This is a genomic window from Rhodanobacter lindaniclasticus (genome assembly GCF_004799035.1).
In the GTDB taxonomy this organism is placed as follows: Bacteria; Pseudomonadota; Gammaproteobacteria; order Xanthomonadales; family Rhodanobacteraceae; genus Rhodanobacter; species Rhodanobacter lindaniclasticus.
Genome location: NZ_MWIO01000046.1, coordinates 1 through 54488, shown reverse-complemented (window position 1 = coordinate 54488; position 54488 = coordinate 1). Strand labels below are relative to the sequence as shown.

The window sequence follows — 54488 nt, the reverse complement described above, 5'->3', positions numbered from 1 at the left end:
CGCTTTGCAGGTGGCTCCATCCGCCTCTTGTGGACTGGCACGACGCGTCAACTAGTGACGCATCGCGTCAGTTTGTGAGTCGAAAGGGGACATCCCCCTATCCCTACTTTCTGCAGGCCGATGGCAAGTATCTGGGATCGATGGTGCTCGGCTTGCACGTCCAGTCGATGCTCCCGCCGAGATCGATTGGCGACAAAATCACGTTTTTCCCGCCGACGCTGATGTGCGAGTTGGCAGCCGGTCCCTGAAAGAGGACCGTTATTTTCCCACCGGTCACGTCGACGCTGGAGACGTATTTTCCTGAGATCGACGAACTCGAAACCATTCCGGCCGATTTGTTGTTCGATGGGTAGCGTCCCGTGTTCGACACGAAATCCCAAACCGCTGCCTTGGCTCCGCTGGCCAAGACCATCCCTTCGGAAACCTGTGCCCGAATCAAGTAGTTCTGGTAAGCCGGGATGGCGATGGCAGCAAGGATGGCGATGATCGCCACGACGATCATCAGTTCGATCAAGGTAAAACCGGCGGACAAGCGCTGGCGTGACATGGTGGATTCCCCCTGGAAGTCGCCAGGGGTCAAGCACGTTTTGTACCGAGGAACGGAGCGTCCTTGTGCGACGCATCACAGTCTTGACGCGCGGCTTGGTTCGCCGCTGCTGGCTGGCAGGAGAGGGAGGGGTTGGAGTCAGTTGTTCGAGCGGTCGCATTGCGGCGGGTCAGGCATCAGGCCGGCTGCAGGTGGATCGCAGGAACGGCGTAGCTGGACAACGCGTCCTGCTCGGCGCGGCCTCCTTCAAGCGCAAAGCTTGTCCGTGACGTACCGGTTGAGGCTGATGCCTTGCTCAGCTGCCTGCATGGCGAGCGCCTTGTGGCGTTCCGGCGGGATGCGCACCTGGAACTTGCCCGAGTAGGACTTGGCGCTCATCGGCTCCGGCGGTGCTTCGCCATGGGCCTCCATGTCGCTGACGGTCTCACCGACCACGCGCACGATGCCCGCCAGCGCCTTCGCCTGGTTGCCGTGCAGCCATGACAGGCTCGGAAATTCGGCGCACAGGCCTACGTATTCCCCATCTTCCGGGGACCAGATGACGCGATAGGTATAGTGACGAGCGTCCATCATTTGTCCTCCAGCTTCTTGATTGCTTGCAGCACTTGCCGTACCTGGTACAGCTTGGCCTTCCCGGCGTCACCTTTCTGGATGTTCACGCGGGGATCGCCATGCCAGGGCGTCTTGTATACGCGATGGCTTGTGCCTTCCTGTCTCGCTTTTCCGAAATGGTGATCGCAGACCTTGCAGAGGTCGGTATAGGCCACGTTTTTCGGTGCCTGGCGCATCCGTTCGATCAAATCCGTGATCTTGTCCATGCGAGAAACATAGTATCAATAGTGATACTGTTCAAGTGAGCCGGTCGTGTATGGTCGTTGCCACGGTCATTCCGGAACGCGCCCGAGCGAATGCTGTCGCCGCGTTGACTTCGCTCCCCAGACGCTGGGCTTGCCTGTTGCGAGGCAGCGCCTTACCGTGGCTGTTTCGCCGCACAACTCAAGGACCCTCCATGAAACCGTTGCTTGCCGCGCTTCTGCTTGCGCTGGTGGCGTCGCCCGCGCTGGCGGGCGGTGTCGTCGGCACCACTTTTGCCAAGGCCCAGGGCTCGCACGCGTTCAACGTGCGCGATCTGGTGATGATGGATCGGGTCAGCGATCCGCAGTTGTCGCCGGATGGGCGCCATGCGGCGTTCAGCGTGCGCAGCACGGATTACGCGGCGAACAAGGGCGTCACCGCGATCTACGTGCTGGACCTGGAGCGCAAGGGTGCGCAGCCGGTGAAGGTGGTGGACAAGGGGTCGTCGGCGCGCTGGTCGGCGGATGGGAAGAGCCTGTATTTCGTCGCGCCGGCGAGGGACGTGGCGCAGCTGTGGCGCGTCGACCTGGGCGCGGACCTGTCCCACCCGGCGACGCCGGTGCAGGTCAGCCATGGGCCGCTGGACATCGTCGATTACAAGCTGGGCCCCGACGGCAAGCAGGTACTGCTCTCTTATGAGGTGTTCACTGACTGCGCCACGCTGGCGTGCACCGAGCAGCGGATCGAGACGCGCGCGAAGGACAAGGCCAGCGGCACCTTGTACAAGAAGCTGTTCGTGCGGCACTGGGATACCTGGGCCGACGGCCGGCGCAACCAGTTGTTCGTGGGAACGTTCGGCGCCGATGGCCAGCTGCCGGCCGAACCGACCCTGCTGAGCCGCGGCATCGATGGCGACGTCCCCAGCAAGCCGTTCGGCGACGCCGGCGAGTTCGCCTTCGCGCCGGATGGCAAGAGCGTGTATTTCGACGTGCGCATCGCCGGCACCACCGAGCCGTGGTCGACCAATTTCGATCTCTACCGAGTGCCGGCGGATGGCTCGGCTGCACCGGTCAACCTCACCCCCGACAACAAGGCGTGGGATGCGTATCCGGTGCCCTCGCCGGACGGCAAGACGCTTTATTACCTGGCGATGAAGACCCCCGGTTTCGAAGCCGACCGCTTCGCCATCATGGCGATGGACCTGGCCACCGGCGCGAAGCACGAAGTCGATCCGCGCTGGGATCGTTCGCCCGGCAGCCTGGCGATTTCCGCCGACGGCAAGACCCTGTATGCCACCGCCGACGACGAGGGCCAACGCCCGCTGTTCGCGATCGACCCGGCCAACGGCGAGGTGCGCAGCCTGTCCGGCGCCGGTGACGTGAACGCGTTTTCGCTGGCGGCAGGCAAGCTGCTGTTCGCGCGCGACGACCTGAAGCGGCCAGCCGATTTGTACCTGGCCAAGGCCGATGGGCGGGGCCTGAAGCAGGTCACGCATTTCAACGCGGAGGATCTGAAGAACGCCAAGGTTGGCGACTTCGAGTTCTTCCAGTTCCCGGGCTGGAACAATGAAACCGTGCAGGGCTACGTGGTCAAGCCGGTCGATTACCAGAAGGGCAAGACCTATCCGGTCGCCTTCATCATCCACGGCGGCCCGCAGGGCGCGATGAGCAATGGCTGGAGCTATCGCTGGAATCCGCAGACCTATGCCGGCCAGGGTTTTGCGGTGGTCACGATCAACTTCCACGGCTCCACCGGCTACGGCCAGAAGTTCACCGATTCGATCTCCGGCGACTGGGGCGGCAAGCCGCTGGAGGATCTGAAACTGGGCTGGAAGGCCGCGCTGGACAAGTACAAGTTCCTCGACGGCGACCGCGCCTGCGCACTCGGCGCCAGCTACGGCGGCTACATGGTGTACTGGATCGCCGGCATGTGGAACCAGCCGTGGAAATGCCTGGTCGACCACGACGGCGTGTTCGATGCGCGCATGATGTATTACGCCACCGAGGAGCTGTGGTTCGAGGAGCGCGAGAACGGCGGTACGCAGTACGACGTGCCGCAGAACTACGAGAAGTTCAACCCGATCGACCACGTCAAGGATTGGCGCGTGCCGATGCTGGTGGTGCACTCGGGCAAGGATTTCCGCATCCCGATCACCCAGGGCCTCGGCGCCTTCACCGCGCTGCAGCGCCGCGGCATCCCCAGCGAGTTCCTCACCTTCCCGGATGAAAACCACTGGGTGTTGAAGCCGCACAACAGCGTGCAGTGGCACGAAACGGTGAATGCGTGGCTGAAGCAGTGGACGGAGAAGGACGCACCGTCCGGCGCGTCGAAATAGCGTCGTAGGGCGGGCACTGCCCGCCGATGGTTCCCGGCACGCCGGTGGCGGGCATTGCCCGCCCTACGCGTCGCTTCGTTTCTGTAGGAGCGCACCCTGTGCGCAACGCTTTCCGCCAGTGTGACGGAAGGCATCGCGCACAGGGTGCGCTCCTACGCAGAGCGGAGGTTTTTTTCGGCGGTGAGGTGCTGGAGCAATTTGCGCACGGGGGCGGGCAGGCCCAGCGCGGCCAGGTCGCCGGCGCTGCACCAGCGCAGCTGCGCATCGTCGGCAACTTCCTGCCGTGCGGTTGCCTGGTCGAACAGCAGCGGTTCGACGTTCAGGCGGTAATGGCTGAACACGTGGGTGAATGGCGCGAGCGCCTGCGCGTCGTCGATGCGCGCATGACGCTGGGCGATGCGCCAGGCGTCGTCGGCATCGGTGGCTTCGGGCAGGCTCCACAAGCCTGACCACACGCCCTGGGGACCACGCCGCTCCAGCAGGATGCGCTGCCGGGTGTCGCGCAGTACCAGCATCACGGTGGCGCGGGTCGGAATGGATTTGCCGGCCTTGCGCGCGGGCAGCTGCGCGGTGCGGCCTTCGCGGAAGGCAACGCATTCGCCCGCCAGCGGACAGGCATCGCAACGCGGGTTGCTGCGCGCGCAGACGGTGGCGCCGAGATCCATGATGGCCTGGGTGTAATCGGCCACGCGGCGCACGGGCGTATGCGCCTCGGCATGCAACCACAATTGCCTCTCGACCGCGCTGGTGGCGAGGTCGCCGTCGATGCCGTGGTAGCGCGTCAGCACCCGCTTGACGTTGCCGTCGAGGATGGGAAAGCGCAGCCCGTGCGCCTGCGCCAGGATCGCGCCGGCGGTGGAGCGGCCGATGCCGGGCAGGGCGGCGAGGGCGGCGAAGTCGCGCGGAAGTTCGCCGCCGTGCTGCTCCACGCAGATCTGCGCGGCGCGGTGCAGGAAGCGTGCTCGGCGGTAGTAACCGAGGCCCGACCACAGCGCCAGCACGGTGTCCTCGTCGGCGCAGGCGAGGTCGCGCAAGGTCGGCAGGGCGGCCACGAAGCGCTCGAAGTAGGCCAGCACGGTGGCGACCTGGGTCTGCTGCAGCATCACTTCGGATAGCCACACGCGGTACGCATCGCGCTGGCCCGGCGAGGTTTCCGACTGCCATGGCAGATCCTTGCGGCCGTGCCGGTCGAACCAGCGCAGCAGGCGTGCGGACACGTCGGTGTTCGTCATGGATCCTGATCTACTTCGCGGCGGCCGGCGTCGCGCTGCTGGATGCGGTTGCCGGCACGTTGTCGCCGGCCTGCAGGGTCAGCCCTTCCACGTGCACGCCACCGACGTCGATGCTGTCGAACTCGGCGTGTCCGCTGCCCGGCGGCACGCCCAGTTGCGGTGCCTGCGGATCGCCCAGGCGACCCCACCAGCGCGCCAGTGCCAGTGGCGGCAAGCGCAGGTCGGCGTGGTTGCCGGGGCCGTCCAGTTTCAGCGCGAGCAGCAGCGGGTTGTCCTGGTTGGCCGGGGTGAGCACCAGCGACAAGTCGTACTGGCCTCCGCCGGTGCGGTCGAGCTTGCCGGCCAGGCTGGCCGCGGCATCGGCCGCGCCGTGCCAGTGCGCGCGCCCGTGCATCGCCAGCGCCACGGCTTGTTCCTGCGACAGGTGCAAATTGATGTCGTCCACCCGCAGCGCGTTGCCCTCGATGCGCGGTGTCGCCGCCAGCTGCAGCCGCCACGGCTTGCCGGCGACGGTGGCGTTCACGCTGAGCGGAAACGGTTGCCCGGAAACCAGGTTGCCGGCGCGGATCGAGACGTTGTCCATCAGCACTTCGTTGCCGCGCACCACGCTGCCGCGGGTGATCTCCACGCCGGTGTCGATGCGCGGGATGTCGAGCGGCCCCTCGCTTTCCTGCGCCGGCAGCGCAGCCATCCACGCCTGCAGGGCGTCCAGGTCGACCCGCGGCGAGTCGATCTCCAGTTGCGAGATCACGGTGGGGCCGCCGAACAGGGTATGCCACGGCAGCACCAGCCGCCCGCGCGCGGCCAGCAGGATCGGTGCGCTGGCGCCCTTGGCGCTGAGCGTGATGCCGCGCAGGTCCAGCGCCGGCTGCGGGAACAGGCCGGGGCTGGCGGGGCTGGAAAGGTTCAACTCCAGTCCGGCGGCACGCGCCTGGCTCTGCAGCATGGCGGTGAAGCGGTCCGGTTGCAGCAGCAGGTAGACGGCGGCCACCACGGTGAGCGTGGCCGCCACGACTACCCCGCCGAGCACCATCGCGACCAGGCGCAGTCGGCGCGACACCGGCTCAGCCCCGCCAGCCGGCGTCAGCCATGGCCGCGAGCCTGGCCGAGGTTGTCCGGCAGCAGGCCGTCGACGAAGGCCTCGGCATCGAATGCGCGCAGGTCGGTGGCGCTTTCGCCCAGACCGACGAAGCGGATCGGCAGACCGAACTCGCGCGCCAGCGCAAACACCACGCCGCCCTTGGCGGTGCCGTCGAGCTTGGTCACCACCAGGCCGGTGACGCCCACGATCTGGCGGAACTGGCGTACCTGGTTGACCGCGTTCTGGCCGGTGGTGCCGTCGATCACCATCAGCACTTCATGCGGCGCGTCGGCGTCGAGTTTCTTCAGCACGCGGGCGATCTTGCCCAGCTCGTCCATCAGGCCGCCCTGGGTGTGCAAGCGGCCGGCGGTGTCGGCGATCAGCACATCCATGTGGCGCGAACGCGCAGCCTGCAGGGCGTCGAAGATCACGCTGGCAGCGTCCGCATCCTGGCCCTGCGAGATCACCGGCACGGCGTTGCGCTCGCCCCAGGTCTTGAGCTGCTCGACCGCAGCGGCGCGGAAGGTGTCGCCGGCGGCCAGCATCACGGCGCGTTTCTCGTCACGCCAGCGGCGCGCCAGCTTGCCGATCGTGGTGGTCTTGCCGGCGCCGTTGATGCCGACGACCAGCACCACGAAGGGCTGCCTGCCGCGCACGTCCAGCGGCTGTTCGACCGGCTTGAGCAGTTCGATCAGCGCTTGGCGCAAGGCGGCCAGCAGGGCCGCGGCATCGGCGAACTCGCGCTTGTGCATGCGCTTGCGCAGGTCTTCCACCAGCGCGCTGCTGGCCTCGACGCCGACGTCGGCGGTGATCAGCACGGTTTCCAGTTCGTCGAGCAGGTCGTCGTCGAGCCTGGGGTTGCGCACGAACAGCGAACCCAGGCTGCGCGAGAACACGCTGCCGGACAGGCGCTCGCGCCAACTGCGCTTCGGCGGCGTCGGGGCGGGTTCTTCCGCCGGCGCCACGAAGCTCTCGGAGTCGCGGCGGCTGTCTTCGGGCGAGGGCATCTCGGCGAGTGCCTCGCGCAGGCCCGATGCCGCGGCTTCCGGTAGGCCAGCGTCGACCGCCGCATCCGGCGCGGCGGGCGGCACTTCCTTGCCGTGGGCATCCGTCTCGGCGGATTTTTTCTTCCAGAACTTGAGCATGACCGGGACGATTCAAAGACAATGGGCGGCATGCTAACACTCCGACCCGTACTCCCAGCTGAGGGCCAGGACACGTGAGCGCGGGCCGCAGGCCGGCACCCGGCCAGGTACGCATCATCGGCGGCAACCTGCGCAATTCGCGCCTGCTGGTGCCGGAACTGCCTGGCCTGCGGCCGACCCCGGCGCGCGTGCGCGAGACGGTGTTCAACTGGCTGGCGCCGGTGATCGCCGGTGCGCGCTGCCTGGATCTTTGCGCCGGCACCGGCGCGTTGGGCATCGAGGCGTATTCGCGCGGTGCGGCCAGCGTGCAGTTCGTCGAGCGCGACGCGCAGGCGGCGCAGGCGCTGCGCGCGAACCTGGCGCGGCTCAGGCTGACCTCCGCGGTGGTGACGACGGCGGATGCGACGACTTTCCTGCGCGGGGCAGCGCAGGCTCACGATCTGGTCTTCCTCGACCCGCCGTTTTCGCTCGACCTGTGGGCGCCCCTGGCCGGGCAACTGGAAGCGGGCGGCTGGCTGGCCGCGCAGGCGCTGATCTACGTCGAATCGCCCCGCGCCGGTGTCCCCGGGCTGCCGCCGAACTGGTCGGTGCATCGCGAGGGACAGGCCGGCGAGGTGCGTTTTGCGCTCTATCGGCGTTCGCTTCCGTCAAGGCAACGCTGATCAAGTATCGCCGCCGTCATGATGACTGGAAGGCCCGCAGGTGGTGCTGCGTGGCGCCGGCAAGACTGGCTGTCTTGCCAAGCCGCGCGGCATCGCCTGCGGGCCTTCCAGTCATCACCTCATCATTTCAGATTCAACACGTTGAGGCCCACCCTCTCTGTTCGCATACCTTCGGTCCGCCGCCTCGACAGACGGCCAGTCTGCCTTCGTCGACGGCCCTGTGGTCTGCGAACAGAGAGGGTGGGTGACGGTGGTGATACTTGAGCAGCGTTGCCTTAAGCTAAGGGCCACACCGCCGTCGGCGACTTCATGCCTTCCGTGAGAAAAAATCTGGGGAATCCCCGCCTGGCCGTCTATCCAGGCACCTTCGACCCGATCACCAACGGCCATGCCGACCTGGTGACGCGCGCCGCGCCGCTGTTCGACCGGGTGATCGTGGCGGTGGCGGACAGTTCCACCAAGGGGCCGCACTTCAGCATCGGCGAGCGCGTGGCGCTGGCGCGGCTGGCACTGGCCGACCTGCCCAACGTGGAGGTGCGCGGCTTCGATTGCCTGCTGGCGACCTTCATCGAGCAGGTGGGCGCCGGAGTGATCATCCGCGGGTTGCGGGCGGTGTCGGATTTCGAATACGAATTCCAGCTGGCCAGCATGAACCGGCATCTGATCCCGCAGGCGGAGACCTTGTTCCTGACGCCGGCCGAAGAATACAGTTTCATCTCCTCGTCACTGGTGCGCGAAATCGGCCGCCTCGGCGGGGACATCTCCGGCTTCGTGCATCCGGCCGTGCAACAGGCGATGCGCCAGCGCTGGCAGAAGTCGCTCCATCCATCCAACCAGCAACCCGAAGCAGAAGGTGATGACCATGCGTAAATTCGTTCTCATTGCGGTTGTCGCGCTGAGCGCTTGCCTGGGCCTGAGTGCCTGCAACAAGCAGGGCGACGAACAGACGGCCCAGGAACAGGTGCAGAAGGCGCCCAAGCCCACCGACATCAATGACGCCAAGGCCTGGAACGCCTATCTCGGCCAGTTGGTGCAGGCCAACCTGCAGGGCATGAAGGCGCCGCAGCCGTATGCCTACTTGGTCACCCCGGGCCTGACCGAGGACCAGCAGGCGCAGAACGCTCGGCAGTTGCAGGGCGTGCAGGACACCGTCGCCCGCGGCGTGCTGCCGGGCAACCTGCTCGCATTCGGCGGCCCCAGCTCCGCGGCGACCTCCGAGTTCGTGGTCGACGCGTTCAAGAATGCCAACCCCGGCTCGTTCAAGGACGTGATCGTGGTGTTCATCGGCGACAAGGCCGACGAGCAGAAGGTGGCCGACGCGATGAAGCCCACCGGGGCGACGTTCCGCTTCGTCGAAATGTGATGAAGCAGGGGTGAGTGCAGGGGAGTGAGGGAAGTCCGCTTTCTCTCACTCCTCGTTTCTCACTCCTGACCTGCCGTCATGTCCCTCAAGATCCTCGACTCCTGCGTCAATTGCGACGTCTGCGTACCGGCGTGCCCCAACCAGGCGATTTCGCTGGGCGAGGAGTATTACGTGATCGATCCGGCGCTGTGCACCGAGTGCGTGGGTCATCACGACGAACCGCAATGCGTCGAGGTGTGCCCGGTGGAGTGCATCATCAACGATCCCGACCATGTCGAATCTCCCGCCGAGCTTGAATTGAAGTATCGGCACCTGATGAGCAAGGAGTCCGTGGCATGAGCATCTCCTTCGATTGGCGCGCACTGGCGCTCGGTCTGTTGCTGAGCGGCGCCGCGGGCTTCGCGCCGGCGGCTTCGGCGAAACAGGCGCCGCAGGCCGCACCTGCCGCGCAGCGGCCGGGCCATGCCGCGATCGCCAGTGCGAATTTCCTGGCCACGCGTGCCGGCCTGGAGGTGTTGCGCAAGGGTGGCAACGCGTTCGATGCGGCGGTGGCGGTGGCCGCCGCGCTGTCGGTGGTGGAGCCGGAGAGTTCGGGCATCGGTGGCGGTTTCATGGCCGTGCTGCATCGGGCCAGTGACGGCCGCAACGTGTTCATCGACGCCCGCGAGACCGCACCGGCGGCGGTCGATCCGAAGGATTACCTGAAACCCGACGGCAGCCCGAATCGCGACACCGCGCTGACCGGGCCGCTGTCCGCCGGCATCCCCGGCGAACCGGCCGGGCTGGCGCTGCTCGCGAAGGATTACGGGCGGTTGTCGCTGCAGCAGTCGCTGGCGCCGGCGATCCGCATCGCGCGCGACGGCTTCGTCCCCGATCCGCGCCTGCATGGCGCGATCGTCTCCGAGCAGAAATTGCTCGAGCGCTGGCCGGCCTCGGCCGCGAAATACCTGGTGGACGGGCAGCCGCCGGCCGAGGGCGCCACCTGGCGCGACCCGGACCAGGCCAGCACGCTGGAGGCGCTCGCGCGCCACGGCCACGACGGTTTCTATCGCGGCGAAGTCGCACGCAAGCTGGTCGACGCGGTGCGCGCGGCCGGCGGCAACTGGACGCTGGCCGACCTTGCCGCGTACCGGGCGAAGGAGCGCACGCCGATCAGCCTCGACTACCGCGGCTACCAGGTCATCACCGCACCGCCGCCGTCCTCCGGCGGCGTGGCGATCGCCGAGATCCTCAACATCCTGTCCGGCTACGACCTGACGAAGATGGATGCCGCCACGCGCGTGCATTACATCGTCGAGGCGATGCGGCGGGCTTTCCGCGACCACAATGATTACCTGGGCGACCCGGATTTCGTGAAGATGCCGCTGGACATGCTGCTGTCGCCGTATTACGCCGACGGCCTGCGCCAGAGCATCCTGCCCGACCGCGCCACGCCCTCGTCGATGCTGCCGCGCGCCGAACCGGCCAACGCGGGCATGCACACCACGCATTTCTCCATAATCGACGCCGACGGCAACATGGCCGCGGTGACGCTCACCGTGAACACCACGCTGGGCTCGAAGTTCGTCGCCGCGGGCACCGGCGTGCTGCTCAACAACGAGATGGACGACTTCGCGCTGGTGCCGAACAAGCCGAACGTCTACGGCCTGCTGGGCAGCAAGGCGAATGCGCCGGTGGGCGGCAAGCGCATGCTGTCGTCGATGTCGCCCAGCATCGTGATCGGGCCGGAGCGCACCATGGTGATCGGCTCGCCCGGCGGCTCCACCATCATCACCCAGGTGCTCGAGGGCATCCTGCATTTCATCGACGGCCAGGACGCGCAGCAGATCGTGGCGCACAAGCGCTTTCATCATCAGTACCTGCCCGACGTGGTCATGACCGAGCCGCAGGCATTCGATGCGGGCACCGAGGCGAGCTTGACGAAAATGGGCTATACCCTGAAGCAGCGCGAGCCGTGGGGGTTCATGAACGTGGTCACCTGGGATCGCAAGACCAACCAGCTCGACGCCGCCAGCGACCCGCGCCGGCCGTCGGGCCTGGGCCAGGTGCAGTAGGCGCCGGCATGATGGGTTACGTCCTGCATCCTCCCTCGTTTCCATCGGCACGGGTCGCCTGATGGAGCTGGGCAAGGGCATGTCCTGGCGCCTGCTGGCGCTGAACATCATCGGCGCCCTGCTGGTGCTCGCCGGCATCGGTCTGGAGGCGCTCAACGCCAACAGCCTGATCGATTTCCGCCAGGCGTCCGTCCGGCACGGCGGCGAGGCGATCGAACTGGGCGCGGATGCGCTGCCGCAACCCGGCCAGCACGGCTACATGGCACGCCTGGCCGGGACGCCACGCGTGGTCGAGGCGCCGCACGACCCGGAGTTCAACCAGACCGCCAATACACCCGTGCTGGTGCGGCATGTCGAGATGTTCCAGTGGCGGGAGATCAGCATCGGCGGCAGCGTCCACTACGAACTGGACTGGGTCGACCAGCCGGTGGATTCCAGTCGGTTCCGCGACGTTCGCGGGCACGTCAATCCCGGTCGTTTCCCGATCGAAAGCAAGCAGTTCGACGCCGGACTGGTGCAGATGGGCGGCTTCAGGCTCGGCCGCGTGCTGGTGCACGCCTTGCCCGGTTCGGAGCTGATCGAACCCGACCCGGCGGCGCTGCCGCAGAACCTTGCCGTCACCTTCAGCCGTTATCAGGATTACCTGGTGACCAGCGCCCATCCTGGCGATCCGCGCCTGGGCGACCTGCGGGTGAGCTGGAGCGCCGTGCCGCTGCAGCAGGTCACCATCGTGGCACGCCTGGATGGCGCCCGGCTGGAAGCGGCCGCCGATGCTCCCGATGGCAAGGGCTACCAGGTGCAGGTCGGTGACGTGCCCTTGCTGGCGCTGTTTCCCGACCTGCCGGTGCCGCCGCAGTACGTGACGCTGTGGCGGGTTCTCTCCGTGCTGCTGGCGGCGCTGGGCGCACTGGCGCTGCTCGCGGCCCAGGGGCGCCGCCGTGACCCGCTGCTGGCGCTGGGCCTGGGTTCGATCGGCGTGGGCGCCGTCGCCAGCGTGTTGTGGTTGGGGGGCGAGAACGCCCATGTGCTGGGCGGCTGGGTGGTAGTGACCCTGGTCGGCGTGGCGCTGTCGGTCTGGTGTCTGCGCCGGCAAGATCACTGACTTGGACCCGTTCACCCTGGGCGCAGGCCGAAGGCCGCACGCGGAGAATGGCCATGGACAGCCACAGTCCTGAGGAGCGAGGAAGTCGAAAGGCACGCCGGCGACGGGCTTCCCGATAGGCGCCGCTTCGACTCCGCCCGCTGCGCGGGCTACGCTCAGCGCGAGCGGTCGGGCATCACGGACTGCTTTTCCGCACCGTCGTGCTCGATGAACCACAGCCCCGCGAACAGCTTCGGGTCGATCGAGTAGCCCTCGGCCGCGCGCGCGAACAGCCAGGCGCCGGCCTCGCGCCGCGGCACCTCGTGCACCACGATGTTCTCCGTCTCGTCGCCGCCACCAGGGCCGATCTTCTGCAGGTCGCGCGCGCGCACGAAGGCGATCATCTCGGTGCTCATGCCCGACGACGACGGGCCGCGGTGGATGAACTCCACGCTGGCGCAGCGGTAGCCGGTCTCCTCCTCCAGTTCGCGTTGCGCCGCCACCAGCGCGCTTTCGTCGGCCTGGTCGGCCAGGTCGCCGACCAGGCCGGCCGGCATCTCGATCGTGTTCTGCAGGATCGACACGCGGTACTGCTCGACGAACAGCACGCGGTCTTCCGGAGTCACCGCCACGATGATCACCGCGCCCGCCGGATTGTTGCGCTCGGCGTACTCCCAGCGGCCCCGCTTGCGCAGGCTCAGCCAGCGGCCTTCGCACAGGGTTTCCACCGGCGCGCTGGCGTCGGCGGGGATGGGGTGGGCGGTGTCGTTCATCGGTGCTCGCAGGTCGAAGCCGGAACGTCCATGGTGGCCCGTCGGGCGCGGCGCGACAAGCGGCCGCGTCAGCTTGCAATGGCGCGCAGGCGGCTGCGGGTCAGTGGGCCGAAGCGCAACTGCTCGCACAGCGCGTCGAGCTGATCGACCGGGCGAGGCCGGCGCTGCAGGACTTCGACTTCGCCGACGCCGGGAGCATCCAGTGCGATCCGGGTCAGCCGGCGGCACATGCGCGCCTGTTCGGCATGCTGGCGCAGCCGCGCCGCGCAACTGGCCGCGCCACGAAGGCGCAGGAAGGCCACTTCGTCGATGCGTTCGAGCAGGGCATCCAGGCTGCCGAAGTGGGCGAGCAGGGCCGCGGCGGTCTTGGCGCCGATGCCGGGCACGCCGGGGATGTTGTCCACCGCGTCGCCGCACAGCGCGAGATAGTCGGCGACCTGGTGCGGATGCACGCCGAGCTTGTCGTGGACGCCGGCCGGCCCCCAGCGCAGGTTGCGCGCGTAATCCCACTGCTCGTCGTGCTCGCCGAGCAGTTGGCCGAAATCCTTGTCCGCCGACACGATCACGCTGCGCCAGCCCAGCGCGCGCAGGTTCCACACGGTGCTGCCGATGAGGTCGTCGGCCTCGTACTCGTGGTCGATCATCAGATGCACGCCGAGCGCTTCGGTGAGCGCCCGGCACTGCACGAACTGCCGTTCCAGATCCGGCGGCGGCAGCTCGCGGTTGGCCTTGTAGGCCGGGTAGATCGTGTTGCGGAACGAGCTGGTCAACGAGGCGTCGAACGCCACCGCGACATGCTCCGGCTGTGCCCGCTCCAGCAGCTCGCACAGGAAGCGCGCATAGCCGTGCACGGCGTTGACCGGATGGCCGTCGACGTCGTGGAACTCGTCCGGCATCGAGTGCCAGGCGCGAAAGACGTACAGGCTGCCGTCGATCAGGTGGGCAGTGGGAAGATGGACGTCCGGACGTCCGATCGCTGCGTCGTTCACGGCGTCCACGTGCTCAGCAGGTCGTCCAGCCCCGGGCGGTCACGGTCGGGTACCTCGACCTGCGGCGTGCCCAGGTGGATGAAGCCGACCACGTGCTCGTTGGCGGCCAGGCCCAGCAGCGCGGCGACCTCGCGGTCGTAGGCGGCCCAGCCGGTCAGCCATTGCGCACCGTAGCCCAGCGCGAAGGCACCGAGCAGGATGTTGTAGGCCACGTTGCCGGTGCACAGCTTCTGCTCGATTTCCGGCACCTTGCTGTCGGCGTCGATGCGCGCGACCACGGCGACCACCAGCGGCGCGAAGGTGTAGCGGTGGCGCTCCTTCTCCAGCTTGGCGCCGGTCATCGCCGGGTTGTTGCGCATGCCGATCGCGGTCACCCGTTCGCCGAACGCCAGCTTGGCCTCGTCGCGCAGCAGGATTAGCCGGAACGGCACCAGCTTGCCGTGGTCGGGTACGCGGATGGCCGCTTCGAGCAGGGCGTGCAGGGTGGCGTCGTCCGGCGCCGGTTCGCCGAGCTGGCGTGCGGGCACGGAGTGGCGTTGCTGCAGCAGGGATAACGCGTTGGTCATGGATCGGTTCGACGAAGGCGGGGCGCTCCATCCTAGCTGGCGGGTCGCCAAGGCGCGAACCGTCGAAGGTAGGGCGGGCACTGCCCGCCGCTTCCCGTCACGCTGTCGCGAAGCAGAAAGCCGGCGGGCGGTGCCCGCCCTACGCTATTTCCACGCCGCCCCTCAAGCCCGCAGCGGCAGCTTGAACGAGCCGGGCAGCAGCGCGGCCACGCTGGTTTCGCGGGTGGCGCCGGTGAGGTTGGCCAGCAGCACCGGGGTGCCCTCGTCGCACAGTTCGGCCATCACCTGACGGCAGGCGCCGCAGGGTGTGACCGCCTCCGGGGTATCGGCGACCACCGCGATGGCCACGACGTCGCCGGGCCGGCAGCCGGCGGCAACCGCGCTGAACAGGGCCGTGCGCTCGGCGCAATTGCACAGGCCGTACGAGGCGTTTTCCACGTTGCAGCCGCCGAACGTGCGGCCGTCGCGGGTGCGTACCGCGGCCCCGACGTGGAAGCCGGAGTACGGCGCATAGGCGTGTTCGCGCACGGCGCGCGCCAGCGCGAGCAGGTCGTCCAGGGCGAGGGGGCTTGCGGGCATCGTGATCTCCGGCGATGACCCCGGTGCTGCATGCAGCGCGATCCGGCGGGCCAGCTTACTCTCGCGCACACGTCCGGATCAAAGCCGACTGCCGCTAAGATGGCCGGAACATTCCACGGGGATCGCACCATGCCTGTCACCATTGCCGCCTTGCGAGAGACTGCCGCCGGTGAGCGGCGCGTGGCGATCACCCCGGAAATGGCGAAGAAGCTGCGCGGCAAGGGCTTGCGCGTGCTGCTGGAGCACGACGCCGGTCGTGCGGCGGGTTTCCCTGACCAGGCCTATGTCGAGACGGAGTTTGCCGATGCCGCCGGCGTGCTGGCCCAGGCCGACGTGCTGGCCTGCGTGTTGCCGCCCGAGGACGCGGTGTTCACGAGCCTGCGCGAGGGCAGCGTGGTAGTCGGCCAGTTGCGCCCGTACGGCGCCGCCGAACGCATTGCCGCGCTGACCGCGCGCAAGCTGACCGCGTTTTCGCTGGAGCTGCTGCCGCGCACCACCCGCGCGCAGGCGATGGACGTGCTGAGCTCGCAGGCGGCGGTGGCCGGTTATCGCGCCATGCTGATCGCCGCCGAGGCCTCGCCGAAGTTCTTTCCGATGCTGACCACCGCCGCCGGCACGATCCGCCCCTCGAAGGTGCTGGTGATCGGCGCCGGCGTGGCCGGCTTGCAGGCGATCGCCACCGCACGGCGGCTGGGCGCGCAGATCGAGGGCTACGACGTGCGCCCGGAAACGCGCGAGCAGGTGGAGTCGCTGGGCGCGAAATTCCTCGACCTTGGTGTCAGCGCCGCCGGCAGCGGCGGCTATGCGCGCGAGTTGTCGGCAGAGGAGCGCGCCGCCCAGCAGCAGGCGCTGGCCGATCACCTGAAGTCGTTCGACGTGGTGGTGAGCACCGCGGCGGTGCCGGGGCGCCCGGCGCCGAAGATCCTCACCACCGCGATGGTCGAGGGCATGAAGCCCGGCGCGCTGATCGTCGACCTCGCCGCCGAGGGCGGCGGCAACTGCGAGCTGACCCGTCCCGGCGAGCGGATCGAGCATGGCGGCGTGACGATCATCGGGCCGCTGAACCTGCCGGCCGGCGCGCCGCTGCACGCCTCGGAGATGTATGCGCGCAACGTGTACAACTTCGTCGAGCTGCTCCTGCACGAAGGTGCGCTGAAACCCGATTTCGACGACGAACTGGTCGCCAGGAGCTGCCTGACGCACGCCGGAGAGACCCGCTTCCAGGGCTGATGGCCGCGGTCATCCGCGACCCTGCTTGAGTTACCGGGGCGGATGCCCGGTGCTGCCGTCGCGGTCGCGCTGCTGGATTCGCTGCTGTCGCTGCTCGGGCGACATTTGACGCCATTCGCGTTTCAGCTGCTCGCGCTGCGCCGGGGGCAGGCTCTGGAAGCGCTCGAAGCTGCGGTGCAAGCGCTGGCGTTCTGCCGGCGACATCTCGCGGAACCGGTGTTCGTTGGCGCGTACCTGACGGCGTTGCTCCGGCGTCATCTGCTGCCATTGGATGATGCGCTGGCGGATTTCCTCGCGACGCTCGGGCGGCAGCGTGGTCCAGTATCGAGTCCGGTGCAGCAGGTGCGCCTGCCTGCGTGGCGACAGCTGATCCCATTCGTCCTTCAGTGGTGCCAGCATCTCGCGCTGGTTTGGTGCCAGGCCGCTCCACGGGGTGCGTGCAGGTGTCTCCTCGCTCGCCGGTGGCGGCGCGGGCGTTTGCGCACGCAGTGGCGCGGCCACGGCCCCGAGCAGGGCAGCGAGCAACAGCGACAAGAGGGTAGGCAGCGGCTTGTTCATGGGTTCAGCGTGAGGTCGGTTGCCGGTCGTTGGCGGCGAGCCAGGCGTAGAAATCGAGATTCTGGTACAGGCCCGGGTCGACCTGTTCGGCGTCGGGCGGCAGCTCGTTGTCCGCGTCCTGCGGGGCAGTGCCGGCTGCCTGGTTCACCGGCGGCGCGGGCGCGTGCGGCAGCGGCTGCCACACCATCATCACCGCCAACGCCATGGCCGCCAGCGCGCCGGTGGGGATCAGCCAGCGCACCGCCTGACGATGCGGTGCGGTTGACGACTGCAGCGCTTCGCGGCGGGCGGCGCGCAGTCGCGCGGCCGTGCTCGCGTCAAGATGTTGCGCGGCCTTGCGCCACAGCTCGCGCGTGCGCTGCTTGAGGCGCTGTTCCACGGGTTCGTGCTGATGCTCGTGCTCGGGCGAGTTCATCGCCAATCCTCCAGTTGGTCGCGCAGCTGATGCATGGCGCGCGACAGATGGGTTTTCACGCTGCCTTCGCCGCAGCCCATGGCGCGCGCGGTTTCCGCCACGTCCAGCCCTTCCAGCATGCGCAGGATGAAGGCCTCGCGCTGGCGCCTGGGCAACTGCCGTACCGCGGCGGCCATGTCCGCGTACGACTGGGCGTCGTGCAGCCGGCCCAGCGGGTCCTTGCCCGGGTCGGCCGGCTCCCACACGGGCAGCTCGTCGCCGTCGTCGTCATGCCCGCCGCCGAGCCAGCCGACCACGATCGAGCGCACCTTGCGCCGGCGCTGCAGGTCCACGACGCGCCGGCGCAGGATGCCCCAGAACAGCGGCGCCCATTCCGCGGCCGGCTTGTCGCGATAGTGCCGTACCAGCCGCAGCATGGCGTCCTGCACCGCATCCATGGCGTCCTCGCGGTGGCGCAGCTGCAGCTCGGCCATGCGGAACGCGCGGCGTTCCACGTCGGCCAGGAACGCATCCAGCGTGGCCGGAATCGCGCGCGCATCGCCCAGCTCGCCTGCGGCGAGCAGGTCGGCCTCGAGCATGCCGGCGGCGGCATTCACGGCCGACGCTCCGCCGCCATCGGTGATGTCATCGACAGGCTCCATCGGTGGTTCCTGCCTGTTCAACGCGGCAGGCCTGCCAGGGTTGACCGCCTGCGCGAGCCGCGCGGCGCCGTGCACCGATCGACGCCCCGGCCTCGACGCCCGCCGGGCTTCCCGTATGATGCGGGTTCGGATGCATCCTGGCGGGCGGCTCTCACGGGGGATGGGCTCATGATCGACGGTTTCCTGGCGCTGTACATCTTCATGCTGGCCGCCTTTACCGGCTATGAAATCATCGCGCGAGTGCCGGTGATCCTGCACACACCGCTGATGTCCGGCTCCAACTTCGTGCACGGCATTGTGCTGGTCGGGGCGATGATCGCGCTAGGCCACGCGAACACGCCGTTCGAGATCGCGATCGGTTTCGTCGGTGTGCTGCTGGGCGCCGGCAACGCCGCCGGCGGCTACGTGGTGACCGAGCGGATGCTGGAGATGTTCAAGTCCAGCAAGCCTGGTGCCGGCAAGGAGGCCAAGTGATGAGCTGGCTGCCCACCATCATCAAGGCGTGCTACTTCCTCGCCGCGCTGCTGTTCATCCTCGGCCTGAAACGCATGAGCTCGCCGCGCACCGCGCGCGGCGGCATCGTGTGGGCCGGTTACGGCATGCTGCTGGCGGTGCTGGCCACGTTCTTCCTGCCGGACATGCACAACCGCGGGCTGATCATTGCCGCAGTGCTGATCGGCGTCAGCGCCGCGTGGTGGACCGGTCGGCGCGTGGCGATGACCGCGATGCCGCAGATGGTGGCGCTGTACAACGGCATGGGCGGCGGCGCGGCGGCGGCGATCGGCGCGGTGGAGCTGATCGGTTACGCGCGTTCGTCGGGGCTGCTGCATGCGGTGCCGGATACCTCGCCGCTGCGGCCGGAAGCCTGGGCGGTGAACGGCCTGCCGCCGGCGCTGTCGCCGACCGAGCTGGCGCTGGGCGTGCTCGGTGCGCTGATCGGTGCGGTGAGTTTCTCCGGTTCGATGATCGCCTTCGCCAAGCTGCAGGGCTGGATGGACAAGCGCTTCGTGTTCCCCGGCCAGCGCGCGGTGAATCTGTTGCTGCTCGCCGCGGCGGTGGTGGTCGGTGTGCTGCTGGCGATCGGTCATGCCAGCCCGGCGCTGATTGCGGCGTTCTTTGCGCTGGCGCTGGCCTTCGGGTTGATGATGACGCTGCCGATCGGCGGCGCCGACATGCCGGTGGTGATCTCGCTGTACAACGCGTTCACCGGCCTGGCGGTGTCGTTCGAGGGTTTCGTGCTTGGCAACGAGGCGATGATCATCGCCGGCATGGTGGTCGGCGCCGCCGGCACCCTGCTCACGCAGCTGATGGCCAAGGCGATGAACCGCTCGATCGGCAATGTGCTGTTCGGCAGCTTCGGCGCAGCCGGAGGCGAGGCGCAGGCGATCGAGGGCGCGCAGAAGCCGGTCGATGCCGCCGACGCGGCGGTGATGATGGCCTACGCCGAACGCGTGGTGATCGTGCCCGGCTACGGCCTGGCCGTGGCCCAGGCGCAGCACAAGGTGTGGGAGTTCGCCCAGTTGCTGATCAAGCGCGGGGTGAAGGTGAAATTCGCGATCCACCCGGTGGCCGGCCGCATGCCCGGCCACATGAACGTGCTGCTGGCCGAGGCCGGCGTGCCGTACGACCTGATCGCCGACATGGACGACATCAACCCCGAATTCCCCGCCACCGACGTGGCGCTGGTGATCGGCGCCAACGACGTGGTCAATCCGGTGGCCAAGACCGACCCGGCCTCGCCGATCTACGGCATGCCGATCCTCGATGTGGTGAACGCGAAGCAGGTAATCGTGATCAAGCGCGGCAAGGGTACCGGTTTCGCCGGCATCGAGAACGCGCTGTTCTACGCTGACAACACCCGCATGCTCTACGGCGACGGCCAGGCCGCGGTGGGCGAGCTGGTCAACGAGGTGAAGGCGATCGACGGCTGAAGCCGACTCTCCGTAGGGCGGGCACGGCCCGCCGGCTTTTGCTTCACGGATTGAAAGGCGGCGGGCGGTGCCCGCCCTACGCGCGTGTGCCGCGCTTTCTGCGCGAGGCGAGCCATCCGGCCAGCGCCATGGCCAGCACGGTCCACGCGATATCGGCGGGAGTGAGGCCCATGCGCGCCAGCTGCCACAGCATGCCGAGGCCGGCGGTGCGCATCGCCTCGATCAGGTCCAGCCCCATGCTGCCCGCGACCTTCACGCCGGCGATCAGCAGGTTGACGTAGATCGCCGACAGCCCGGTGGCGCCGGCAGCCAGCAGCATCGCCCCGGTGCCTGGCCGGTGCACGCCCGCGCGGATGACCCACGCCAGCGCGACGCCGATCGGTACCGCCAGCCAGGGCAGGGGATGGCGCGAATACAGCGCCGCCACCATCCACGCAGCGCCGGCGGCAAGTCCCAGCATGGCGGCGCTGAACAGTGCAAACAGCAGGGCAGGCATGCTGCTCGCCCTCATCGGTGGTGCCCCGCCAGGTGGGTGCAATGCATCACTTGATCCGTCGGCAAAGCGGCCATCATACCGTGCGCTGCGCGCCGCGACGGACGGGCAAAACGTCGCCTCATCTCCCGCCGGGCTGATCTGGAACAAGCGGCCGCGCGCCGCGGGCGGCATAATGGGCACTTCGGTACGGCATGTGGCCGCGCCTGTGGATACGGGAAAGTCGTCGGCATGAGTGGTTTCAGTCTGAGCAGCGAACCGGTCACCCTGGTGCGTGATTGCAGCGCGGTGATGGTGCCGCAGGGCGAGGTGGTGACGTTGCCCGCGGGCCAGATCGGCTACATCACCCAGGCCCTCGGCGGCAGCTTCACCGTGTACGTGGAGGGCAACCTGTTCCGCGTGGCCGGCGACGATGCCGATGCGCTTGGCAAGGATCGGCCTATCCCGATCGAGGTGCCGCCGGATGCGACCGACGCCGACGTGGAGAAGCTCGCCTGGGACCAGCTGCGCACCGTGTTCGACCCGGAGATCCCGGTCAACGTGGTCGATCTCGGGCTGGTCTACGACCTGAGCATGGAACACGGCGAATCCGGCGAACGCAAGGTCTACGTCAAGCTCACCCTCACCGCGCCCGGCTGCGGCATGGGCGACATCCTGGTGGACGACGCGCGCACCAAGCTGGAGATGATCCCCACCATCACCGAAGCTGACGTGGACCTGGTGTTCGACCCGCCGTGGAACCACTCGATGATGTCGGACGAGGCGAAGCTGGAAACCGGCATGCTCTGAACGGGCGCAAAGCCCGTTCGAAATATTTTGCGCCGCGCGAGCAGCCCGCAGACGCCGACGCGCAGAGCTACCCCACGACGCCAGTCGGGAGAATGTCCGCGTTCGCGAGAATGGCGGCAGACAAGGTCATTCGAGAGTTTTCCAGGCGCATGCCGCGCGTTGCACTGGTGCCGGCAGCGCACCCGTCGATGCGTGACCGCGGTCACCCGGCGTAGGAAAAAATCGGATTGTCAGTCCATATCGCAAGTAATAACGTCGCCGGGTCCGCCATCTGGGAGGCTGGGGGATGATCCCGTGGCGACGTCATCGTCGTCTTGCAGTCAAGCGTCCAGGTGCTGTCCCTGCAGGGAACCTCAGGGGGAAGGCAGCCACCGGCGGACGTAGTTCGGGATCGCCGGACCGCTGACGAATACCAACGCCGTGTCTTGCACGGAAATTCTTGCATGGGGCTTTGCGGCCGCATCGGGCGCGTTTGTCCCCAATTCTTCCAGGAGCTCATTACATGCCCCATCCATTCCGCCTGAAACTGCTGGTGGCCGCCATCGGCATGGCCACCGCCACGGCTGCCACGGCCGCCAACACGAAAGCCCTGCATGCACAGAACCTGGGCGCCGTCCCCGTCGCATCACTGGCCAACCGCCTGAACCTCGGCCAGGACATGACGCTGGTGCCGCATGCCGCGGTGGCGCTGGCCGGCCAGCATCGCGTGGTGCGCCAGCAGCAGATGTACCAAGGCGTGCCGGTGTACGGCCGCAGCATCGCCGTGGTGCAGGACGCCCAGGGCAATGCCTTGCGCGCCACCGGCGAACTGATGCAGCAGGCCCAGCAGTTGATCTCGGTGCGGCCCCGGCTGGACGCGTCGCGTGCGATCGCGGCCCTGAAGGCGCACGCACACACCGTGCTGGTCGGCGGCGTCGCGATGGAGAATGCGCGGGCCGACCTGTTCGTGTATCCGCAGGAAGGCGCGGCGCCGCGACTGGTCTACCGGGTTTCGTACTTCGTCAACGGCGCCGCGCCGACGCGCCCCACCGCGATCGTCGACGCCAACACCGGCGCGGTGATCAAGAGCTGGAACGGCCTCACGGATGCCTCGGCCAACGGCCCGGGCGGCAACCAGAAAACCGGCGAGTACATCTACGGCACCGACTACGCGGCGCTGGACGTCACCCAGTCCGGCAGCACCTGCACGCTGCAGAACGGCGACGTGAAGACCTACAACCTCAACCATGGCAGCAGCGGCGGCTCGGTGGTCAGTTTCACCTGCCCGACCAGCAACACCGACGCGATCAACGGCGCGTACTCGCCGGTCAACGACGCCCACCACTTCGGTGGCGTGGTGCACGACATGTACCAGTCCTACACCGGCGCGCCGCCGCTGAGCATCCAGCTGCTGATGAAGGTGCACTACCGTTCCAATTACGAGAACGCGTTCTGGGACGGCTCGGCGATGTACTTCGGCGACGGCGCCAGCACGTTCTATCCGCTGGTGTCGCTGGACGTGACCAGCCACGAGATCAGCCACGGCTACACCGAGCAGAACTCCGGCCTGGAGTACAGCGGCCAGTCTGGCGGCATGAACGAGGCGTACTCCGACATCGCCGGCGAGGCGGCCGAGTACTTCGACCGCGGTTCGGCCGATTTCCTGGTCGGCGCGGACATCGTCAAGGCCAGCGCGGGCATCGGCGACGCGCTGCGCTACATGTGCAACCCGTCGCAGGACGGCGGCTCGATCGACAACGCCTCCCAGTACTACTCCGGCCTCGACGTGCACTACTCCAGCGGCGTGTACAACAAGTCCTTCTGCGTGCTGGCCAAGACCAGCGGCTGGGACGTGAAGAAGGCGTTCCAGGTCTACGCGCTGGCCAACAAGGTGTACTGGACGGCCACCTCGACCTTCAACTCCGGCGCTTGCGGCGTCGAATCGGCCGCGACCGACCTGGGCTACGACAAGAACGCGGTGATTGCCGCGTTCAACAGCGTGGGCGTGACCTGTCCGGGCAGCGGTGGCGGCGGTGGCGGCAGCACCACCACCGAGCTGCAGAACAACGTCGGCGTGGGCGGGATCTCGGGCGCTGCCGGCGCCGACAACGACTACTTCATCAACGTGCCGGCCGGTGCCAGCAACCTGGTGATGTCGATCTCCGGCGGCAGCGGCGATGCCGACCTGTACACCAGGTTCGGCAGTGCGCCGACCACCAGCAGCTACGACTGCCGTCCGTACAAGAGCGGCAACTCGGAAAGCTGCAGCGTGGCCTCGCCCGCCGCGGGCAAGTACTACCTGAAGGTGCACGGCTACTCGTCGTACTCCGGCGTCACCGTCAAGGCGTCCTACTCGACCGGTGGCGGCGGTGGCGGTGATACCGGTGGCCTGCAGAACGGCGTACCGGTGACCGGTCTTGCCGGCGCGAAGAACTCGAAGACCTACTTCACCGTCACCGTGCCGGCGGGCAGCGCGCTCACCATCTCCACCTCCGGCGGCAGCGGCGACGCGGATCTGTACGTCAAGCAGGGTTCCCAGCCCACCACCAGCAGCTACGACTGCCGGCCCTACAAGTCCGGCAACAACGAGACCTGCTCCGACAGCAACGCGTCGGGCACGTACTACATCATGCTCAACGGCTACCGCGCGTATTCGGGCGTGACGCTGAAAGCCAGCTGGTAAATCCCCCAGGCGGGCCAGGGATGGCCCGTTGCCGTACCCATGGAGCGGTACCCGCAAGGCAGGCCCGGTCGAATCGTCCGGGCCTGCCTTGTTCCGATCCGGTGATGCGGTCCCGCGCAAACCCGTACGGTGGCACAGCTATACTGCCAGCGCCGACGGTATGGTTCGTCCCCGGGACGGATGCTGCGAAGGGGGACTGCCGGATGAAGTTCTTACATGTCGAGTTCCATGCCTTGCCACCCGTGGCGCTTGCACCGGGGCGCCATGCCGTGCGTCGCCGTCGCCCCGGCTACCCTGCACGCCATGATCTGACGGATCATCGGGCATGGACTTTCCGCAACGCATGATCACGACACGGCACCGCTGCCGCGGCTGGTCGACGACACTGGTCGCTGCCGTGCTGGCCGCGGGCCTCGCCGGTTGCGGTTCGCTGCGCGGCTATTCCTCGGTCGTGGTCACGCCGGTGGCCACGCCGGTATCCGCGGCATCGACTGGAGCGGCCGTGCCGCCTCCGGGTTCCTCGCTGGCGACGATCATCGAGCGGCAACTTCTGCCCGGCCACTACGCCGAGGGCGAACAGGCGCTGCGGCAATACCTGCAGCAGCATCCCGGCGACCGGGCCGCCCAGGGCATGTTGCGCCAGCTCACCGCCGATCCGCAGCGGTGGCTCGGCAGCCGCTCGCGCGCGCATGTCGTGCAGTCGGGCGAGTCCTACAGCACGCTGGCCGATCGCTATCTGGGCGACGCCAATCTCTTTCTGATCCTGGCCCGTTACAACCACGCGACCAACCCCTCGTTGCTGCGCACCGGCCAGACGCTGCGCATCCCGCTGTCGGCACGGGGCGCTTCGCCGGCGGTCGAAGTGGTGGCGACCGATGTACCATCCGCCGATCCGGCACTGGTCGCGGAATCGGCGGTGGCCAAGGCGCGCCGGCTGCAGGACGAGAGCGTCTCCCTGCTCGACCACGGCCAGGGACAGCAGGCGCTTGCCCGCATGGACGAGGCATTGAAGGTCGATCCGCGGCTGAGGCCGACCGGCGCCGAGGCGGCGAGCCTGCGCAGCCGCCTGCTGGATTCCTACCACGAGCGGGCCGTGGTGCTGTACCGCGACCAGCAGCTGGACAAGGCCATCGCCTTGTGGAACCGCGTGCTGGCGATCGCGCCGGATTACGAGCCGGCGGTCGCCTACCGGGCGCGTGCGCTCGAACTCAAGCAGCGACTAAAGCAGTACTGAACCCCATCCCGCAGGAGCCCGCTCGCGGGCGATGCTCTTGAGCCGGGATTCGGGATTCGGGATTCGGGATTCGCGAGAGCAAGAGCATCGCCCGCGAGCGGGCTCCTACGGTGGCGTGACCGGAGCGGGCGTCAAGGTGTCCTCGGCCGCTACCGTCGACATGATGTGCGTCGGGCGGGTGACGTCTTCCTCGCCGACCGCTGGTGCGGATTCGGTGGCGCGGCGCTGGCGGGTCTGCAAGGTGCTGTTCATCAGGTTGAAGGTGGCGAACAGGCGCCCGAACTCGTCGCGGCGTGCCAGCCGGATGCGATGGGCGAAGTCGCCGCGGGCCACCCGCAGCAGGGCGTCGCCGAGCAGGTTCAGCATCATCAGCGGCCGGCGGAACAGCCAATACGCGGCGCCGACCACGGCCGCCAGGGTCAGTGCCAGCACGAGGGCGATCACCCCCAGCGTGGTCTTCTGCGCCGCGCGAAGCTCCGCGTTGCTGATACCCAGGCGCAGCTCGCCGATCGTCTTCGTCTGGTAGAGGATCGGCACGTCGAACAGCAGCATGTCGCCTTGCCCTTGCGCGGCGAGCAGCTTGCGACCGATTTCGTCCTGCTGCGTGCTGGCGATGATCTCCCCGCTGCGATCGGCGATTGCCAGGTAGTGGATCTGCCGGTTGCGCGAGATGTCCGTCACCAGCGCGCGCGTGGCCGCGTGATCGCCGAGCAGCAGGTTCTCGGCGGATTCACCGGCGATCATGCGCCCCATCGAACTGCCGAAATCCAGCGCCAGCCCGGTCACCGCGGCGTGCTGCTTGGCATAGATCGCGGCCAGCCCCAGCACCAGCACCAGGCTCAGGATCGCGCCCAGGCTGCTGGCCCAGCGCAGCCGCAATGAAATGATGCGCTTGGCCAGCGGCTTCTCGCGTTCGCGTTCGTACTCGCGTGCCGCCAGGCGCAGGTCGTCGATGATCTCCGCGCCGCGCTGGTAACGCGATTCCGCTGCCGGCGCCAGCAGGGTGCGCGCGATGCTGATCAACATCGACGGCGTGGCCGGGTCGCGTGGCCGGACTGCCGGCAGTGGCGAACGCAACCGCTTGCGGATCAACTGCTGCACGTTGCCGATCTCCGGCCACGGCAACTTGCCGGTGAGCAGCCAGTACAGCACCACGCCCAGCGAGAACAGGTCGCTGCGCGCATCGCTGCGTTCGCCGCGCAGGCGCTCCGGCGCCATGTAGGCCGGCGTGCCGCCGATTTCCGCCGGTCGCCGCAGCGCATCGCGGGGCGAGGCGCGGCGTTCGGCAATGCCGAAATCGCTGATCTTGGCGTAGCTCCAGCCATCGGCCAGCATGATGTTCTCGGGCTTGATGTCGTGGTGCAGCACGCCGCGGGCATGCGCGTAATCCAGCGCGGCGGCGAGCTGCCCGATCAGGTCGATGATCGCCGCCAGCGGCGGAAATCCCTCGCGGCTGACCTTGCCGGCAAGCGTCTCGCCCGGCAGCCGCTCCATCGCGATGTACGAGCGGCCATCGTCGGTCTCGCCGACGTCGAAGATGGTGACGATGTGCGGATGGGTCAGGTGGCCCGCGGCGCGGGCCTCGATCAGGAACCGGCTGCGGTAGGCGGGGTCGGCGGCGATCTGCTGGTGCAGGCATTTGATCGCCACCTTGCGCTCGATGTCCGGATCGAAGCCGGCATAGACCACCGCCATCGCGCCTTCGCCGAGGACGCCCTCGATGCGGTAGCGGCCGACCTTCGAGGGCGTGGCGCCCGCGCTCACGGCGACCGCAGCCACCACCAGATGACGGCACCGGCTGCCAGCAGCACGACGGCAGCGCCGATCCGGCGCCAGGGCGCGCGTTTCGGCTGGTCGTGCTCGCGGGTCAGGAACACGAACTCGGCCTGGCCGAGCCGGATGTGATCGCCATGACACAAGGCCACTTCGTGGATGCGCTTGTCGTTGACGAAGGTGCCGTTGGTGGAGAGCGTGTTCATGATGACGCAGCGGTCATGCTGGTGGGTGATCCACGCATGGCAGCCGGAGACGCTCATGTCGTCGACGACGATGTCGTTGTCGAGCCGGCGGCCGATTGCCTGCCGCCCCGGCCGGATGACGAAGCGGCGGCCCTCGATGCCGGGGCTGCTGCCCTCCAGCACCGGCGCGTGCGCGCTGACGGTGCCATCCACCCCGTCGGCGGCGTCGCTGGCGTATTGCCGCAAGGCCTCCGTCGAGAAGAAACGGGTGCCCTGCGGCCCCGAAGATCGTTCGCCGGAACGACGAAACGGTATTGGCGTGCTGTCGCTCATGGAAACCCCGGATTTCCCCATCCTGTGGGCACTATAGCCAGCCGCGGGGGCCGCGATCGTGATGGCTGCCCCACTGGCGGGCCAAACCGGCCGGCTTGCGGACCCGTCGTCGGCCGCGTGCAGGGGGGGCGAACGGGGCGGGGGCCGGTCAGGACGGCTTCGCTTCCTCGAAGCGGTTTTCCGCGCGGTTCTTGCGCACCTTGGCCGGGTCCCACACGCGGCCGTTCATGGTGATGTAGACGCCGTCCGGCAGGGTCTGCACGGCGGCCACCGCGCACCCGACGTTGAACACCGCGTCGGAGCCCTGGAACCGTGCCGGATTCAGCGCGCCGGTGAGCACGATCACCTTGCCCTTGACCTGCGCCAGCTCGCGCGCGGTTTCCACCATGGTGTCGGTGCCGTGGGTGACCAGCACGTGGCGGTGCGGTTGCGCCTCGATGGTGGAGCGGATCAGCGCGCGATCCTCGTCGGTGATGTGCAGGCTGTCCTTGCGCAGGATCGGGATCACGTCGAACTCGAACGCCACGCCGAGATGGCCCAGGATCTCGCCGATCTGCGGCGAGCCGATCTTGTAATCCGACTTGTCGTCGAAATAGACCTTGTCGATGGTGCCGCCGGTGGTGACGATGGTCAGGTGCTGCATGTCGGAGGGGCCATGGAGGGGATCGCGGCATTTTAGCCCGCGTAGATGCCGCGTGCCTGTAGGAGCGCACCGGGCGCAGGGCGGACAGTGCCCGCCCTACGCGTTAGCTCAGCAGCGACGCGGTGTTGCCGGCATCGGGCGTCACCAGCCGGTCGAGGCCGCGGCCGACGAAGCGGTGCAGTGCCGCGGCGGGGCGCGGGTCGCCGCGCTGGCTCGACCAGCTCGCCTGCCGCGCCAGCAGCGCGGCGGCGGCGCAACGTGCCAGGGTGAAGGCCAGGCCGCGCGCGCCGGCCTCCAGCGTGTCACGCGTTGCCGCGTGCTGGTCTAGCCAGCGCGCCGCCGCATCCAGCGTCTGCCGGATCGCGCTGGCCGCGTGCATGTCGTCGTTGCCGTCCAGCCAGCGGCCGATGGCGTGGCGCAACGCGCCGAGGCTGTCGCCGGCCAGTGCGCGCAGGCTGTCCAGCGAAAGGACATTCGTGGTGCCTTCCCAGATCGCGTAGACCTGCGCGTCGCGCAGCAGTTGCGGCAAGCCAGTGTCCTCGATGTAGCCGGCGCCGCCGAAACATTCCAGCGTTTCCGAGCAGATCTTCACCGCCAGCTTGCCTGTCCACAGCTTGGCCAGCGGCGTGAGCAGGCGCAGCACGGCGGCTTCCTCCGCGCTGGCAGCACCGTGTTCCGCGCGGCCAAGCAGATGGGCGACTTCGAATGCCAGTGCGAACGCGGCCTCGAAATCCGCCTGCATGTTGGCCAGCGTCTGCGCGTGCAGCGGCTGCTCGATCAAGGGGCGGCCAAACGCCTGCCGGCGGGCGGCGAAATCCCGCGCCAGGCTGATCGCCCGCGCCATGCTGGCCACCGCGCAGATCGCGTTCCAGCTGCGCGTGACGTTGAGCATCGGCGCCACCTGGCGCACGCCGTGGGCCAGTTCGCCCAGCGGCCAGGCGGGCAGGCCGTCGAGATGGATTTCCGCGGTGGGCAGTTCCTGCGTGCCCAGCTTGTCCTTGAGCCGGTCGATGACCAGTTCGCTCTTGCGCCGCTCGCCGTCCATCGTCTCGACGTAGAACAGCGCCAGCGCGCCGGTACCGCCGCCGGCGCCTTCCGGGCGCGCCAGCGCCAGCGCCGCCTCGCCGACCACTGCCGAGCTGAACCACTTGCGCCCGTACAGGCGCCATTGGCCATTCGCATCCTGCCGTGCGATCGTCTCGGTGTTGCCCACGTCGGAGCCGCCGATGGTCTCCGTCATCCACTGGCCGCTGAGCCAGAAGGTGGCCGGGTCGCGGCTGAGGAAATGCGGCAGCACGCGTGCGATCAACTCGCGGTTGCCCGAGGCCTTGATCGCGGTGGCGGCGCCGTCGGTCATCGCCAGCGGGCAGGTGTAGAACTCGCTGGCCAGGTGGTACAGGTAGACGCGGGCGAATTCCTCCAGCCGCGCATGCTCGCTGTCCGCGTGGCCGGCGGCGAGCACCGCATGTGCGGTGGTCAGCCGCGGACCTTCCTGCCACGCCGTGGTCAGCTCGATGCGGTCGACGCGCTGGCCCCAGGCACCCCAGCGCGTCAGCACCGGCTTGCGCCGCGTGGTGGTGCAGGTGCGTTGCCACGCCATCAGTGCGTAATCGCCCAAGGCGTCGAGGTCGGCATCGAGTGCGGCGCGCCGTTCGGCGGGAAGCACGCGATCGAGCAGCGCCAGCAGCAGGCGGTCACCGCGATAGGGGTGGGCGAGTTGCGGGGCTTCCTGCAGAAAGGCCATGGCATTCTCGGCAAGGCGAAGCGGGGAATTCGAGTATAGGCGCAGCGACCAGGTCGCAATCTCGGTCGCGGGCGTGGCTGCGCTACCATCCGCGCGCATGGACATCCGGCCCGACGATCTCACCGCGCCTGCCGTCATCGATCTGCTGCGCGAGCACCTGCAGGGCGTGGCGCTGCACTCGCCGCCGGAGAGCATCCACGCGCTCGACATCGACGCCTTGCGCCGGCCGGAAGTCAGCTTCTGGACGGCGTGGCAGGATGGCGAACTGCTGGGTTGCGGTGCGCTGAAGCAGCTCGATGCGCAGCAGGCGGAGGTCAAGTCGATGCGCACCGCTGCGCGCCATCTGCGCAAGGGCGTCGCCGCGGCACTGCTGCGGCACATCATCGACGAGGCGCGGCGGCGGGGCTGCCGTCGACTCTGTCTGGAAACCGGATCAGCCGCGGCGTTCGCGCCCGCCCATCGCCTGTATGCCGGCTTCGGTTTCGTCCACTGCGAGCCGTTTGCGGATTACGTCGCCGATCCGTACAGCGTGTTCATGAGTCGCGATTTGTGATGGCCGCGCAGCCGCCGGTGCCGGCCCTTCTCGACAACATCTTCTGGCATGCGCTGAGCGGCCCGCAGGCGGGTTTTGCCCAGGGTGCGGGCGGTGCGCGGCGGTTCGCGCCGGGGTTTTCGCCGATCCTCGGTTTTGCCGATCCGGCGGAGCCGGCGTTCGGCGAACTGCTGCCGTTCTGCGCGTCGGGCGAATCGTTCTATACCGATGGCTGGTCGGGGCCGGCTCCGGTCGGTTGGAGCATCGAACTGGAATCGACCATGTTCAAGATGCGCTGGGCGGGCGAACTGCCGGCGCGGGACGATGCGCCGGAGGCGTTGCCGCTGGAGCCGCGGCATGCGGAGCAGGCGATGGCACTGGCGGTGTTGACCAAGCCCGGCCCGTTCGGCCCGCGCACGCTGGAGCTGGGCGATTACTTCGGCCTGTTCGACGGCACGCGATTGATCGCCATGGCCGGCGAGCGCGCCTTCGCCGGTGGCTGGCGCGAGGTGAGCGGCATCTGCACCCATCCCGATGCACAGGGCCGCGGACTGGCCCGCCGGCTCACCGCCAAGCTGATCCGGCGCCAGCTGCTGCGCGGTGAAATGCCGTTCCTGCACGTGATGCGCGCCAACGAAGGAGCCCGCGCGTTGTATCGGCGCATGGGCTTCGTCGACTACCGCGAATCGGTGGTGCGGGTGATCCGGCGCACGTGACGCTCAGTGCGGCGCGAGGCGCCGTTTGACGCCGGCGCCCAGCACGGCGATCAGGCCCACCGTCAACACGATCTCTACCCATGCCAGCACGCGCTCTCCCGGCGCGCTCCACGCCTCGGTCACGCCGTGGCAGAAATAGAACAGGCTGAGGATGCCGACCCAGAGCAGGGCGCGACGCACGTTGCGGATCGCGAACAACGGCAGCAGCAGGGGCACCACGGTGACGCCGAGCACCAGCCACACCGGCATCGTGCGGGCAGGGACCAGCCAGCCGTGCCAGGCCAGTTGCAGCAGCACCAGCAACGCCCAGGCGAGCAGGCCGAGGCGGTAGACGGGCGCGATCGCCGTGGTGGTCGGAGGGTTCATGCCTGCTCCGCCAGTCGGCGTGCCACGTCGGCGAGGCGCCGGCCCAGCGCGCGGGCGAGTTCGCGTTCCTGCTCGCTGATCGGCTGGTCGGCCTTGGCGCCGGCGACGTGGCTGGCGCCGTAGGGGGTGCCGCCGGTGCGGGTCATGCTGAGCGCGGCTTCGGTGAACGGAATGCCGACCAGCAGCATGCCGTGATGCAGCAGCGGGATGGCCATGCTGAGCAGGGTGGATTCCTGGCCGCCGTGCATGGTGCCGGTGGAGGTGAACAATGCCGCCGGCTTGCCTTCCAGCGCGCCGCTGGCCCATTCGGCGCCGGTGGTGTCGAGGAAGTGCTTCATCGGCGCGGCCATGTTGCCGAAGCGGGTGGGGCTGCCCATCGCCAGGCCCACGCAATCGACGAGGTCCTGCTTGTCGACGTAGGGCGCGCCATCGGCGGGTTCGGGCGGCTGCGCCACTTCGGTCACCGGCGCCACCGGCGGCACCTGGCGCAGGCGTGCGCCCATGCCGGGCACCTCCTCGATGCCGCGGGCGATCAGGCGCGCCAGTTGGGCGGTGTTGCCGTTGCGGCTGTAGTACAGCACCAGGATTTCTCGGGTCATGCGGCGGATCCACGCGTTGAGGCATTCACGGGCAATGGGCTAGTGTACCGGCCGACACGACGACGATTGGCCCGGCATGTTGCCACGGCCGCCCGAGGATACCGATGGACCGCCGCTTCGATCCTGATCGCATGCGCTATTTCCGCCGCTTCGTGTGGCAGCGCTTCATCGACGACAAGTGCTTCGAGACGGCCGGCGCGCTGTCCTACACCACGCTGGTGTCGCTGGTGCCGCTGACGGTGGCGGTGCTGGCGATGTTCGCGGTGTTTCCGGTGTTTGCCGGCGCGCGCGACACGCTGATCAGTTTCGTCTTCAACAACTTCGTACCGACCGCCGGCGAGAAGGTGCAGGCGGCGCTGCAGAGTTTCGCCGACAACGCCAAGGGCCTCACCGGCGTCAGCATCCTGGTGATGCTGTTCAGTGCGCTGTCGATGATGATCAGCATCGAGGACCGGCTCAACCGCATCTGGCGCGTGCACCAGGCGCGCCGCTGGAGTTCGCGCCTGCTGCTGTACTGGGCGGCGCTGACACTGGGGCCGATCCTGGTCGGCGGCGGCATCGCCACCACCTCGTACGTCACCGCGATGCCGTTGCTCAGCGTGGCGGCGGGCCAGATCCACACGATCGGCGCCAGCCTGCTGGCGACGCTGCCGTTCCTGGTGACGTTCTGCACGCTGTGGCTGATGTATGCGGTGATTCCCAACACCCGCGTATCGCGTCGCGACGCGGCGATCGGTGCGCTGCTGGGTGCGGTGCTGTTCGAGATCGCGCGCTGGGGCTTCGGCCAGTTCGTGGGGCATGCGCAGACCTACCAGCAGATCTACGGCGTGCTGGCGACGATTCCGATTTTCCTGCTGTGGATCTACCTGTCGTGGGTGATCGTGATCCTGGCCGCCTCGGTGGCGGCGTCGATCTCCGCCTACGAGTACGTCCCGCCCGCCGAGACCCTGCCGGCGGGCGCCGAGTTCCTCGGCTTGCTGGTGGTGCTGGGGCTGTTCGTCGACGCGCAGCGCAAGGGTGCAAGCGTGGACGTGGCCGAGGTGCGGCTGTGCGCGCCGGGCCTCAGCGCGGGCGCGATCGCCGGCTATTTCGACGACCTGCAGGACGCCGACCTGATCCAGCGCGGCGAGGCGGGCGGCTGGCTGCTCAGCCGCAGCCTGGACAGCACCGACCTGCTGCGGCTGTATCGTTGCACTCATCACCGACTGCCGCTGCAACCGCGCGAGGAAGCCGCGGCGATGAACGTGGTGCTGCCGACGGAACTGTTGGTGCTGCTCGACGAGGTGGCCGCCGCGTTGCACTCGAAGCTGGGCACCCGGCTCGATCAGATCTATCCCCCGGCTGCGGACCCCGCCGCCGATACCGAGGAACTCCCCGCATGATGTTGTTGAATCGCTTCGCCGCCGTCGCCCTGGCGCTGGCCTTCGTCGCCCCGCTGCATGCCGCGATGCCGGAGCAGCCGACGCTCAAGGTCGGCACGCTCGACGGCAAGAGCTTCGACCTGGCCGCGCAGCGCGGGCATTGGGTCATCGTCAACTACTGGGCGACCTGGTGCGTGCCGTGCATCAAGGAGATGCCGGACATCTCGCGCTTCGTCGCCGCGCACAAGAACGTGCGCGCGATCGGACTGGCCTACGAGGACAGCGAGCCGGCCGACATCAAGGCGTTCCTGGCCAAACACCCGGTGGTCTATCCGATCGCCCAGGTCACGGTGGACAAGCCGTTGAAGGATTTCGACGCACCGCGCGGCCTTCCGATGACCTACCTGATCGACCCGCAGGGCAGGGTGGCGCAGCAGAAGCTGGGGCCGGTGACGGAGGCCTTGCTCAAGCAGTGGATCGGGGCCGACTGATGCCGACGGCACGGTTTCTCGTCGAGGGTCGGGTGCAGGGCGTGTTCTTTCGCGCCAGCACCCGCGAACAGGCGCTGGTGCTGGGCGTCGCCGGTTACGCGAGGAACCTGGATGACGGCCGCGTCGAGGTGCTTGCTGGTGGGAGCGACGACGCGCTGGAAGCGCTGGCGCAGTGGCTGCAGCAAGGCCCGCCGGCTGCCCGCGTCACGGCCGTCGCCCGCGAGGATCTGCCCGACCAGGTGCTGCGCGGCTTCCGCACCGCCTAGCCTGCCCGGGCGATTTTTGTTTTCCGAATCCCGAGTCCCGGCCGAAGGACTCAGGCGCCGCTGAGCGCCTGCAACTGATCGGCCTGGTGTTCGCGGGTCAGCGTATCGATCAGCTCGCCCAGGTCGCCCTGCATGACCTCGGGCAGGCGGTACAGGGTGAGGTTGATGCGGTGGTCGGTGATCCGGCCTTGCGGATAGTTGTAGGTGCGGATGCGCTGGCTGCGGTCGCCGGAGCCCACCTGCAGGCGCCGTTCCTGTGCCTGCGCGGCGGCCTGCTTGCCCTGTGCCTCGTCGAGCAGGCGCGCCTTCAGCAGGCTCATCGCGCGGGCGCGGTTCTTGTGCTGGCTGCGTTCGTCCTGGCACTCCACCACGGTGCCGGTCGGCAGGTGGGTGATGCGGATCGCCGAGTCGGTCTTGTTGACGTGCTGGCCGCCGGCGCCGGAGGCGCGGAAGGTGTCCACTTTCAGGTCGGCCGGGTTGATCTCGATGTCGTCGATGTCGTCCAGCTCGGGCAGGATCGCCACCGTCGCGGCCGAGGTGTGGATGCGTCCCTGCGATTCGGTTTCCGGCACGCGTTGCACGCGGTGCGTGCCGGATTCGAACTTCAGTTGCGAATACGCGCCCTTGCCCTCGATGCGCGCCACGACCTCCTTGTAGCCACCGTGTTCGCCTTCGTGTTCGCTGAGGATCTCCACGTGCCAGCGGCGGCTTTCGGCATAGCGCAGATACATGCGCAGCAGGTCGCCGGCGAAGATCGCCGCCTCGTCGCCGCCGGTGCCGGCGCGCACTTCAAGATACAGGTTGGCCTCGTCGCGCGGGTCTTTCGGCAGCAGCAACAGTTGCAGCTCGCCATCGAGATCCTGCAGACGCCGCTCCAGCCGCGCCACGTCGTCGACCGCCATCTCGCGCAGTTCGGGGTCGTCCAGCATCGCGCGCGATTCGGCCAGTTCATGCTCGGCACGCTCGTGCTCGCGCAGCGAACCGGCGACGGGTTCCAGCTGGGCGTATTCCTGCGACAGCTCGCGGAAGCGGGTGTTGTCGGCCAGCACCTCGGGCTGTGACAGCAGCAGGCCGATTTCCTGGTGACGCTCGGCGAGCGCTTCGAGCTTGCGGCGGATCGAGGGGGTCATGCGTGGCGGTGTTCGCTTCTGTGTAGGAGCGCATCTTGTGCGCGATGGCTGTCTGGGATCCGGCGAAAAGCATTCGCGCACAAGGTGCGCTGCTACAGATCCCCGTCCTGCTCGTCCAGCCCGTACAGCCGCCCCGCGGCATGCAGCAGGTCGAGGTCGCCGCTCAGTGCCGCTTCGCGCAGGCGTGCGCTGGGGTGGTGCAGCAGCTTGTTGGTCAGCGTGTTGGCGAGGAAGGCCAGCGCCTCCTCGGGCGGCTTGCCGTGGGCGAGCATCGCGCGCGCCTTGCCCAGCACTTCGTCGCGGTAGGTCTCGGCGTGCTGGCGCATGTCCAGCGCGGGGTTCTTCGTCGTCAACGCGCGGCGCCAGGCCATGTAGCGGTCGACCTGCAGGTCGATGATGGCGTCCGCCTCGCGGGCGGCCGTTTCGCGCGAGCGGCGGTTGTCGTCGATCACCTGGCGCAGGTCGTCGATGCCGTAGAGATAGACGTCCGGCAGCTCGGCCACGGATTCCTCGATGTCGCGCGGCACCGCGATGTCGACCATGAACATCGGCTTGCGCCGGCGGCTTGCCATTGCCTGCTCGACCATCGCGCGGGTGACGACCGGCTGTCGCGCCGCGGTGGAGGAGATCACGATGTCCGCCTCGGCCAGATGCTGCGGCAGGTCGGCCAGCGCCACCGCATAACCCCCGTAGCGGCCGGCCAGGTCCTGCGCCGTCTCCAGCGTGCGGTTGGCCACGATCAGGCGGCGGGCGCGGTGCTCGGCCAGGTGGCGTGCGGCCAGCTCGATGGTGTCGCCGGCGCCGATCAGCAGCACGCATGCCTGCTTCAGGTCGGTGAACACCTGCTCGGCCAGGCGCACCGCGGTGAACGCCACCGACACCGTGTGCGCGCCGATGCGGGTGTCGGTGCGTACCCGCTTGGCCACCGCGAAGGTGTGTTGCAGCAGGCGATCCATCGGCGCCTTCAGCGCATGCGCCAGACGCGCCTGCTGGTAGGCGTCCTTCACCTGGCCCAGGATCTGCGGCTCGCCCAGCACCATCGAATCCAGCCCGGTGGCGACCCGGAACACGTGGCGCACGGCGTCGCGTTCCTCGTGCCGATAAAGGAACTCATCGAGTTTGCCGGGGGTCAGATGATGGTGACGGTTCAACCACGCCTGCGGGATGTCCTGCGCACCTTCGGCCACGCCCACGTACAGCTCGGTACGGTTGCAGGTGGACAGGATCATCGCTTCCTCGATGCCCGGCTCGCGGGCCAGTTCGCGCAGGGCCGCGCCGGCGGCGTCCTCATCGAACGCCACCTGCTCGCGCAGGCTGACCGGCGCGGTGAGGTGATTGAGCCCGAGGGCGATCAGTGGCATGGGACGGCAGGCATCTCGGCGGCAGGAGTCTGGCGGCGTAGGCTAAGCTTGGCGCGGGTGCCGATCATCACGGATACGGCTGCGGCGGGTCGTTTGACGGAGAACAGTGTGCGGAGCGGGTCGAGCAAGTTCAAGCAACTGCGGCATTTTACGGCACTGATCGCATTGGCGCTCGCGCTGGGCGCCTGCACCACGGCGCCGCTGCGTCCGCAGGCCGCGCCGACACCGCAACCGATGGAGCGGCTGACGGTGGCTACGCCGGACGCCGATCACGACCTGGTGGCCCAGTTGATGGCCGGCGAAATGGCGCTGGGCCGTACCGATCTGGTCGCGGCCTCCGCGCACTACGACAAGGCAATGGCGCTCAGCAGCGACCCCGCGGTGGCCGAGCGGGCGGCGGAGCTGGCCATCGCCGTGCATCGCGACGAGGCCGCGGGTCGCGCGCTGGACCGCTGGCAGGCCTTGGGCGCCAAGCCCGCGCCGATCGCGCGCGCGCGCGCCGAGCTGGCACTCGACCAAGGCAATGCGGCCGAGGCGAAACGGCAACTGGAACGCCTGATCGCCAGCGGCGACAAGGACGCCTGGCGGCAGTTCGGCCGCGTGCTGCTGGGCGCGCGCGACCAGGCGCAGGCGGCCCGCCTGCTGGAAGCGCTGGCCGTGCCCGCGCGCCTGCCGGCCGACCCCAAGGCGTGGCTGGCGATGAGCGAGCTGGGCGACAAGCTGGGCCGCAAGGCCTATGCGCGGGAGATCGCCGCGGCGGCGGTGAAGCGCTTCCACGACGCCGAGACCTACGCCTGGGCCGCGCAGATGAAATTCAAGGACGGCGACCACGACGGCGCGAAGGCGCTGCTGCGCAAGGCACTCGACCAGGCCCCGTCGAACACGCGCCTGCGCCTGGCCTATGCCGGCATGCTCAGCGCGTCGGGCGACGACGCGGCCGCCAGCCAGCTGCTCGCGCACGGTACGCAGGATGCCGACACCTACGCCTTGCGCGCGGGGCTGGCCGCTCGCCACGAGGACGCCAAGGCGCTGGCTACCCTGTATCGCCAATTGCAGCAGGCCTCGCCCGAGGTGCGCGCGCAGAGCAGTTACCTGCTGGGCCAGCTGGCCGAGATGCAGCATCGCGACGCCGAGGCGCTGGCCTGGTACGACCAGGTGGACGAGGACGATCCGCATGCATTCGAGGCTGCGGTGCGCAGCGCGCTGATCCTGCACACGCAGGGCAAACGCGAGCAGGCCCACCAGTTGCTGGCCCAGCTGGAGATCGATTACCTCGAACAGCCCGAGCAACTGCGCCAGGCCTTGCAGGCCGAGGCCGAGCTGTACCTGCGCGAACAGGACTACGCGAAGGCGGAGGCCGCGTTCAGCCGGGCCCTGCAGGTGGTGCCGGACGACCCCGGCCTGCTCTATGGCCGTGGCCTGGCCTATGCCCAGGCTGGCCAGATCGACCTGGCGGTGAAGGACTTCCAGCATCTGTTGAAGATCAAGCCCGGTGACGTCGACGCCAGCAACGCACTGGGCTATACCCTGGCCGACGCCAACCGCGACCTGGTCGAGGCAGAGAAGCTGCTGCAGGTCGCGCGCGCGGCCAAGCCCGACGACCCGGCCATCGCCGATTCCTGGGGCTGGCTGCAGTATCGCCTCGGCCATCTGGAGCAGGCCGAGCAGACGCTGCGCGGCGCCTGGCTGGCGCGCAAGGACGCTGACGTCGGCGTGCACCTGGCCGAGGTGTTGTGGAAGCAGGGCCGTCACCACGATGCGCAGAAAGTGTTCGACGAGGTGCGCAAGCTCGATCCGCACAGCCTCACCCTGCGCGATGCCTTGAAGCGCCTGTTGCCGGCTGGAGCGCATCCTTGAAGCCGATCACCTGGTACGGCGCCGCATTGCTGCTGCCGTTGCTGCTGACCGCCTGCGCGCCGGCAGTACGCATGCAGGGCGATGCCGGCCTGCTCGCCGCCCAACGCGAGCGCGAACACACATTGTCCGGCGCCGAGCACTGGTCGCTGCAGGGCCGGCTGGGCGTATCGGACGGCCGTGACGGCGGCAGCGGCAGTTTCAGCTGGACCCAGGACGGCGAGCGTTATGAGTTCGTGCTGCGCGCCCCGGTGACCGGCAAGAGTTTTCGGCTCAGCGGCGATGCGCACGATGCCTTGCTCGAGGGGCTCGATGGCGGGCCGCTGCGTGGCGCCGATGCGGAAGCGCTGATGCGCAAGGCGCTGGGCTGGGAGGTGCCGCTGCGCGAGCTGCGCGCGTGGGTGCTGGGCCTGCGCGCCGATGGCGGCAAGGCGGAAATCCGCTTCGGCGCGAACCGGTTGCCGTCGCTGCTGCAGCAGGATGGCTGGTCGGTCGACTACCGCGCCTGGGACGAAGCTCGCGATCCACCGCTGCCGACCAAGGTCTATGCGGCCAGGCCACCCTACAAGGTGCGGCTGTCGATCGAATCCTGGCAGTTTCGGTAAGCGCCGCCGCTTGGGTTAGGCTTTGCGCCCTGCCGACGGTGCGCATCCCCATCATGAACGTCCACATCGACCGCGCCCAGCCGGGCCATGCCGCCGCCCTGTGCGCGATCGAGCGCAAGGCCTTGCAGCTGTTTCGCGGCCATCCGGCGTGGCCGGCCTATGCGGCGGTGTCGATGCCGGTCGAATTGCTGCGGCAGGGGATCGAGCGCGGTCTGGTCTGGGTGGCGCTGGATGAGGCGGGCGATCCGCTCGGCTTCATCTGGCTGGATGAGGAGCCGGGCGACGGCGCGATCGGCGTCGCCGAGATCGACGTGCTGCCCGAGCATGGCCGCCGCGGCATCGGTGCGGCCCTGCTCGAACACGCCTGCGCCTGGGCGCGGGAGGCGGGCTATCGCCGGGTGGATCTGGGCACCCTGGCCGACGTGCCATGGAACGCGCCGTTCTATGCCCGGCATGGCTTCGCGGTGGTCGACAAGAACGCCCCGGCGTTCGCCCACGCCCGTCAGCGCGATCGCGAGCACGGTTTCCCTGACGACCTGCGCGTGTTCATGAGCCGCCCGCTGGCCGCACCGGTGCGCGGTGAATGGACGGCGTGGCCCGCGCCGGCCAAGTTGAACCTGTTCCTGAGCATCACTGGTCGCCGAGCCGACGGCTACCACGAGCTGCAGACCGTATTCCGCCTGCTGGACTGGGGCGACGAAGTGCGCCTGCGGGTGCGCGACGATGGCGAGATACGGCGGCTGCACGGCGCGCAGGGGGTGGCCGAGGCGGACGACCTGGTCGTGCGCGCGGCGCGGTTGCTGCAGCAGCATGCGGGTTGTGCGCTGGGTGCGGACATCGCCGTCGACAAGCACATCCCGATGGGCGGCGGCCTCGGTGGCGGCAGTTCCGATGCGGCCACCGTGCTGGTGGCACTCAACCATCTGTGGCAGCTGAATCTGGACGAGGACGGCCTGGCAAAGCTGGGCGGCCGGCTCGGCGCCGACGTGCCGGTGTTCGTACGCGGGCGCTCGGCCTGGGCCGAGGGCGTCGGCGAGCGGCTCAGCCCGATCCAGCTGCCGCGGCGACATTACGTGGTACTCGATCCGCGCGAGCAGGTGCCCACCGCGGCGCTCTTTCAAGCGCCTGAATTGACACGAAATGCGCCGCGGGCGACAATTTCATCCTTTGTTTCGGGCGAAACGGTCGAGAACGCCTTCGAACCGGTCGTGCGGGCGCGCTATCCACGGGTGGTCGAGGCGCTGGAATGGCTGGGCGGCTTCGGCAAGGCCCGGCTTTCGGGCAGCGGCGGCTGCGTGTTCCTGGAGCTGCGTTCGCTCGCGCGGGCGCATGCGGTGGCCGAGCGTTGCCCGGCGGCATTCAGGGTACACGTGGCGGGCGGGATGGATGTTTCGCCGCTGCATCAGGCGTTGGCGCGGCAACGCGCCAGTTGACGGATTTCAGGCAAAGGCACGACCGAAAACACCAAACACTGGGGCGTCGCCAAGCTGGTTAAGGCACGGGATTTTGATTCCCGCATTCGCAGGTTCGAATCCTGCCGCCCCAGCCACTTCACTGTTGGCCGAGTATCGAGGTAGCACTTGTGGACACGTCCACTCCGATGATGCTGTTCACCGGCAATGCGCATCGCGCGTTGGCCGAGGATGTCGCCCACCGCCTGGGTGTGCCGCTGGGCAAGGCGCTGGTCGGCACGTTCAGCGACGGCGAGGTGCAGATCGAGATCGAGGAGAACGTGCGTCGGCAGGAAGTGTTCGTGATCCAGCCGACCGGCGCGCCCAGCGCGGTGAACCTGTTCGAGCTGCTGGCGCTCACCGACGCACTCAAGCGCGCCTCGGCCGCCAGCGTCACCGCAGTGATCCCGTACTTCGGCTATGCCCGGCAGGATCGCCGGCCGCGCTCCGCGCGGGTGCCGATCACCGCCAAGCTGGCCGCCCGCATGATCGGCGCCGCGGGCGTGGATCGGGTGCTGACGGTGGATCTTCACGCCGACCAGATCCAGGGCTTCTTCGACATCCCGGTCGACAACGTATACGCCTCGCCGGTGCTGCTGGCCGACATCTGGCGCAGCTACAGCATGGAAGACCTGATCGTGGTCAGCCCCGACGTGGGCGGCGTGGTGCGCGCGCGGGCGATCGCCAAGCGGCTGGACGATGCCGAGCTGGCGATCATCGACAAGCGCCGTCCGCGGGCCAACGTTTCCACCGTGATGAACATCATCGGCGACGTGGAAGGCAAGACCTGCGTGATGGTCGACGACATCGTCGACACCGCCGGCACCCTGTGCGCGGCTGCTGCCGCCCTCAAGGAGCGCGGTGCCCGCAAGGTGGTCGCCTACTGCGTGCACCCGGTGCTGTCCGGCGCGGCGATCAGCAACATCGAAGGCTCCCAGCTCGACCGGCTGGTCGTCACCAACACCTTGCCGCTGCGCCCCGAAGTCCAGGCCTGCAGCAAGATCCGCCAGCTCTCGGTCGCCGAACTGCTGGCCGAAACCATCCGCCGCATCGCCTTCGGCGAGTCGGTGAGCTCGCTGTACGTGGATTGAAATTTGAAAAGTCCACCCAGGGATGGGTGGTCTTGATCTTTGTTTTTCGCGGCATGGATGCCGCGCGGAAGAAATTGAAGAGTCCGCCCCGGATGGGCGGTTTTGATGTTCGGCTTTTCGCGGCACGGATGTCGCGTGAAAAAATTGAAGAGTCCGCCCGGGATGGGCGGTTTTGATGTTCGGCTTTTCGCGGCACGGATGCCACGTGAAGTAACGTCTTCCCTGGTCGCGGGGAAGTCACTTGGCCGCCGCGAGGCGGCAAACACCAACCAAGAGCAAATGAAATGACCCAGACTCATGAAATCAAGGCGCAGAGCCGCAAGGACGAGGGGAAAGGTGCGAGCCGCCGCCTGCGTCGCGCGAGCTTCGTGCCGGCCGTCGTCTACGGTGGCAGCCAGCCGCCGGAAAGCATCCAGATCGAGCACAACACCATCCTGCTCGCCGCCAAGAACGAGTGGTTCTTCTCCTCGATCCTCGACCTCAACGTCGACGGCAAGGTGCAGAAGGTGCTGGTGCGCGACTGGCAGAAGCACCCGTTCAAGCAGTTGATGATGCACATGGATTTCCTGCGCATCAACGAGAAGGAAGCGATCCGCGTCAGCGTGCCGTTGCACTTCCTCAACAAGGAGAAGTCGCCGGCCGCCAAGACCTCCGGCGTGGTGATCTCGCACAACCTGATCGAAGTGGAAATCACCTGCCTGCCGAAGGATCTGCCGGCGTCGATCGAGCTGGACCTGGGCGAGCTCAAGCCCGGCGACATCATCCACCTGTCGCAGCTGAAGCTGCCCAAGGGCGTGGAGCTGGTCGCGGCGCATGGCGGTGAAGGCCATGACACTGCCGTGGTCACGGCCAACACCGTGCAGGAAGAAGCCGAGGCGACGCCGGCCGAGGGCGAAGCCGCTCCTGCCGCCGCTCCCGCCGCGGCTCCGGCACCGGCCAAGAAGGACGACAAGAAGTAAGCCGCGCCGGCCTGCGCTCGTTCGGAGCGCAGGCCGTCAGGGCTGCTTGTCCGCATGGCTGGTTTGCGACTCATCGTCGGGCTGGGCAATCCCGGCACCGAATACCTCAGAACCCGGCACAACGCCGGGTTCTGGCTGGTGGACGCCCTCGCCGGCGGTCAGGGCGAACGCTTCGCCTTCGACGGCAAGCTGCATGGCGAGAGCTGCCGCGTGCGCCTCGGCGGCGAACCGGTGTGGCTGCTCAAGCCCGCCACCTTCATGAACAAGAGCGGCATCGCCGTGGTTTCGGCGCTGCGCTACTACAAGATCGAGCCGGAGCAGTGCCTGGTCGCGCATGACGACCTGGATCTGCCCCCCGGCACCGTGCGCCTGAAGTTCGACGGCGGCCACGGCGGCCAGAACGGCCTGCGCGACATCATGGGCCACCTCGGCCACGGCAAGTTCCATCGCCTGCGCGTGGGCATCGGCCACCCCGGCCACCGCGACCAGGTCACCCCGTGGGTGCTGGGCCGGCCCTCGGCCACGGACGAGGACGCGATCCTCGACGGCATAGCACGCGCGCTGGACGTGCTGCCGCTGGCGGTGGACGGCCAGTTCGACAAGGCGATGCAAGAGCTACACACAGCGTCTGGAATATAGCGGCCGTCGTTCCCGCGAAAGCGGGAACCCATTTGCTGCGGGCACGCAAACGCCCGATGGATTCCCGCTTTCGCGGGGATGGCGCCCGGAACAGCACCTATCTCGGAGTTATCCATGGGCATCAAATGCGGCATCGTCGGACTGCCCAATGTCGGCAAGTCCACCCTGTTCAACGCGCTGACCAAGGCGGGCATCGCAGCGGCGAATTTTCCGTTCTGCACGATCGAGCCGAATGTGGGCGTGGTGCCGGTGCCGGACCCGCGGCTGAATGCACTGGCGGCAATCGTCAATCCGCAGAAGGTGATTCCGACCGCGGTGGAGTTCGTCGACATCGCCGGGCTGGTCGCCGGCGCGTCGAAGGGCGAGGGGCTGGGCAACAAGTTCCTGGCGCACATCCGCGAGGTCGACGCGATCGCCCACGTGGTGCGCTGTTTCGAGGGTGACGTGATCCACGTCGCCGGCAAGGTCGACCCCATCGCCGACATCGAGACCATCGACACCGAGCTGGCGCTGGCCGACCTGGAATCGGTGGACAAGGCGCTGAACCGCGCCGAGCGCGCGGCCAAGGCGAACGACAAGGAAGCGCTGGCGAAGAAGCCGGTGCTGCAGAAGCTGGCTGCCGGCCTCAACGAAGGCAAGTCCGCGCGCAGCCTGGGCCTGGACGAGGAGGAGAAGGCGCTGGTGCGCGACCTGTTCCTGCTCACCCTGAAGCCGCTGATGTACATCGCCAACGTGGCCGACGACGGCTTCGAGAACAACCCGCTGCTGGACGCGGTGCGCGAGCGTGCGGCAGGCGAGGGTGCCGAGGTGGTGCCGGTGTGTGCGGCGATCGAGGAAGAGCTGGCGCAGCTGGACGAGGCCGACCGCGACGAGTTCCTCAAGGACATGGGCCTGGACGAGCCGGGCCTGAACCGGGTGATCCGTGCCGGCTACAAGCTGCTCGATCTGCAGACCTACTTCACCGCCGGCGTGAAGGAAGTGCGCGCCTGGCAGGTGAAGCGAGGCGCCACCGGGCCACAGGCTGCGGGCGTGATCCACAGCGATTTCGAGAAGGGCTTCATCCGCGCCGAGACCGTCTCCTACGACGACTTCATCCAGTACAAGGGTGAAGCCGGCGCCGCCGCCGCCGGCCGGCTGCGCAAGGAAGGCAAGGATTACATCGTCAAGGACGGCGACGTGCTGCACTTCCTGTTCAACGTCTGACGGTCGCGTTCGGGCGTAGGGCGGGCACTGCCCGCCGCTCCTGTTCGTGGATATTGAAGAGCCGGCGGGCGGTGCCCGCCCTACGTCTGCGGAAGCGCACCTTGTGGACAGGGCGCGCTCCTGCAACACCCGTTAGAGCGCGCTGCCGCCGAACTTGTAGGTGAACTGCACGTAGTAGCTGCGACCGGCCGCGTCGAACCACGAGATGTCGTAGTACGGGTACGCCGTGTAGCTGGGGTCGCGTGGCGGCATCTTGTCGAACAGGTTGTCCACCGCCAGCGACAGCTGCGCGTGGTCGCTGAACTTGTATTGCAGCGTGGCGTTGTAGCGATAGGTGGCGTGTACCCAGGCCGGTTCGCCGGCCTCGGTGTCGACGATCTGGTCGTACGAATCGGAGTTCGGCAGCCGCCCGAGGCGGGTGCCGAACAGGGTGGCCGACCAGGCCTTGCGCTCCCACGACACGCTGGCGCTGGTCTTCTCGCGCGGGATGTCGAAGCCGCTGTTGACCGCCAGCTCGTCCAGGGTCGGGTCGCCGGGGTATTGCTGGAACAGGTGGTTGCGCGTCCAGGTGTAGTTGCCGGCGAGGCGGAACGTGCCGATCGCGGTCTCCAGCTTGTAGTGCGCGCTGGCGTCGATGCCGCTGGTGCGCTCGTTGGCCACGTTGATCGGGTTGACGTAGATGCCGTACAGGCCGCCGGGGTCCACCGCGCTGTCGGCCGGATAGCGGTTGACCCGCGAGATCGCGTCGAGGCAACTGGGCGAATTCGCGTCGACCGGGTTGCCGCTGGCGTCGCTGCCGATGCGGCAACTGGCCTCCAGCTGCAGGATGCGATCGGTGCTCAGGTCCTGCACCTGGTTCTTCATGCGGATGTTGAAGTAGTCCACCGACAGGTCCAGGTTCGGCGTCGGCGACCACACGAAACCGCCGGTCCATGAGGTGCTGGTCTCGGAGTCGAGGTCGCGGTTGCCCTGGCGGGTGCGGATCAGGCCCTCGTCGGAATAGTCGCAATCGGTGATGTCGACGTCCGGCTCCTCGGTGCGGCAGCGGTAATAGTCGTTGCCTGAGGTTTCGTCATTGCCGATGCCGGCGTAGACGTAGTGCAGGTCCGGCGCGCGGAACGCGGTGCCGTACGAACCGCGCAACAGCAGGGTGTCGAGCGGGCGCCATTCCAGCCCGGTGCTGTAGGTCAGCTTGCCGGTCTTGTGGCCGGAAAATCGGTACTGGTCGTAGCGGCCGGCCAGGCTGAGGTTGAGCGACTCCAGCAGCGGCAGGCGCAGCTCGCCGGCAGTGGCCCAGCGGTTGCGGCTGCCGTGGCCGTCGGAATCCTTCCAGCTGTAGTAGTAGTACTGCGTGGCCAGCGGATCGGGATTGAGGTCGTAGGCCTGGTTGCCGAACTCGACCACGCCGGCGAAGCCGGCCGGACCGGCGGGCAGGTTGAACAGGGCGGTGTTGGTCAGGGTGAACGCCAGCGTGTCGCTGCGCGACTCGGGGTGGTAGTTGGTGCGCGCGGTGATTGCGTCGTATTCGGCGCGGGTCAGCGGCGTATAGAGGCGGATCGGATCGGCGTCGAAGATCGGCAGGCCGCTGTCGGGATCCACGCCGAGCTGCGGGCCGAGGTAGAGGTCGTTCGCTTTCGCAGCGACGGTCTGCGGCCAGCTGATCGTGGCCTTGTACTGCGAGTGGCTGAGCGAGGCCTCGTAATCCCAGGCCTGGCCGAACGTGCCCTTGACGCCGGTGGTGAGGCTGAAGGTCTTCTGCGTGTTCTCGATCATGCCGCGGCCGAGGCCGCCCATTTCCTCGGGCGTGAACTGGCGATACCAGTTCTCGATGCCGCCGCTGTGCGCGTTGTAGAAGTAGCCGTCCTCGTTGCCGTCGGGCGCCTGGTAGTTCCACTGCTCGACGTCGCGGAACAGCTCGACCTTGCTCCAGCCCAGCTGCATGTCGCCGAACCAGCTCATGCTGTCATTGATCTTCAGGTTGGCCGAGGTGTAGGTGTTGATGCCGCGGCGCTGGCTGAGGATGGTGCCGTAGCCGATCGACTCGGCGCTGCCGCAGAAATTGCCGTAGCGGGGCCGGTTCGCGTACACCGTGGTGCCGCCATTGAGATAGCCCAGCGCGTCGCAGGTGGCCTGGCCCGGGTCGATGTAGTCGTCGTTCCAGTCGCCATTGAGGAAGGTGCGTCGCGGCACCTGCGAGCGTTCGGTGGGGGCGTCGGCGGTGGAGTCCTGGATCTTGCGGTCGTAGGCCCACAGCGGCTTCTGGTCGATCAGCTCGGCGCCGAACACCAGGTTGAAGTCGCCCTGCGAGAAGCCGGTGGAGAAGTTCAGCTTGGTCGATGCGCCGCCGCCGCGGGTGGTGTCGCCGTAGCGCAGGTCGATGGTGGTGCCGTCGGCGTGGTCCTTCAGGATGAAGTTCACCACGCCGGAGATCGCATCCGAGCCGTACACCGCCGAGGCGCTGCCGGTGAGCACCTCGATGCGGTCGATCATGCCGATCGGGATGTTGGAAATGTCGGTGAAGTTGCTGCGACCCTTGAATGGCAGCGGGAAGTCGGCGATGCGCCGGCCGTTGACCAGCACCAGGGTGTGGTTGGGGCCGAGGCCGCGCAGGTCGACTTCCTCCGCGCCTGGCGAGAAATCGGCGCCGCTGGAGGACTGCTGGCTCTGCGTCTCGCCGCTGTTCTGGGTGATCGCGCGCATCACGTCGGGCACGCTGGCGAAGCCGGCGGCCTTGATCTCCTGCGCGGTGACCACGGTGACCGGCGCCGGACCCTCGACCTGCACCCGCGGAATGCGCGAGCCGGTGACCTGCACCTCGTCCAGTCGGGTGGCCTGTTGCGGGTCCGGTTCGGCGCTGCCGCTGCTGGCAGGCGCCGCCGCAGGTGGCGGTGCCTGCCGGGCTGCCTTGACGATCACCACGGCGCCGGACTCGTCGTGCTGCATGGTGAAGCCGGTGCCGACCAGCAGGCGTCGCAGCGCCTCGTCGGTCGACAGCGTGCCGCGCACGCCGGCGGTGCGCAGGCCGCGCAGCTGGTCGGCCTGGTAGATGAACTGCGCGCCGGACTGGCGGGCCAGCGTGTCCAGCGCGGCGACCAGGTCGCCGGCGGGGATGTCGACCGGCCGCACCGCCGGTGCCTGTGCGGCAGCGATGGCCGATGCCGAGCAAGCAAGGATCAACAGCGCGCCGCGTAGCGAACGAGTCATGAGCAGTTCTCCCCGGGCAGGCGCGCACGATGCGCGCCGCGTATCTGCCATGACGAGCGGGCGCGGAAAATCCCCCCACGGCCCGCTTCGCTCAGCGCGGACTCAATACGATGGTGTCCCCGTGCGGGCTGGCCTTGATCGGGAAGCCGCGCGTCAACAGCCGCACGAAGGCATCGGTGTTGGACCAGCGAAAGTGGCCGCCCACGCGCATGGCGCCGACCCGCGCATCGGCGATCACGATCTTGCGCTGGTTGTAACGGTTGAACTCGGCCACGGCAGTGGCCAGCGGGGTGTCGTGGAAGTTGACGAAACCGTCGCGCCAGCTCAGGTACTCCTGCGCCTGCTGCACAGTGCCCGAATGCACCACCACGCCGCCGTCGCTGGCGATGGCCACGCTGCCGGCCGGCAGCAAGGTGGTGGCCTGGTGCGGTCCGTCGGGGCGACTGTCGGATTCCAGCCGCACCAGGCCCTGGGTAACCACCACGCGCAGATCCGTCGCGTCACGGCGCACCGCGAAGCGGGTGCCGACGGCGATCACCCGGCGGGCGTCGGCGCTGACCACGAACGGGCGCGCACGGTCCTTGGCCACGCTGAAGAACGCCTCGCCCTGTTCGAGGTCCACGTGGCGTTCGCGACGCGACCAGGTGACGCGGATGCGGCTGTCGCTGCTGAGCGTGGCCACCGAGCCGTCCGCCAGCGGCACCTCGCGCAGCTCGCCGATGGCGGTGCGATAGGACGCCTGTTCCACCGCCCCGTAATACCAATGCCAGCCCAGCGCCAGTGATGCGATCACCAGCAGCGAGGCGGCGACCGCGAGCAGTCGAGCGTGCGGCCGGGATCGGTGCTGCCGGGAGGCGGGGGAGGGGCGCGGCGCTGCCAGCGCGGCCGCGCCTGTCCGCGGCGTCGCCCAGCTGCCACGCGGCGGCACGCCGCCGGTGCGCCAGCCGGCGCCCAGCGCCTGCAGCCGGCCGCTTTGCTGCCACGCCGCGTCGAGTCGCACGAAGGCCACCCGGTGCGCCGTCGACGCATCCAGCCACGCGTCCAGCCGACGCTGGTCGCGCTCATTCCAGTGCTCGCCGTCGCGTCGGGCCAGCCAGCTCGCGGCGATGTGTTCGATCTCCCTGCTACTGGTCATGACCAAGCTCGATGGCGGTTTCCTGTTCGCCTGCGCGGGTGTGGCGGCGGGTGTGGCGATCGCCGTGGACGTACTGCGCGATCAGTCGTGCGCCCTTGGCGATCTGTTTCTCCACGGTCTTCTCGCTGATGCCCATGCGGGCGGCAACCTGCTTCTGCGACAGCTGCTCGACCCGGCGCAGCCAGACCACCTCGCGGCAGCGGTCGGGCAGGCGGTCGAACGCGTCGGCGAGGCGTTTCAACTCCTGGTGTGCGTCCAGCCGACGATCCGGCGTGACCTCGTCTACCGGGACGTTCAACGCGTCGATATCACCCACGGCCTCGATCGAGACCACCCTTTCGCGGCGCAGCCGGTCGGTCATCAGGTGGCGCGCCGTGGTGAACATGAACGATTTGGGTTGGGTCGGGCGCGACCTTGCCGCGGCTTCGTAGACGCGCACGTAGATCTCCTGGCGCAGGTCGTGAACCTCCTCGCGACGGAACCAGCTGCGCCGCAGATAGCGCATCAGCGCGCCCTCGTGGACGAGGATCTCGCGGGCAAACCAGCTGTTGAGGGAGTCGTCCACGGAGGTGACCTTAGCGTCAATCCGCGATGGAAATACAGCCATGGGGGAAACGCCGCGCCGGTTCGTCCCGACTTGAAGCGCGCCGCGTCTTGCGGTGCGGACTGCCACTCTTGTCCCGGGGGATCGTACGCATGTTTTCCACCAAGCGGCTGCCCGGCCTGCTGCATCCAGCCGCCCTGTGCCTGCTGGCTTTGGGCCTCGCACTGACCGGCGCGAACGCGCTGGCCGATTCCGCTGCCGTGCGCAACGGCTACGAGTACTACCAGGTCGGCGACCTTAAGGCGACCCGGCCCGGCGCCACCGAGCCGGCGCTGCTGCTGATGGGCGGCGGCGAGTGGCCGCACCAGGCGTTCGCGTGGCTGGCGGCCAAGGGTGGCCACGGGCATTTCCTGATCCTGCGTGCGTCCGGTGATGACGACCTGCAGAAGGAGCTGTACCACGACGTCGGCGGCGTGGCCTCGGTGCAGACGCTGGTGTTCCACAGCCGCGCCGCGGCCAGCGATCCGCGCGTGCTGGAGATCGTGCGGCGGGCCGACGGCATCTTCATCGCCGGCGGCGACCAGGCCAACTACGTGCGGTTCTGGAAGGGCACGCCGCTGAACGCGCTGCTCGACCAGCACGTCGCCGCGGGCAAGCCGATCGGTGGCAGCAGTGCCGGGCTGGCAATCCTCGGCGGCCATGCCTATGGCGCGCTGGACGGCGGCAGCATCACCTCGGAGGAAGCGCTGGCCGATCCGCTGGGCGAGGGCGTCACCCTGGTCGACGGCTTCCTGCACATGCCGCGCCTGCAGCAGGTGATCACCGATACCCACTTCGACGCCCGCGCGCGGCAGGGCCGGCTGATTGCGTTCCTCGCCCGGTTGCGGCACGAAGGCCATCGGGACGTGGTCGGGCTGGGCGTGGATGAAGGGACGGTGCTGGCCGTCGACGGCAACGGTATCGGCCGCGTGTTCACGTTGACCGACGGCTTCGCCTGGCTGCTGCGCCCGCAGGGTCAGCCGGAGCGGATCGAAGCTGGCAAGCCACTGGACTATCGCGACGTGCGGGTGACCGGCATCGGCACGCAGAGCCGGATCGACCTGCGCAGCCTCGACGTGGCGCGGCCGGTATTCGAGGCGATTGCCGACGTGCGCGACGGCAAGCTGAACCTGCGGCGCGGTGTCGCCGCGGCGGGTCCGCAACGCTGACGACGGGCCGTTCAGGCGTCGTCGTCGCCCTCGGTGATCTGCCGCTGCATGCGGTCCAGATAGGCGTCGAGTTCCTGCGTGCTGGCGAACACCTCGCTCACCGGCACCGCCTTGACGATGTCGAACACCTTGCGCACCTGCGCCTGCGGGTTCAGCAGCAGGGTGTGGCCGTTGCGGGCGCGCATGCTCTTGCGGATCCTGGCGAAGCTGCGCAGCCCGGCACTGCTGACGTATTCCAGGGCGGCCAGGTCGACCACCACGGTGCCGCCTTCGGCGAGCCGGGGCAGCAGCTCCAGCAGGGCCTCGTCGAACTCGCCGAAGGTCATCGCGTCCAGGCGGCCGCCGACGTGGACGACGAGACGGCTGGACGCCGGAAATTCATGGTGCAGGCTGAGCGTCATGACGAAGGTCCATCGAGGTTCGGGTAGATGAAGCGGAGCCGCAGGTGGTTGCCGTCTGCGCTCCGTGTATAACGCATTTCGCTGGTCATGGTGCGCGCCAGGTGGATGCCCAGGCCACCGATCTGTTCACGGTCGGCGAGGTCGCCGGTAAGGTCGGGGGTGGCGGGTTGCAGCGGGTCGAAGGCGATGCCGTCGTCGGTGAGTTCGACCGCGACGGCGTCCGGTCGGGGCTGCAGTCGGATGCGGATCTGACCCGGGCGACCGTCGGGATAGCCATACTCGACGGTGTTGACCATCAGCTCCTCCAGCACCAGCCGCATGTCGCCGCGCAAGGTGGCCGGCACCGCGGCTTCCTCCAGCAGGTTCTCGCAGCGGTCGAGCGCATCGAACACGTCCGGGAGCTGGCTGCCGATGCGCAGCTCCGTGCCTGCCGCCTCGCCGTGCCAGGTGAGCGCCAGCACGGTGATGTCGTCGGCCTGGGTGGCGTCCGCCACGAAACGGTCGACATCGCCCAGCAGCCGTTCGATGTAGCCGGCGGGAGGCGCTGTCGCCGGCACCCGGGTGAGGCTTGCGACGGTGCGCTCGATGCCGTACAGCCGCTGTTCCTGGTCGCTGGCCTCGGTGATGCCGTCGGTGTACATCAGCAGGGTTTCGCCCGGCTGCAGGCGCAGGTGGTGTTCGGGGTAGTCGGTGTCCTCGTACAGCCCAAGCACGGCGCCGGTGGGGAAATCCAGCAATTGCGGCGCGCCGCGCCCGCACAGGACCGGCGGCTCGTGGCCGGCGCTGGCCAGCACCAGATTGCCGCTGTCGGTGTCGAGCAGGCCGCACAGCAGGGTGACGAACATGCAGCTGTCGTTGCCGCGGCAAAGTTCGAGGTTGAGCAGCTGCAGCAGGTTCCGCGGGGTTTGCGCGCGCGGCGCCAGCGCCTTGGCCAGGGTGATTGTCTGGGCCATGAACAGGGCGGCCGGGATGCCCTTGTCGGAAACGTCGCCGACCATCACGAAGAAGCGCTGCGGATCGAGCATGAAGTAGCTGTAGAGATCGCCGCCTACCGCCCGCGCCGGGCGCAGTGCCGCGTGCAGCTCGAAGTGGGCGCAGACGGCATCGAGGTAGTGCTCGTTCGGCAGCAGGCCGATCTGGATCTGGTGCGCGATCTCCAGTTCGCTGGCCAGCCGCTGCTTCTCCCGGGCCACCCGCGCGAGATCCTCCAGGTGCAGGGCCAGCTCGCGGCGCATGTGGTCGAAGGAATGGGTGAGGCGGCCCACCTCGTCGGGGCGGCGGGCCGGCGGCAGCTCGAAGTCCAGTTCGCCGCGCGCGACGTGCTCGGCGCGGTCGGCCAGTATGCCCAGCGGCGCCATCGTGCGGCGGATGGTCATCAGGGTGATCAGGGCCACGCCCAGCAGCGCCAGCAGGCCCAGCACCAGGCTCAGCAGGAAGATGCGCCGCACGCCGGCGTAGATCTGGCGCTCCGGTATGGCCAGGCCGAGCCGCCAATGGGTGCCGTCGATCGGCGCGGAATAGATCCACACCGGCCCCTGCATGTGCGAGCTTTGCGCCGCTGCCAGGCGCACCGTCTCGGGCCGGTCGCTGGCCATCGCTTCGAGCAGGACGGGCATGCCGCGTTTGCCGATCAGGTCCGGGTCGTCGTGCGCCAGGAAATCGCCGTCGCTGTCCAGCACGAAGGCATAGGCGCCCTCGGGCTTGTCCAGACTGCCGAGTATCCGGTGCAGCCAGTCGAGCGTGACGTCGGTGTTGATGATGCCGATCGGGTGTCCGTCGCGGCTGATCGCCACGGAGTAGTTGATCACCAGGCGGTGGCGCGACTGCGAAAAGAACGGTCGCTGCCAGCAGCCGCTGCTGCAGCCGAGTCCACCTAGAAACCAGTTGCTGTTCCAGTAAGGCTCGGCGGCATCCTGCGACAGGTCGCGACTGACCATGGTGCCATCGTCGCGGCGGCTCACGAATGGCGAGTACGGGGGGACGCTGCCGGGGTCCGACGAGGGGCGGAACACCGCGGCCAGCCCGTCCATGTCCCGGTTCGCGGCGAGGGTGTCCCGCAGCAGCGACTCGGCATCGCCCTGGCGAGTGTCGATGATCGCGGCGAGCATCCGCGCCGATGCCGCGACGCGGCCGATCCGCGCCTGGATCTGGCTGCCTGCGCTGGCGGCCAGGGCGGCTGCTTCGTGATGGGTATGATCGAGGATCTGCGTGCGGGTGAGGGTGAGCAGCAAGGTACCCACGGCCGCCAGCACCAGGGTGGAACCGGCCAGAACCCACAGCGCCGTCCGTGATGCGATGCTGCGCAAGGCCAATGGGCGACCCTCCTGTTTCCCTGCCTGGCATCTAGCCATGAAGCGGGGTATGCCGCAAGCCGGCAACTGTGCGCTGGTCCGGGGAAACGCGCACGATCGGGCATAATCCACGCCCCGGATTACGCCGCGGAGACCCGTCATGCCCGGACAACAGCAGGAAGTCAGTTTCCGCTTTCTCGCCCAGCCCACCGATGTCAACTTCGGCGGCAAGGTACACGGCGGCATGGCGATGAAGTGGATCGACCAGGCCGGCTATGCCTGCGCGGTGGCCTGGAGCGGAGCATATTGCGTCACTGCCTCGGTGAGCGGCATCCAGTTCGTCGCACCGATCCTGATTGGCGACCTCGTCACCGTGCGGGCGCGTCTGATCCACACCGGCCGCAGCAGCATGCACCTGGCCGTGGACGTGATGGCCGGCGACTTGCGCAAGGGCGGGCAGCGCCTGGCGACCAGTTGCGTGATGGTCTTCGTTGCGCTGGACAGCCCGGACGGCAAGCCCACCCAGGTACCGCGCTGGGAGCCCCACAGCGAGGCCGAGCGCCGCTTGCAGGCCAAGGCCAGACAACTGCTGGAGTTGTCCCGGGGGATGGAGCAACTGGTCGATCCGCAGGACCTTGCCGGCACCTGACGGGCACGGCCGGATGGCGTGCCGACATGCGATATGCGTGCCATGAGGTGTTGACAGTTCCCGGCACGATCCACACAATACGCGTTCTTTGTTGGAGGGATACCCAAGCGGCCAACGGGGGCAGACTGTAAATCTGCTGGCTTACGCCTTCGGTGGTTCGAATCCACCTCCCTCCACCAGCAACAAGCGACGCGAAAGCGGCGCGTACGGCACGATTTCCGCGCAGGGCGGGAGTAGTTCAATGGTAGAACCTCAGCCTTCCAAGCTGATGATGCGGGTTCGATCCCCGTCTCCCGCTCCATTGTGCTGCTCAAGTGTCAAATGCCGTTGATCGAAGCAGTCGCTGCGCAGGTCAACGCCTTTTTTGAAATGTCCGGCAGGATGCCGGCCTGTTCTTCGCCATCACGGAAGGTGGCTGAAATCTCCGCTCATGTAGCTCAGTCGGTAGAGCACTTCCTTGGTAAGGAAGAGGTCACAGGTTCGATTCCTGTCATGAGCACCAGCTTCCGGCCTTCACGGCCAGCCCGGAACGGGCTGTTTTTTTCTACAATTGATTGACTCCATCGGGGTTTAGCGCGCATGGCAAAGGGTAAATTCGA

General features: G+C 68.2%; 54 protein-coding genes and 4 tRNA genes. 31 read left to right on the top strand and 27 right to left on the bottom strand.

The genetic code is table 11. The features are described from left to right. Positions 1–103: 103 nt before the first annotated feature. The 3 genes from B1991_RS14905 to B1991_RS14895 all read right to left on the bottom strand — a co-directional run bounded on the left by B1991_RS14905 (position 104) and on the right by B1991_RS14895 (position 1365). Positions 104–547, bottom strand: coding sequence for a pilin (locus B1991_RS14905; protein WP_136259461.1), 444 nt, complete (start codon positions 545–547; stop codon positions 104–106). 246 nt (positions 548–793) lie between these two features. After that, positions 794–1120 (bottom strand): type II toxin-antitoxin system HicB family antitoxin, encoded by a 327-nt coding sequence (locus tag B1991_RS14900; RefSeq protein ID WP_210772144.1) that lies wholly within the window; start codon positions 1118–1120, stop codon positions 794–796. Next, on the bottom strand, positions 1117–1365 hold the full coding sequence (locus B1991_RS14895) for a toxin HicA (RefSeq protein ID WP_136259460.1): 249 nt from the start codon (positions 1363–1365) through the stop codon (positions 1117–1119). Before B1991_RS14895 ends, B1991_RS14900 begins: the two co-directional genes overlap by 4 nt. Before the next feature lie 191 nt (positions 1366–1556). Here B1991_RS14895 and B1991_RS14890 point away from each other — a divergent pair, with 191 nt between their 5' ends. Further along, entirely contained in the window at positions 1557–3677 is a 2121-nt protein-coding gene (locus B1991_RS14890) for a S9 family peptidase (protein WP_136259459.1), read from the top strand. A gap of 152 nt (positions 3678–3829) precedes the next feature. Here the strand turns inward: B1991_RS14890 and mutY are convergent, their stop codons facing one another. From mutY to ftsY, 3 genes are read right to left on the bottom strand one after another with little or no spacing between them, the layout of a single operon-like run. Beyond that, positions 3830–4909 (bottom strand): A/G-specific adenine glycosylase, encoded by a 1080-nt coding sequence (gene mutY, locus B1991_RS14885; protein WP_136259458.1) that lies wholly within the window; start codon positions 4907–4909, stop codon positions 3830–3832. Positions 4910–4919: 10 nt separating this feature from the next. After that, a complete protein-coding gene (locus tag B1991_RS14880; protein WP_136259457.1) occupies positions 4920–5969 on the bottom strand; it encodes an AsmA family protein in 1050 nt (349 codons plus the stop codon). A gap of 23 nt (positions 5970–5992) precedes the next feature. Further along, positions 5993–7135 (bottom strand): signal recognition particle-docking protein FtsY, encoded by a 1143-nt coding sequence (gene ftsY / locus B1991_RS14875; RefSeq protein WP_136259456.1) that lies wholly within the window; start codon positions 7133–7135, stop codon positions 5993–5995. A 74-nt stretch (positions 7136–7209) separates the two neighbouring features. On the opposite strand from ftsY, the gene rsmD reads away from it, so the two are divergent. From rsmD to B1991_RS14845, 6 genes are all read left to right on the top strand, one after another. Continuing rightward, entirely contained in the window at positions 7210–7797 is a 588-nt protein-coding gene (gene rsmD / locus B1991_RS14870) for a 16S rRNA (guanine(966)-N(2))-methyltransferase RsmD (RefSeq protein WP_136259455.1), read from the top strand. Positions 7798–8106: 309 nt separating this feature from the next. After that, on the top strand, positions 8107–8667 hold the full coding sequence (gene coaD, locus B1991_RS14865; RefSeq protein WP_210772143.1) for a pantetheine-phosphate adenylyltransferase: 561 nt from the start codon (positions 8107–8109) through the stop codon (positions 8665–8667). Further along, positions 8660–9160 (top strand): hypothetical protein, encoded by a 501-nt coding sequence (locus B1991_RS14860; protein WP_136259454.1) that lies wholly within the window; start codon positions 8660–8662, stop codon positions 9158–9160. Before coaD ends, B1991_RS14860 begins: the two co-directional genes overlap by 8 nt. 78 nt (positions 9161–9238) lie before the next feature. Further along, positions 9239–9499 (top strand): YfhL family 4Fe-4S dicluster ferredoxin, encoded by a 261-nt coding sequence (locus B1991_RS14855; protein WP_136259453.1) that lies wholly within the window; start codon positions 9239–9241, stop codon positions 9497–9499. Further along, positions 9496–11214 carry a gamma-glutamyltransferase gene (gene ggt, locus B1991_RS14850; RefSeq protein WP_136259452.1) on the top strand — a complete coding sequence of 573 codons (1719 nt, stop codon included), beginning with the start codon at positions 9496–9498 and terminating at the stop codon, positions 11212–11214. Before B1991_RS14855 ends, ggt begins: the two co-directional genes overlap by 4 nt. A gap of 61 nt (positions 11215–11275) precedes the next feature. Further along, a complete protein-coding gene (locus B1991_RS14845) occupies positions 11276–12316 on the top strand; it encodes a TMEM43 family protein (RefSeq protein ID WP_136259451.1) in 1041 nt (346 codons plus the stop codon). A 155-nt stretch (positions 12317–12471) separates the two neighbouring features. Here B1991_RS14845 and B1991_RS14840 read toward each other — a convergent pair whose 3' ends face one another. From B1991_RS14840 to cdd, 4 genes are all read right to left on the bottom strand, one after another. Next, positions 12472–13068 (bottom strand): NUDIX hydrolase, encoded by a 597-nt coding sequence (locus tag B1991_RS14840; protein WP_136259450.1) that lies wholly within the window; start codon positions 13066–13068, stop codon positions 12472–12474. A 68-nt stretch (positions 13069–13136) separates the two neighbouring features. Next, positions 13137–14066, bottom strand: coding sequence for a 5'-3' exonuclease (locus tag B1991_RS14835; RefSeq protein WP_136259449.1), 930 nt, complete (start codon positions 14064–14066; stop codon positions 13137–13139). Continuing rightward, the gene (locus tag B1991_RS14830) at positions 14054–14623 is read right to left on the bottom strand and encodes a nitroreductase family protein (RefSeq protein ID WP_136259448.1); all 570 of its coding nucleotides are present in this window, start codon (positions 14621–14623) and stop codon (positions 14054–14056) included. Before B1991_RS14830 ends, B1991_RS14835 begins: the two co-directional genes overlap by 13 nt. A gap of 162 nt (positions 14624–14785) precedes the next feature. Next, entirely contained in the window at positions 14786–15202 is a 417-nt protein-coding gene (gene cdd / locus B1991_RS14825) for a cytidine deaminase (RefSeq protein ID WP_136259447.1), read from the bottom strand. 129 nt (positions 15203–15331) lie between these two features. On the opposite strand from cdd, the gene B1991_RS14820 reads away from it, so the two are divergent. After that, positions 15332–16432, top strand: coding sequence for an NAD(P) transhydrogenase subunit alpha (locus tag B1991_RS14820; protein ID WP_136259446.1), 1101 nt, complete (start codon positions 15332–15334; stop codon positions 16430–16432). A 30-nt stretch (positions 16433–16462) separates the two neighbouring features. Here the strand turns inward: B1991_RS14820 and B1991_RS14815 are convergent, their stop codons facing one another. From B1991_RS14815 to B1991_RS14805, 3 genes are read right to left on the bottom strand one after another with little or no spacing between them, the layout of a single operon-like run. Then, entirely contained in the window at positions 16463–16990 is a 528-nt protein-coding gene (locus B1991_RS14815) for a DUF3106 domain-containing protein (RefSeq protein WP_136259445.1), read from the bottom strand. 4 nt (positions 16991–16994) lie between these two features. After that, positions 16995–17405, bottom strand: a complete 411-nt coding sequence (locus B1991_RS14810; RefSeq protein ID WP_136259444.1) for a DUF3619 family protein — start codon at positions 17403–17405, stop codon at positions 16995–16997. Beyond that, positions 17402–18001: an RNA polymerase sigma factor gene (locus B1991_RS14805; RefSeq protein WP_136259476.1), complete on the bottom strand. Its 600-nt coding sequence runs from the start codon at positions 17999–18001 to the stop codon at positions 17402–17404. The genes B1991_RS14810 and B1991_RS14805 overlap by 4 nt, the downstream gene beginning before the upstream one ends. A gap of 213 nt (positions 18002–18214) precedes the next feature. Here B1991_RS14805 and B1991_RS14800 point away from each other — a divergent pair, with 213 nt between their 5' ends. Both B1991_RS14800 and B1991_RS14795 read left to right on the top strand, forming a co-directional pair. Then, positions 18215–18520 carry an NAD(P) transhydrogenase subunit alpha part 2 gene (locus B1991_RS14800; protein WP_136259443.1) on the top strand — a complete coding sequence of 102 codons (306 nt, stop codon included), beginning with the start codon at positions 18215–18217 and terminating at the stop codon, positions 18518–18520. After that, entirely contained in the window at positions 18520–19977 is a 1458-nt protein-coding gene (locus tag B1991_RS14795) for an NAD(P)(+) transhydrogenase (Re/Si-specific) subunit beta (RefSeq protein ID WP_136259442.1), read from the top strand. Before B1991_RS14800 ends, B1991_RS14795 begins: the two co-directional genes overlap by 1 nt. Before the next feature lie 76 nt (positions 19978–20053). On the opposite strand, the gene B1991_RS14790 is transcribed toward B1991_RS14795, so the two are convergent. Further along, positions 20054–20473 (bottom strand): hypothetical protein, encoded by a 420-nt coding sequence (locus tag B1991_RS14790; RefSeq protein WP_246031189.1) that lies wholly within the window; start codon positions 20471–20473, stop codon positions 20054–20056. Between the two features lie 228 nt (positions 20474–20701). Between B1991_RS14790 and sufT the strand changes: the two genes are divergently transcribed. The 3 genes from sufT (at position 20702) to B1991_RS14775 (ending at position 25155) form a co-directional block, all read left to right on the top strand. Continuing rightward, positions 20702–21259, top strand: coding sequence for a putative Fe-S cluster assembly protein SufT (sufT, locus tag B1991_RS14785; RefSeq protein WP_136259440.1), 558 nt, complete (start codon positions 20702–20704; stop codon positions 21257–21259). Positions 21260–21761: 502 nt separating this feature from the next. Next, positions 21762–23921: a M4 family metallopeptidase gene (locus B1991_RS14780; protein ID WP_136259439.1), complete on the top strand. Its 2160-nt coding sequence runs from the start codon at positions 21762–21764 to the stop codon at positions 23919–23921. 325 nt (positions 23922–24246) lie between these two features. After that, the gene (locus tag B1991_RS14775) at positions 24247–25155 is read left to right on the top strand and encodes a LysM peptidoglycan-binding domain-containing protein (RefSeq protein ID WP_136259438.1); all 909 of its coding nucleotides are present in this window, start codon (positions 24247–24249) and stop codon (positions 25153–25155) included. A gap of 105 nt (positions 25156–25260) precedes the next feature. On the opposite strand, the gene B1991_RS14770 is transcribed toward B1991_RS14775, so the two are convergent. From B1991_RS14770 to B1991_RS14755, 4 genes are all read right to left on the bottom strand, one after another. Then, the gene (locus B1991_RS14770) at positions 25261–26919 is read right to left on the bottom strand and encodes a protein kinase domain-containing protein (protein WP_136259437.1); all 1659 of its coding nucleotides are present in this window, start codon (positions 26917–26919) and stop codon (positions 25261–25263) included. Further along, positions 26916–27446, bottom strand: coding sequence for an FHA domain-containing protein (locus B1991_RS14765; protein WP_168709674.1), 531 nt, complete (start codon positions 27444–27446; stop codon positions 26916–26918). The genes B1991_RS14770 and B1991_RS14765 overlap by 4 nt, the downstream gene beginning before the upstream one ends. Positions 27447–27594: 148 nt before the next feature. Beyond that, complete coding sequence (locus tag B1991_RS14760) at positions 27595–28089, bottom strand: asparaginase domain-containing protein (protein WP_136259436.1); 495 nt, start codon at positions 28087–28089, stop codon at positions 27595–27597. A gap of 103 nt (positions 28090–28192) precedes the next feature. Next, positions 28193–29833, bottom strand: coding sequence for an acyl-CoA dehydrogenase family protein (locus B1991_RS14755; RefSeq protein ID WP_136259435.1), 1641 nt, complete (start codon positions 29831–29833; stop codon positions 28193–28195). Positions 29834–29930: 97 nt separating this feature from the next. Between B1991_RS14755 and B1991_RS14750 the strand changes: the two genes are divergently transcribed. Continuing rightward, positions 29931–30386, top strand: a complete 456-nt coding sequence (locus B1991_RS14750; RefSeq protein ID WP_136259434.1) for a GNAT family N-acetyltransferase — start codon at positions 29931–29933, stop codon at positions 30384–30386. Beyond that, complete coding sequence (locus tag B1991_RS14745; protein ID WP_136259433.1) at positions 30386–31081, top strand: GNAT family N-acetyltransferase; 696 nt, start codon at positions 30386–30388, stop codon at positions 31079–31081. Before B1991_RS14750 ends, B1991_RS14745 begins: the two co-directional genes overlap by 1 nt. Positions 31082–31084: 3 nt before the next feature. On the opposite strand, the gene B1991_RS14740 is transcribed toward B1991_RS14745, so the two are convergent. Both B1991_RS14740 and wrbA read right to left on the bottom strand, forming a co-directional pair. Further along, complete coding sequence (locus B1991_RS14740; RefSeq protein WP_136259432.1) at positions 31085–31447, bottom strand: DUF2069 domain-containing protein; 363 nt, start codon at positions 31445–31447, stop codon at positions 31085–31087. After that, the gene (gene wrbA / locus B1991_RS14735) at positions 31444–32046 is read right to left on the bottom strand and encodes an NAD(P)H:quinone oxidoreductase (protein WP_136259431.1); all 603 of its coding nucleotides are present in this window, start codon (positions 32044–32046) and stop codon (positions 31444–31446) included. The genes B1991_RS14740 and wrbA overlap by 4 nt, the downstream gene beginning before the upstream one ends. 104 nt (positions 32047–32150) lie before the next feature. Here wrbA and B1991_RS14730 point away from each other — a divergent pair, with 104 nt between their 5' ends. From B1991_RS14730 to B1991_RS14720, 3 genes are read left to right on the top strand one after another with little or no spacing between them, the layout of a single operon-like run. Beyond that, the gene (locus tag B1991_RS14730) at positions 32151–33428 is read left to right on the top strand and encodes a YihY family inner membrane protein (protein ID WP_136259430.1); all 1278 of its coding nucleotides are present in this window, start codon (positions 32151–32153) and stop codon (positions 33426–33428) included. Next, positions 33425–33898, top strand: a complete 474-nt coding sequence (locus tag B1991_RS14725; protein ID WP_136259429.1) for a TlpA family protein disulfide reductase — start codon at positions 33425–33427, stop codon at positions 33896–33898. Before B1991_RS14730 ends, B1991_RS14725 begins: the two co-directional genes overlap by 4 nt. Then, positions 33898–34164: an acylphosphatase gene (locus B1991_RS14720; RefSeq protein WP_136259428.1), complete on the top strand. Its 267-nt coding sequence runs from the start codon at positions 33898–33900 to the stop codon at positions 34162–34164. The genes B1991_RS14725 and B1991_RS14720 overlap by 1 nt, the downstream gene beginning before the upstream one ends. Before the next feature lie 50 nt (positions 34165–34214). Here the strand turns inward: B1991_RS14720 and prfA are convergent, their stop codons facing one another. Both prfA and hemA read right to left on the bottom strand, forming a co-directional pair. Continuing rightward, positions 34215–35294 carry a peptide chain release factor 1 gene (gene prfA / locus B1991_RS14715; protein ID WP_136259427.1) on the bottom strand — a complete coding sequence of 360 codons (1080 nt, stop codon included), beginning with the start codon at positions 35292–35294 and terminating at the stop codon, positions 34215–34217. A 92-nt stretch (positions 35295–35386) separates the two neighbouring features. Then, positions 35387–36655 carry a glutamyl-tRNA reductase gene (hemA, locus tag B1991_RS14710; protein WP_136259426.1) on the bottom strand — a complete coding sequence of 423 codons (1269 nt, stop codon included), beginning with the start codon at positions 36653–36655 and terminating at the stop codon, positions 35387–35389. Between the two features lie 159 nt (positions 36656–36814). Here hemA and B1991_RS14705 point away from each other — a divergent pair, with 159 nt between their 5' ends. The 8 genes from B1991_RS14705 (at position 36815) to ychF (ending at position 44457) form a co-directional block, all read left to right on the top strand. Next, positions 36815–38512, top strand: coding sequence for a tetratricopeptide repeat protein (locus tag B1991_RS14705; protein WP_136259474.1), 1698 nt, complete (start codon positions 36815–36817; stop codon positions 38510–38512). Continuing rightward, positions 38509–39114: a lipoprotein insertase outer membrane protein LolB gene (lolB, locus tag B1991_RS14700; protein WP_136259425.1), complete on the top strand. Its 606-nt coding sequence runs from the start codon at positions 38509–38511 to the stop codon at positions 39112–39114. The genes B1991_RS14705 and lolB overlap by 4 nt, the downstream gene beginning before the upstream one ends. A 53-nt stretch (positions 39115–39167) precedes the next feature. Further along, the gene (ispE, locus tag B1991_RS14695; RefSeq protein ID WP_136259424.1) at positions 39168–40547 is read left to right on the top strand and encodes a 4-(cytidine 5'-diphospho)-2-C-methyl-D-erythritol kinase; all 1380 of its coding nucleotides are present in this window, start codon (positions 39168–39170) and stop codon (positions 40545–40547) included. 39 nt (positions 40548–40586) lie between these two features. Further along, a tRNA-Gln gene (locus B1991_RS14690) sits at positions 40587–40663 on the top strand. A gap of 51 nt (positions 40664–40714) precedes the next feature. Further along, positions 40715–41656 carry a ribose-phosphate diphosphokinase gene (locus B1991_RS14685; RefSeq protein WP_210772145.1) on the top strand — a complete coding sequence of 314 codons (942 nt, stop codon included), beginning with the start codon at positions 40715–40717 and terminating at the stop codon, positions 41654–41656. A 284-nt stretch (positions 41657–41940) separates the two neighbouring features. Continuing rightward, positions 41941–42615, top strand: coding sequence for a 50S ribosomal protein L25/general stress protein Ctc (locus tag B1991_RS14680; RefSeq protein WP_136259423.1), 675 nt, complete (start codon positions 41941–41943; stop codon positions 42613–42615). 54 nt (positions 42616–42669) lie between these two features. Then, positions 42670–43254 (top strand): aminoacyl-tRNA hydrolase, encoded by a 585-nt coding sequence (gene pth / locus B1991_RS14675; protein ID WP_136259422.1) that lies wholly within the window; start codon positions 42670–42672, stop codon positions 43252–43254. A 114-nt stretch (positions 43255–43368) separates the two neighbouring features. Then, positions 43369–44457 carry a redox-regulated ATPase YchF gene (gene ychF, locus B1991_RS14670; RefSeq protein WP_136259421.1) on the top strand — a complete coding sequence of 363 codons (1089 nt, stop codon included), beginning with the start codon at positions 43369–43371 and terminating at the stop codon, positions 44455–44457. Between the two features lie 132 nt (positions 44458–44589). Here ychF and B1991_RS14665 read toward each other — a convergent pair whose 3' ends face one another. The 3 genes from B1991_RS14665 to B1991_RS14655 form a co-directional block, all read right to left on the bottom strand. After that, complete coding sequence (locus B1991_RS14665) at positions 44590–47661, bottom strand: TonB-dependent receptor (RefSeq protein ID WP_136259420.1); 3072 nt, start codon at positions 47659–47661, stop codon at positions 44590–44592. A 91-nt stretch (positions 47662–47752) separates the two neighbouring features. Beyond that, positions 47753–48796 (bottom strand): FecR family protein, encoded by a 1044-nt coding sequence (locus B1991_RS14660; protein WP_136259419.1) that lies wholly within the window; start codon positions 48794–48796, stop codon positions 47753–47755. After that, positions 48786–49361: an RNA polymerase sigma factor gene (locus B1991_RS14655; protein WP_136259418.1), complete on the bottom strand. Its 576-nt coding sequence runs from the start codon at positions 49359–49361 to the stop codon at positions 48786–48788. Before B1991_RS14655 ends, B1991_RS14660 begins: the two co-directional genes overlap by 11 nt. Before the next feature lie 131 nt (positions 49362–49492). Here B1991_RS14655 and B1991_RS14650 point away from each other — a divergent pair, with 131 nt between their 5' ends. Further along, on the top strand, positions 49493–50548 hold the full coding sequence (locus B1991_RS14650) for a cyanophycinase (RefSeq protein ID WP_136259417.1): 1056 nt from the start codon (positions 49493–49495) through the stop codon (positions 50546–50548). A gap of 11 nt (positions 50549–50559) precedes the next feature. Here B1991_RS14650 and B1991_RS14645 read toward each other — a convergent pair whose 3' ends face one another. Together B1991_RS14645 and B1991_RS14640 are read right to left on the bottom strand one after the other, a co-directional pair. Further along, positions 50560–50949, bottom strand: a complete 390-nt coding sequence (locus B1991_RS14645) for an STAS domain-containing protein (RefSeq protein ID WP_136259416.1) — start codon at positions 50947–50949, stop codon at positions 50560–50562. Further along, positions 50946–53255 carry a SpoIIE family protein phosphatase gene (locus B1991_RS14640; RefSeq protein WP_246031188.1) on the bottom strand — a complete coding sequence of 770 codons (2310 nt, stop codon included), beginning with the start codon at positions 53253–53255 and terminating at the stop codon, positions 50946–50948. The genes B1991_RS14645 and B1991_RS14640 overlap by 4 nt, the downstream gene beginning before the upstream one ends. A 145-nt stretch (positions 53256–53400) precedes the next feature. Here B1991_RS14640 and B1991_RS14635 point away from each other — a divergent pair, with 145 nt between their 5' ends. From B1991_RS14635 to B1991_RS14620, 4 genes are all read left to right on the top strand, one after another. Further along, a complete protein-coding gene (locus B1991_RS14635) occupies positions 53401–53889 on the top strand; it encodes an acyl-CoA thioesterase (protein ID WP_136259414.1) in 489 nt (162 codons plus the stop codon). A gap of 93 nt (positions 53890–53982) precedes the next feature. Then, positions 53983–54068 (top strand) — tRNA-Tyr (locus tag B1991_RS14630). A gap of 48 nt (positions 54069–54116) precedes the next feature. Further along, positions 54117–54190, top strand: a tRNA-Gly gene (locus B1991_RS14625). Between the two features lie 125 nt (positions 54191–54315). Beyond that, a tRNA-Thr gene (locus tag B1991_RS14620) sits at positions 54316–54391 on the top strand. Positions 54392–54488 lie beyond the last annotated feature (97 nt).

What these genes read in the sequence shown, in the direction of transcription:
- B1991_RS14905 (WP_136259461.1), bottom strand. Translation starts at nt 547, where the DNA reads ATGTCACGCCAGCGCTTGTCCGCCGGTTTTACCTTGATCGAACTGATG.
- B1991_RS14900 (WP_210772144.1), bottom strand. Translation starts at nt 1,120, where the DNA reads ATGATGGACGCTCGTCACTATACCTATCGCGTCATCTGGTCCCCGGAA.
- B1991_RS14895 (WP_136259460.1), bottom strand. Translation starts at nt 1,365, where the DNA reads ATGGACAAGATCACGGATTTGATCGAACGGATGCGCCAGGCACCGAAA.
- B1991_RS14890 (WP_136259459.1), top strand. Translation starts at nt 1,557, where the DNA reads ATGAAACCGTTGCTTGCCGCGCTTCTGCTTGCGCTGGTGGCGTCGCCC.
- mutY (WP_136259458.1), bottom strand. Translation starts at nt 4,909, where the DNA reads ATGACGAACACCGACGTGTCCGCACGCCTGCTGCGCTGGTTCGACCGG.
- ftsY (WP_136259456.1), bottom strand. Translation starts at nt 7,135, where the DNA reads ATGCTCAAGTTCTGGAAGAAAAAATCCGCCGAGACGGATGCCCACGGC.
- coaD (WP_210772143.1), top strand. Translation starts at nt 8,107, where the DNA reads ATGCCTTCCGTGAGAAAAAATCTGGGGAATCCCCGCCTGGCCGTCTAT.
- B1991_RS14860 (WP_136259454.1), top strand. Translation starts at nt 8,660, where the DNA reads ATGCGTAAATTCGTTCTCATTGCGGTTGTCGCGCTGAGCGCTTGCCTG.
- B1991_RS14855 (WP_136259453.1), top strand. Translation starts at nt 9,239, where the DNA reads ATGTCCCTCAAGATCCTCGACTCCTGCGTCAATTGCGACGTCTGCGTA.
- ggt (WP_136259452.1), top strand. Translation starts at nt 9,496, where the DNA reads ATGAGCATCTCCTTCGATTGGCGCGCACTGGCGCTCGGTCTGTTGCTG.
- B1991_RS14845 (WP_136259451.1), top strand. Translation starts at nt 11,276, where the DNA reads ATGGAGCTGGGCAAGGGCATGTCCTGGCGCCTGCTGGCGCTGAACATC.
- B1991_RS14840 (WP_136259450.1), bottom strand. Translation starts at nt 13,068, where the DNA reads ATGAACGACACCGCCCACCCCATCCCCGCCGACGCCAGCGCGCCGGTG.
- B1991_RS14830 (WP_136259448.1), bottom strand. Translation starts at nt 14,623, where the DNA reads ATGACCAACGCGTTATCCCTGCTGCAGCAACGCCACTCCGTGCCCGCA.
- cdd (WP_136259447.1), bottom strand. Translation starts at nt 15,202, where the DNA reads ATGCCCGCAAGCCCCCTCGCCCTGGACGACCTGCTCGCGCTGGCGCGC.
- B1991_RS14820 (WP_136259446.1), top strand. Translation starts at nt 15,332, where the DNA reads ATGCCTGTCACCATTGCCGCCTTGCGAGAGACTGCCGCCGGTGAGCGG.
- B1991_RS14815 (WP_136259445.1), bottom strand. Translation starts at nt 16,990, where the DNA reads ATGAACAAGCCGCTGCCTACCCTCTTGTCGCTGTTGCTCGCTGCCCTG.
- B1991_RS14810 (WP_136259444.1), bottom strand. Translation starts at nt 17,405, where the DNA reads ATGAACTCGCCCGAGCACGAGCATCAGCACGAACCCGTGGAACAGCGC.
- B1991_RS14800 (WP_136259443.1), top strand. Translation starts at nt 18,215, where the DNA reads ATGATCGACGGTTTCCTGGCGCTGTACATCTTCATGCTGGCCGCCTTT.
- B1991_RS14795 (WP_136259442.1), top strand. Translation starts at nt 18,520, where the DNA reads ATGAGCTGGCTGCCCACCATCATCAAGGCGTGCTACTTCCTCGCCGCG.
- B1991_RS14790 (WP_246031189.1), bottom strand. Translation starts at nt 20,473, where the DNA reads ATGCCTGCCCTGCTGTTTGCACTGTTCAGCGCCGCCATGCTGGGACTT.
- sufT (WP_136259440.1), top strand. Translation starts at nt 20,702, where the DNA reads ATGAGTGGTTTCAGTCTGAGCAGCGAACCGGTCACCCTGGTGCGTGAT.
- B1991_RS14780 (WP_136259439.1), top strand. Translation starts at nt 21,762, where the DNA reads ATGCCCCATCCATTCCGCCTGAAACTGCTGGTGGCCGCCATCGGCATG.
- B1991_RS14775 (WP_136259438.1), top strand. Translation starts at nt 24,247, where the DNA reads ATGGACTTTCCGCAACGCATGATCACGACACGGCACCGCTGCCGCGGC.
- B1991_RS14765 (WP_168709674.1), bottom strand. Translation starts at nt 27,446, where the DNA reads ATGAGCGACAGCACGCCAATACCGTTTCGTCGTTCCGGCGAACGATCT.
- B1991_RS14760 (WP_136259436.1), bottom strand. Translation starts at nt 28,089, where the DNA reads ATGCAGCACCTGACCATCGTCACCACCGGCGGCACCATCGACAAGGTC.
- B1991_RS14755 (WP_136259435.1), bottom strand. Translation starts at nt 29,833, where the DNA reads ATGGCCTTTCTGCAGGAAGCCCCGCAACTCGCCCACCCCTATCGCGGT.
- B1991_RS14750 (WP_136259434.1), top strand. Translation starts at nt 29,931, where the DNA reads ATGGACATCCGGCCCGACGATCTCACCGCGCCTGCCGTCATCGATCTG.
- B1991_RS14745 (WP_136259433.1), top strand. Translation starts at nt 30,386, where the DNA reads ATGGCCGCGCAGCCGCCGGTGCCGGCCCTTCTCGACAACATCTTCTGG.
- B1991_RS14740 (WP_136259432.1), bottom strand. Translation starts at nt 31,447, where the DNA reads ATGAACCCTCCGACCACCACGGCGATCGCGCCCGTCTACCGCCTCGGC.
- wrbA (WP_136259431.1), bottom strand. Translation starts at nt 32,046, where the DNA reads ATGACCCGAGAAATCCTGGTGCTGTACTACAGCCGCAACGGCAACACC.
- B1991_RS14730 (WP_136259430.1), top strand. Translation starts at nt 32,151, where the DNA reads ATGGACCGCCGCTTCGATCCTGATCGCATGCGCTATTTCCGCCGCTTC.
- B1991_RS14725 (WP_136259429.1), top strand. Translation starts at nt 33,425, where the DNA reads ATGATGTTGTTGAATCGCTTCGCCGCCGTCGCCCTGGCGCTGGCCTTC.
- B1991_RS14720 (WP_136259428.1), top strand. Translation starts at nt 33,898, where the DNA reads ATGCCGACGGCACGGTTTCTCGTCGAGGGTCGGGTGCAGGGCGTGTTC.
- prfA (WP_136259427.1), bottom strand. Translation starts at nt 35,294, where the DNA reads ATGACCCCCTCGATCCGCCGCAAGCTCGAAGCGCTCGCCGAGCGTCAC.
- hemA (WP_136259426.1), bottom strand. Translation starts at nt 36,655, where the DNA reads ATGCCACTGATCGCCCTCGGGCTCAATCACCTCACCGCGCCGGTCAGC.
- ispE (WP_136259424.1), top strand. Translation starts at nt 39,168, where the DNA reads ATGAACGTCCACATCGACCGCGCCCAGCCGGGCCATGCCGCCGCCCTG.
- B1991_RS14685 (WP_210772145.1), top strand. Translation starts at nt 40,715, where the DNA reads ATGATGCTGTTCACCGGCAATGCGCATCGCGCGTTGGCCGAGGATGTC.
- B1991_RS14680 (WP_136259423.1), top strand. Translation starts at nt 41,941, where the DNA reads ATGACCCAGACTCATGAAATCAAGGCGCAGAGCCGCAAGGACGAGGGG.
- pth (WP_136259422.1), top strand. Translation starts at nt 42,670, where the DNA reads ATGGCTGGTTTGCGACTCATCGTCGGGCTGGGCAATCCCGGCACCGAA.
- ychF (WP_136259421.1), top strand. Translation starts at nt 43,369, where the DNA reads ATGGGCATCAAATGCGGCATCGTCGGACTGCCCAATGTCGGCAAGTCC.
- B1991_RS14665 (WP_136259420.1), bottom strand. Translation starts at nt 47,661, where the DNA reads ATGACTCGTTCGCTACGCGGCGCGCTGTTGATCCTTGCTTGCTCGGCA.
- B1991_RS14660 (WP_136259419.1), bottom strand. Translation starts at nt 48,796, where the DNA reads ATGACCAGTAGCAGGGAGATCGAACACATCGCCGCGAGCTGGCTGGCC.
- B1991_RS14650 (WP_136259417.1), top strand. Translation starts at nt 49,493, where the DNA reads ATGTTTTCCACCAAGCGGCTGCCCGGCCTGCTGCATCCAGCCGCCCTG.
- B1991_RS14645 (WP_136259416.1), bottom strand. Translation starts at nt 50,949, where the DNA reads ATGACGCTCAGCCTGCACCATGAATTTCCGGCGTCCAGCCGTCTCGTC.
- B1991_RS14635 (WP_136259414.1), top strand. Translation starts at nt 53,401, where the DNA reads ATGCCCGGACAACAGCAGGAAGTCAGTTTCCGCTTTCTCGCCCAGCCC.